General features: G+C 69.7%; 44 protein-coding genes and 2 pseudogenes. 22 read left to right on the top strand and 24 right to left on the bottom strand.

The window, feature by feature from the left end; all coding sequences use genetic code 11:
* Positions 1-231 precede the first annotated feature (231 nt).
* The 4 genes from Q0817_RS11125 to Q0817_RS11110 all read left to right on the top strand — a co-directional run bounded on the left by Q0817_RS11125 (position 232) and on the right by Q0817_RS11110 (position 6,607).
* Complete coding sequence (locus Q0817_RS11125; RefSeq protein WP_298587270.1) at positions 232-1,251, top strand: MBL fold metallo-hydrolase; 1,020 nt, start codon at positions 232-234, stop codon at positions 1,249-1,251.
* Between the two features lie 265 nt (positions 1,252-1,516).
* Positions 1,517-3,148, top strand: coding sequence for a bifunctional 3-(3-hydroxy-phenyl)propionate/3-hydroxycinnamic acid hydroxylase (locus Q0817_RS11120; protein ID WP_298587267.1), 1,632 nt, complete (start codon positions 1,517-1,519; stop codon positions 3,146-3,148).
* A 40-nt stretch (positions 3,149-3,188) separates the two neighbouring features.
* Positions 3,189-5,192, top strand: a complete 2,004-nt coding sequence (locus tag Q0817_RS11115) for an NAD(P)/FAD-dependent oxidoreductase (RefSeq protein ID WP_298587264.1) — start codon at positions 3,189-3,191, stop codon at positions 5,190-5,192.
* Positions 5,189-6,607 carry a carboxylesterase family protein gene (locus tag Q0817_RS11110; protein WP_298587261.1) on the top strand — a complete coding sequence of 473 codons (1,419 nt, stop codon included), beginning with the start codon at positions 5,189-5,191 and terminating at the stop codon, positions 6,605-6,607. The genes Q0817_RS11115 and Q0817_RS11110 overlap by 4 nt, the downstream gene beginning before the upstream one ends.
* 194 nt (positions 6,608-6,801) lie before the next feature.
* On the opposite strand, the gene Q0817_RS11105 is transcribed toward Q0817_RS11110, so the two are convergent.
* The 4 genes from Q0817_RS11105 to Q0817_RS11090 form a co-directional block, all read right to left on the bottom strand.
* Positions 6,802-8,214, bottom strand: a complete 1,413-nt coding sequence (locus Q0817_RS11105; RefSeq protein ID WP_298587259.1) for an MmgE/PrpD family protein — start codon at positions 8,212-8,214, stop codon at positions 6,802-6,804.
* Between the two features lies 1 nt (position 8,215).
* The gene (locus tag Q0817_RS11100; RefSeq protein ID WP_298587256.1) at positions 8,216-9,658 is read right to left on the bottom strand and encodes an MFS transporter; all 1,443 of its coding nucleotides are present in this window, start codon (positions 9,656-9,658) and stop codon (positions 8,216-8,218) included.
* 149 nt (positions 9,659-9,807) lie between these two features.
* Positions 9,808-10,692, bottom strand: coding sequence for a VOC family protein (locus Q0817_RS11095; protein WP_298587253.1), 885 nt, complete (start codon positions 10,690-10,692; stop codon positions 9,808-9,810).
* Between the two features lie 65 nt (positions 10,693-10,757).
* Positions 10,758-12,239, bottom strand: coding sequence for a 4-hydroxyphenylacetate 3-hydroxylase N-terminal domain-containing protein (locus tag Q0817_RS11090; RefSeq protein WP_298587250.1), 1,482 nt, complete (start codon positions 12,237-12,239; stop codon positions 10,758-10,760).
* A gap of 208 nt (positions 12,240-12,447) precedes the next feature.
* Between Q0817_RS11090 and Q0817_RS11085 the strand changes: the two genes are divergently transcribed.
* A complete protein-coding gene (locus Q0817_RS11085; protein ID WP_298587247.1) occupies positions 12,448-13,137 on the top strand; it encodes a GntR family transcriptional regulator in 690 nt (229 codons plus the stop codon).
* A 28-nt stretch (positions 13,138-13,165) separates the two neighbouring features.
* On the opposite strand, the gene Q0817_RS11080 is transcribed toward Q0817_RS11085, so the two are convergent.
* Together Q0817_RS11080 and Q0817_RS11075 are read right to left on the bottom strand one after the other, a co-directional pair.
* The gene (locus Q0817_RS11080; protein ID WP_298587244.1) at positions 13,166-14,752 is read right to left on the bottom strand and encodes an FAD-binding oxidoreductase; all 1,587 of its coding nucleotides are present in this window, start codon (positions 14,750-14,752) and stop codon (positions 13,166-13,168) included.
* Between the two features lie 112 nt (positions 14,753-14,864).
* Entirely contained in the window at positions 14,865-16,196 is a 1,332-nt protein-coding gene (locus Q0817_RS11075) for an LLM class flavin-dependent oxidoreductase (RefSeq protein WP_298587241.1), read from the bottom strand.
* A 264-nt stretch (positions 16,197-16,460) separates the two neighbouring features.
* Between Q0817_RS11075 and Q0817_RS11070 the strand changes: the two genes are divergently transcribed.
* The gene (locus Q0817_RS11070) at positions 16,461-17,363 is read left to right on the top strand and encodes a fumarylacetoacetate hydrolase family protein (protein ID WP_298587238.1); all 903 of its coding nucleotides are present in this window, start codon (positions 16,461-16,463) and stop codon (positions 17,361-17,363) included.
* Between the two features lie 144 nt (positions 17,364-17,507).
* Here the strand turns inward: Q0817_RS11070 and Q0817_RS11065 are convergent, their stop codons facing one another.
* On the bottom strand, positions 17,508-17,960 hold the full coding sequence (locus Q0817_RS11065) for an Lrp/AsnC family transcriptional regulator (protein ID WP_298587236.1): 453 nt from the start codon (positions 17,958-17,960) through the stop codon (positions 17,508-17,510).
* A 124-nt stretch (positions 17,961-18,084) separates the two neighbouring features.
* On the opposite strand from Q0817_RS11065, the gene Q0817_RS11060 reads away from it, so the two are divergent.
* Genes Q0817_RS11060 through Q0817_RS11050 form a run of 3 tightly spaced genes read left to right on the top strand, consistent with a single transcriptional unit; the run spans position 18,085 to position 21,300 of the window.
* A complete protein-coding gene (locus tag Q0817_RS11060) occupies positions 18,085-19,515 on the top strand; it encodes a DUF6421 family protein (protein WP_298587234.1) in 1,431 nt (476 codons plus the stop codon).
* Positions 19,516-19,518: 3 nt separating this feature from the next.
* Positions 19,519-20,226, top strand: a complete 708-nt coding sequence (locus Q0817_RS11055; protein ID WP_298587231.1) for an SDR family oxidoreductase — start codon at positions 19,519-19,521, stop codon at positions 20,224-20,226.
* Entirely contained in the window at positions 20,227-21,300 is a 1,074-nt protein-coding gene (locus tag Q0817_RS11050) for a low specificity L-threonine aldolase (RefSeq protein WP_298587228.1), read from the top strand.
* Between the two features lie 133 nt (positions 21,301-21,433).
* Here the strand turns inward: Q0817_RS11050 and Q0817_RS11045 are convergent, their stop codons facing one another.
* The 3 genes from Q0817_RS11045 to Q0817_RS11035 form a co-directional block, all read right to left on the bottom strand.
* Positions 21,434-22,276, bottom strand: a complete 843-nt coding sequence (locus Q0817_RS11045) for a sucrase ferredoxin (RefSeq protein ID WP_298587276.1) — start codon at positions 22,274-22,276, stop codon at positions 21,434-21,436.
* Between the two features lie 64 nt (positions 22,277-22,340).
* The gene (locus Q0817_RS11040; protein ID WP_298587225.1) at positions 22,341-23,546 is read right to left on the bottom strand and encodes a cupin domain-containing protein; all 1,206 of its coding nucleotides are present in this window, start codon (positions 23,544-23,546) and stop codon (positions 22,341-22,343) included.
* A 2-nt stretch (positions 23,547-23,548) separates the two neighbouring features.
* A complete protein-coding gene (locus tag Q0817_RS11035) occupies positions 23,549-23,992 on the bottom strand; it encodes a BatC protein (RefSeq protein ID WP_298587222.1) in 444 nt (147 codons plus the stop codon).
* A gap of 243 nt (positions 23,993-24,235) precedes the next feature.
* Between Q0817_RS11035 and Q0817_RS11030 the strand changes: the two genes are divergently transcribed.
* Positions 24,236-24,949: a sulfite exporter TauE/SafE family protein gene (locus tag Q0817_RS11030; protein WP_298587219.1), complete on the top strand. Its 714-nt coding sequence runs from the start codon at positions 24,236-24,238 to the stop codon at positions 24,947-24,949.
* Between the two features lie 34 nt (positions 24,950-24,983).
* Here Q0817_RS11030 and Q0817_RS11025 read toward each other — a convergent pair whose 3' ends face one another.
* Positions 24,984-25,625, bottom strand: a complete 642-nt coding sequence (locus tag Q0817_RS11025) for an AraC family transcriptional regulator (protein ID WP_298587216.1) — start codon at positions 25,623-25,625, stop codon at positions 24,984-24,986.
* A gap of 259 nt (positions 25,626-25,884) precedes the next feature.
* Between Q0817_RS11025 and Q0817_RS11020 the strand changes: the two genes are divergently transcribed.
* From Q0817_RS11020 to Q0817_RS11005, 4 genes are all read left to right on the top strand, one after another.
* The gene (locus tag Q0817_RS11020) at positions 25,885-27,615 is read left to right on the top strand and encodes a DUF3696 domain-containing protein (protein WP_298587213.1); all 1,731 of its coding nucleotides are present in this window, start codon (positions 25,885-25,887) and stop codon (positions 27,613-27,615) included.
* Between the two features lie 460 nt (positions 27,616-28,075).
* Positions 28,076-28,459, top strand: coding sequence for a hypothetical protein (locus Q0817_RS11015; RefSeq protein ID WP_298587210.1), 384 nt, complete (start codon positions 28,076-28,078; stop codon positions 28,457-28,459).
* A gap of 822 nt (positions 28,460-29,281) precedes the next feature.
* On the top strand, positions 29,282-29,443 hold the full coding sequence (locus Q0817_RS11010; RefSeq protein WP_298587207.1) for a hypothetical protein: 162 nt from the start codon (positions 29,282-29,284) through the stop codon (positions 29,441-29,443).
* Positions 29,444-29,486: 43 nt separating this feature from the next.
* The gene (locus Q0817_RS11005) at positions 29,487-29,654 is read left to right on the top strand and encodes a transposase (protein WP_298587204.1); all 168 of its coding nucleotides are present in this window, start codon (positions 29,487-29,489) and stop codon (positions 29,652-29,654) included.
* Between the two features lie 270 nt (positions 29,655-29,924).
* On the opposite strand, the gene Q0817_RS11000 is transcribed toward Q0817_RS11005, so the two are convergent.
* On the bottom strand, positions 29,925-30,869 hold the full coding sequence (locus Q0817_RS11000) for an HNH endonuclease (RefSeq protein ID WP_298587201.1): 945 nt from the start codon (positions 30,867-30,869) through the stop codon (positions 29,925-29,927).
* Between the two features lie 102 nt (positions 30,870-30,971).
* Positions 30,972-32,087 (bottom strand): zinc-binding dehydrogenase, encoded by a 1,116-nt coding sequence (locus tag Q0817_RS10995; protein ID WP_298587197.1) that lies wholly within the window; start codon positions 32,085-32,087, stop codon positions 30,972-30,974.
* A 317-nt stretch (positions 32,088-32,404) separates the two neighbouring features.
* On the opposite strand from Q0817_RS10995, the gene Q0817_RS10990 reads away from it, so the two are divergent.
* Together Q0817_RS10990 and Q0817_RS10985 are read left to right on the top strand one after the other, a co-directional pair.
* The gene (locus Q0817_RS10990; protein WP_298587194.1) at positions 32,405-33,961 is read left to right on the top strand and encodes an LTA synthase family protein; all 1,557 of its coding nucleotides are present in this window, start codon (positions 32,405-32,407) and stop codon (positions 33,959-33,961) included.
* Positions 33,962-34,085: 124 nt separating this feature from the next.
* Positions 34,086-34,382, top strand: coding sequence for a hypothetical protein (locus tag Q0817_RS10985; RefSeq protein WP_298587191.1), 297 nt, complete (start codon positions 34,086-34,088; stop codon positions 34,380-34,382).
* A 66-nt stretch (positions 34,383-34,448) separates the two neighbouring features.
* Here the strand turns inward: Q0817_RS10985 and Q0817_RS10980 are convergent, their stop codons facing one another.
* Positions 34,449-35,519: a CPBP family intramembrane glutamic endopeptidase gene (locus tag Q0817_RS10980; protein WP_298587187.1), complete on the bottom strand. Its 1,071-nt coding sequence runs from the start codon at positions 35,517-35,519 to the stop codon at positions 34,449-34,451.
* Positions 35,520-35,610: 91 nt separating this feature from the next.
* A complete protein-coding gene (locus Q0817_RS10975) occupies positions 35,611-36,231 on the bottom strand; it encodes a TetR/AcrR family transcriptional regulator (protein ID WP_298587184.1) in 621 nt (206 codons plus the stop codon).
* 185 nt (positions 36,232-36,416) lie between these two features.
* Between Q0817_RS10975 and Q0817_RS10970 the strand changes: the two genes are divergently transcribed.
* Positions 36,417-38,369, top strand: a complete 1,953-nt coding sequence (locus tag Q0817_RS10970; protein WP_298587181.1) for a primary-amine oxidase — start codon at positions 36,417-36,419, stop codon at positions 38,367-38,369.
* A 137-nt stretch (positions 38,370-38,506) separates the two neighbouring features.
* Here Q0817_RS10970 and Q0817_RS10965 read toward each other — a convergent pair whose 3' ends face one another.
* From Q0817_RS10965 to Q0817_RS10940, 6 genes and pseudogenes are all read right to left on the bottom strand, one after another.
* Positions 38,507-38,860 (bottom strand): DUF1048 domain-containing protein, encoded by a 354-nt coding sequence (locus Q0817_RS10965; RefSeq protein ID WP_298587178.1) that lies wholly within the window; start codon positions 38,858-38,860, stop codon positions 38,507-38,509.
* 2 nt (positions 38,861-38,862) lie between these two features.
* Entirely contained in the window at positions 38,863-39,192 is a 330-nt protein-coding gene (locus tag Q0817_RS10960; RefSeq protein WP_298587174.1) for a PadR family transcriptional regulator, read from the bottom strand.
* Positions 39,193-39,462: 270 nt separating this feature from the next.
* The gene (locus Q0817_RS10955; RefSeq protein WP_298587171.1) at positions 39,463-39,849 is read right to left on the bottom strand and encodes a hypothetical protein; all 387 of its coding nucleotides are present in this window, start codon (positions 39,847-39,849) and stop codon (positions 39,463-39,465) included.
* A 314-nt stretch (positions 39,850-40,163) separates the two neighbouring features.
* A pseudogene (locus tag Q0817_RS10950) lies at positions 40,164-40,295 on the bottom strand (IS5/IS1182 family transposase); the annotation flags it as partial.
* On the bottom strand, positions 40,264-41,352 hold the full coding sequence (locus tag Q0817_RS10945) for an aldo/keto reductase (RefSeq protein WP_298587168.1): 1,089 nt from the start codon (positions 41,350-41,352) through the stop codon (positions 40,264-40,266). The gene Q0817_RS10945 and the pseudogene Q0817_RS10950, both read right to left, overlap by 32 nt.
* A gap of 143 nt (positions 41,353-41,495) precedes the next feature.
* Positions 41,496-42,398, bottom strand: coding sequence for a LysR family transcriptional regulator (locus Q0817_RS10940; RefSeq protein ID WP_298587165.1), 903 nt, complete (start codon positions 42,396-42,398; stop codon positions 41,496-41,498).
* A gap of 177 nt (positions 42,399-42,575) precedes the next feature.
* Between Q0817_RS10940 and Q0817_RS10935 the strand changes: the two genes are divergently transcribed.
* From Q0817_RS10935 to Q0817_RS10925, 3 genes and pseudogenes are all read left to right on the top strand, one after another.
* Positions 42,576-43,973: an MFS transporter gene (locus Q0817_RS10935; protein WP_298587162.1), complete on the top strand. Its 1,398-nt coding sequence runs from the start codon at positions 42,576-42,578 to the stop codon at positions 43,971-43,973.
* A gap of 201 nt (positions 43,974-44,174) precedes the next feature.
* Positions 44,175-45,098: pseudogene (gene mmsB, locus Q0817_RS10930) on the top strand (3-hydroxyisobutyrate dehydrogenase); the annotation flags it as partial.
* Positions 45,099-45,133: 35 nt separating this feature from the next.
* The gene (locus tag Q0817_RS10925; protein ID WP_298587156.1) at positions 45,134-46,693 is read left to right on the top strand and encodes a CoA-acylating methylmalonate-semialdehyde dehydrogenase; all 1,560 of its coding nucleotides are present in this window, start codon (positions 45,134-45,136) and stop codon (positions 46,691-46,693) included.
* Between the two features lie 137 nt (positions 46,694-46,830).
* On the opposite strand, the gene Q0817_RS10920 is transcribed toward Q0817_RS10925, so the two are convergent.
* Positions 46,831-47,388, bottom strand: coding sequence for a MarR family winged helix-turn-helix transcriptional regulator (locus Q0817_RS10920; RefSeq protein WP_298587153.1), 558 nt, complete (start codon positions 47,386-47,388; stop codon positions 46,831-46,833).
* Between the two features lie 148 nt (positions 47,389-47,536).
* Between Q0817_RS10920 and Q0817_RS10915 the strand changes: the two genes are divergently transcribed.
* Both Q0817_RS10915 and Q0817_RS10910 read left to right on the top strand, forming a co-directional pair.
* On the top strand, positions 47,537-48,190 hold the full coding sequence (locus tag Q0817_RS10915; RefSeq protein ID WP_298587150.1) for a hypothetical protein: 654 nt from the start codon (positions 47,537-47,539) through the stop codon (positions 48,188-48,190).
* An 86-nt stretch (positions 48,191-48,276) separates the two neighbouring features.
* A complete protein-coding gene (locus Q0817_RS10910) occupies positions 48,277-48,471 on the top strand; it encodes a hypothetical protein (protein ID WP_298587147.1) in 195 nt (64 codons plus the stop codon).
* Here Q0817_RS10910 and Q0817_RS10905 read toward each other — a convergent pair.
* Positions 48,450-48,908, bottom strand: coding sequence for a hypothetical protein (locus tag Q0817_RS10905; RefSeq protein WP_298587144.1), 459 nt, complete (start codon positions 48,906-48,908; stop codon positions 48,450-48,452). The genes Q0817_RS10910 and Q0817_RS10905 overlap by 22 nt on opposite strands.
* A 23-nt stretch (positions 48,909-48,931) precedes the next feature.
* Entirely contained in the window at positions 48,932-50,299 is a 1,368-nt protein-coding gene (locus Q0817_RS10900) for an acetamidase/formamidase family protein (RefSeq protein WP_298587141.1), read from the bottom strand.
* Positions 50,300-50,356 lie beyond the last annotated feature (57 nt).

Raw genomic sequence — 50,356 nt, 5'->3', positions numbered from 1 at the left:
CCCCGCCGGGGCTTTTTCAGTGTGGGCCCCAACCCCGCGCCCCCCCCCCCCCCCCCCCCGGGCGGCCCCCCCCCCCCCCGGGGGGGGCCCCCCCCCCCCCCGGGGGGCCCCCCCCCCGCCGCTCGCACCGTCGGGCCACTCGTCCCGGGTGGCCCCTCACCGCCGTCGGCGTCCGACGGCGCAGATCTCGGCCCGGCGCACCGGGCGACCGGCGAACAGGAGTTGAGCACTGTGGGACACGATCCGGCGCACGGCATGCGCGTCATCACCCTCGGCACCGCCGGTGGCCCGCTGCTGCGGCCGGGACGGGACGCGCGCCACCGCAGCGGCATCGCCACGGCCGTCGTGGTCGGTCCGGCCGTCTACCTGGTGGACTGCGGGCACGGCGTGGGGCTGCGGATGGCCGAGGCGGGACTGTCCTTCACGGACCTCCGGGGGATCTTCATCACCCACCACCACTCGGACCACACGATCGACCTCAACTCCGTCATGGTCCTGGGCGGGCTCGCCCTCCGGGGCCACCCGGAGCGGACCGTCCCCGTACTGGGACCGGGACGGCGCGGGGTGCTCCCGCCGGCGTCCGGTTCCGGGGAGGAGCCCGATCCCGTCTTCCCCGACGCGCCGACACCGGGGACGGCAGACCTGGTCGAGCTGCTGCTCCGCGCCCACGCCACCGACCTCAACGACCGTCGACGGGACTCCCGCGCGCCGGATCTCTCCCGCGTCTTCCGCGGCGAGGACATCGTCATCCCGCCCCGCACGGGCTTCCATCCCGACGAGGCGAACCATCCTGACATGGAGCCGCTGGAGATCTTCCGCGACGACCGGGTGAGGGTCACTGCCACCCTGGTCCAGCACCGGCCGATGGCACCCGCCTTCGCCTTCCGCTTCGACTCGGCCCACGGCTCCGTCACCGTGTCCGGGGACACCGCGCCCAGTGGGAACCTGGTCCGCCTGGCCGCGGGGTGCGATCTCCTGCTCCACGAGGCCATCGACCTGGAGTCCGTGGCCGGCAGCTACCGCGCTCCCACGCAGCAGGACCTGGACGCCAGCATGGGACACCACCGGCGGGCGCACACCACCCCGGAGGACGCCGGGCGCATCGCGGCGGCGGCACAGGTCCGCGCTCTGGCCCTGCACCACCTCGTCCCGGCCCACGCGCCCCTCGAGACCTGGCTGCGCGCCTCGACCACGTTCGCCGGGGAACTGCTGGTGCCGGCGGACGGCGAGTCCATCACGGTCGGACGGTGAGCGCCGCTCCCGGCGAACGGCTCTCCGCGGGGTGTTGCCCGCGGGCGCCGGGCCGGCCACCAGAGGCCTGTCCCACGTGGTGACGCGGGAGCCCAAAGGTCGCTGTAAAGAATACATTCTCTGTTGACCTTTACATGATTGCTCGTTATTGTGATCTCAGATGTGATGTGCATTACCCCTCTCCGCCCTGCCGGAGCCCGGGGAACGACCGCGGACACACGTCCGGCCCCGGACACCGGTGCGCCGTCGACGGCAAGGAGGCACAGTGGAGAACCGATTCGACCCGGCGCGTGAGGTCATCGTGGTGGGGGCCGGCCCCGTCGGCCTGACCGCCGCGCTCCTCCTGGCCGACGCCGGCGTCCGCACCACGGTCGTGGAGAGGTCCACCGCCCCCGGCGATCTGCCCCGGGCCATCAGCCTGCAGGACGAGTCCTTCCGGATCCTCGAGCAGATCGGGATCGCCGACGCCCTCAAGGCGGAGTCCCTGCTGGACACGGGCAGCCGGTACTTCGGTCTCGACGAGCGCCTGCTGGCGGAGGCACGGCCGGTCCCGTCACGGCTCGGCCACCCGGCCAAGACCCAGTTCGACCAGCCGGTCCTCGAGCAGCTGCTGTTCGACCGGGCGGTGTCCCACCCCGGGTTGGAGGTCCTGCTCGGGACCGAGGCGACGGAGCTGTCCCAGGACGCCGAAGGGGTCACCCTGGAGGTGAGCACCCCGGACGGCCCGCGGGTCCTGACCGCCAGCTGGCTGGTCGGGGCCGACGGCGGGCGCAGCTTCACCCGCTCCGCCGCGGGGATCGACCTGGTCGGCTCCACCCAGCCCCAGCGCTGGATCGTCATCGACCTGCTCAACGAGACCACACCGCGGGACCCGTACGCGGAGTTCCACTGCGACGGCCGGCGGCCCTACGTGCTGGTCCCCGGGATCAAGGGACGCCTCCGGCTGGAGTTCATGCTCTTCGACCACGAGGACGCGGACGAGATGACGTCCCCGGCGCAGATCCGGGAGCTGCTGCGACCGTTCCGCGCCGAACTGGACCCCGCCGACATCCGGCGGGCGGCCGTGTACGTCGCCCATCAGCGGGTCGCCCGGTCCTACCGGGACGGCCGGGTCTTCCTGGCCGGGGACGCCGCGCACCTGATGCCGCCCTTCGCCGGGCAGGGCCTCAACGCGGGCGTCCGCGACGCCTCGAACATCGCCTGGAAGCTCGTCGACGCCGTCCGAGGCGGAGCCACCGACCGCCTCCTGGACACCTACGAGACCGAGCGCCGGGCCCACGGCGCGAAGATGATGATGCTCTCCCGCCGGATCGGTGCCGTGGTCATGGCCACCAACCCGCTCAGCACCCGGCTGCGCGACGCCGCCCTCCAGCTGTTGCGCAGGGTCCCCCCGGTGCACGCCTATCTGGCCGGCATGCGCTTCGTCACCCCACCGGACTACTCCGACGGCGTCGCCGTACCGACCGGCGGAACCGCCGCCGAGCTCCCCGGGATCACAACAGGGAAGTCCCTGAGCCAGCCCACCGTCACCGATCCGTCCGGCCGCCGCGCCGGCCTCGACGCCCACCTCGGCCGCGGCTGGTCGGTGATCGGCCTCGGTGCCGACCCCGACGGCCTGGACCCGTACTTCACCCGGATCGGAGCGACCCTGGTGCGCCTGGACGGGCCGGGCACCGACGAGACCGCAGCACGCGGGAACGGAGCCGACGCGGTCCGCGTCCGTGAGGATCACGAGACCCTGACCGCCGGACTCACCGGGGATCCGGTGTTCGTGGTGGTCCGCCCGGACCGCTATGTGGCCGCCGTCTTCACCCCGGCCGAGCAGGCACGGGTCGTCGAGGTCCTGCGCACCCACGTCGACGACCGTGTCCGCGCCGCCCGCCAACCGACCGCCTGACCGGACCCGCCAGGCCCCGATGCCCTTCCCAGGAGGACCGATGACCGCACTCAGCACCCCGCCGGCCACCCAGCCGACGCACGGCGACCTGTACTGGACCGACGAGTACCCGCAGATCACCGAGGACGACGAGACGCTCCGGCGGATGGTCACCGGCGCGGAGGCACCCGTGCTGCTGGCCGCCCTGGCCACCGCGCTGCGGGACACCTCGTTCCTGCTCCCGGAGCTCTCCCCGCCCCTCCCGCCCATGGGCACGGCCCTCCAGCCGCACGGCGGCCTGACCCCCGAGCAGGTGGAGCAGGCCCAGGCGCTGGCGCTCGAGGGGCTGCGGAGGCTGCGCGACGAGGACGTCCGGACGCTCCAGCCGCTCACCCCCGAGCAGACGGACACCCTCCTGACCTGGTTCACCGGGGGGCGCGCGGAGCACGATCCCGGCTGGATGGGCCAGCTGAAGCACGAGTTCGCCCTGGCTCCCGACCGCAACGGCTCCCCGGACTGGCAGTACGAGGACTACCGGGCGGATCCGGGGGTCGAGCCCTTCGAGACGCTGATCGTGGGGGCCGGGATCTCCGGCATCGCCGCCGCCTACCGGCTCCAGGAGGCGGGCCTGCCCTACACCTGGATCGAGGCCTCGCACCGCGTGGGCGGCACGTGGTGGAAGAACCACTACCCCGGAGTGCGCCTGGACACCCCCACCTACGGCTACAGCTTCTCCTTCGCCCAGCGCGTGGACTGGCCGCACCAGTTCGCGCAGGGCCACGAGGTCCTCGACTACCTGGAGACCGTCGCCGAGCGGGCCGGGTTCGCCGAGCAGATCGAGCTGAACACCTCGCTGGTGCGCGCCGTGTGGGACGAGGACTCCGCCACCTGGGTGGCCACCACCCGCACCCGTGACGGCGTGGAGCAGGTCCGCCGCTACAACGCCGTCATCACCGGGGTGGGCCAGCTGGACCACCCGCACATCCCCGAGTGGCCGGGACAGGACTCCTTCCGCGGCGCGCAGATGCACTCCCAGGAGTGGGACCACGGCGTGGACCTCACCGGCAAGCGCGTCGCGGTCATCGGCACCGGCGCCAGCGCCTACCAGATCGTGCCGGCCGTGGTGGGCGAGGTGGAGCAGCTGTACCTGTTCCAGCGCAGCGCCCCGTGGATGCTGCCCGCCCCCACCTACCACGACCCGATGTCCGAGACCGCCGACTGGCTGCACACCAAGGTTCCCGGCTACGGGCAGCTGTTCCGGCTGTGGGTCACCGCCGGCGGCATCGACGGGCGGATGCACATCGCCACCGCCGAGGAGGGCTGGGAGGGCGCCCCGCTGAGCGTCTCCCGCGCCAACGAGGAGTTCCGCCAGGCGATCATCCGGCGCATGGAGGAGCAGTACGAGGGCCGCCCGGACCTGCTGGAGAAGGCGATCCCCCAGTACCCGCCGTCGGCCAAGCGCATGCTCCGGGACAACGGCGTCTGGGCCGCGGCACTGCGGGCCCCGCAGACCGAGGTGATCTCCGAGGGGCTCGCGTCCTTCACGCCCACCGGCCTGGTGACCGCGGACGGGCGGGAGCTCGACGTGGACGTGGTCATCTACGCCACCGGCTTCCGTCCCTCCGACTACCTGGACCCGATCGAGATCGTGGGCCGGGACGGCGTCGAGATCCACGACTACTGGGGCGGTGACGCCAAGGGCTTCGCCGGCATCACCGTGCCGAACTTCCCCAACTTCTTCATGCTGATGGGGCCGAACACCGGAGGCGTCGTGGCAGGCGGCCTGCACTTCATGATCGAGCGAGCCGCCGAGTACACGGTGGAGGCCGTCCGCCAGCTCCTCGAGCGCGACGCGCGGGCCCTGGTCCTCACGCAGGAGGCCCTGGACCGGCACATCGCCTGGGTGGACGCCGAGAACTCCCGCATGACGTGGGGACAGCCCTACGTGCGGACCTGGTACAAGAACCGCTTCAACCGCGTCTCCCAGGTGTGGCCCTTCCGGACCACCGAGTACTGGCGCATCACCCAGGCCGTCGAGGCGGACGACTACGAGTTCCTGCGGTGAGCGGGCCGGACGCCGGTGTCGACGTCGTCCTGCGCTACGCCGAGCCGGCGGAGCCCGGCGACCGGTTCGCCGAGGCCGTCCTCGTGGGCCGGGGGGACGGCGCACCGGCCGGCCCGGAGCAGCCCTCGGCCTTCCCGCAGCGGCCTGGCTCCCTGAACGCCCTGCTGGGCGGCGCCAACGGCGAAGTCCCGCAGAGCGAAACCGCGTTCCAGGTCCGGGTCCAGGCCCCGCCCGGCGCCGAGGGGCTGCCGGTGGTGGTGTTCGTCCCCGGCGGCGGCTTCCTCTCCGGCACGGGCAACGCCCGCTGGTTCACCTCCCCTGCTCTGGTGCAGAACGGGTCTGTCGTCCTGGTGACCGTGAACTACCGGCTCGGCGTCCTGGGCCATCTCGGCCCGCGCGGGGACGCGCACGAGTCCCAGCGGCCCCTGCGGGACCTGCTGCAGGCACTGCGCTGGGTCCGGGACCAGATCACGGGCTTCGGCGGGGATCCGGAGAACGTCACCCTCGCCGGTGACTCCGCCGGCGCCTGGTACGGCTTTGCGCTGGCCGCGCACCCGGGGGCCTCCGGGCTGTTCCGACGCCTGGCGCTCATCAGCCTTCCCTGGGAGCCCCCGCTGACCCCGGCGGCGCTGGAGGAGAGGTGGCGTCCGGCCACCACGGCCCTGGCCGGCGTCGGCGGACTGGCCCGGGCGCCGCTCGAGGCCGTCCTGGACGCCCAGGGGAACCTGGCCCGGGCCTTCGCCGGCCGGGGCATGGCCCTGATGCCCGCGGCCGGCGGGCCGGTCGGCGAGGACCTGCACGACTACGGTGCCTCGGCGGCGCGGCTGCACGTCGACTCGATGCTGCTGCTGTCCACCTCCGAGGAGGCCTCGGCCTTCCTCCGCGCCGCCCCGGACGAGGCGTTCCCGCCGGGTGCCGTGGACGGCTACCTCCGCTCGCGCTTCGCGGACCCGGCCGCCGCGGCGGCCTGGATCGACCGCAAGCGCCCCGGGGCCTCCGGCAAGGAGCGCATGGTCGAGGCGAAGACGCTCCACCAGTTCCGGCTGGCCCATCTGGAGCTCGCGCACGCCGCTGTCCGGGCCGGCCTGGACGTCCACCTCGCCGGGTTCTCCGTGCAGAGCCCGCTGCCCGGGGCCGGCAGCCCGCACTGCATGCCGCTGCCCTTCCTCTTCGGCGACCGCCGCTGCTGGGAGGACGCCCCGATGCTCCGCGGCCTCGACCCCGCCGTCTTCGACCCCACGGCGAGCGCGCTGCAGGAGTGGTTCCTCGGCTTCGCCCGCGAGGGGCGGCCCCGGACCGGTGGCCGCCCGGTCCCCGGCTTCGACCCGGCGGCGCCCCGCCGCCTCGACTTCGACGGCGGCGACCCGGCCCTGCGGGCCCCGGCCGAGGGATACCTGGTCGCGCTGCGCCCCTGAGGGAGCACCGCGCAGCAGGAGGGGGTGGGACCTGACGGTCCCACCCCCTCCTGCTGTGTCCGGGCACCGGAGCCAGGCGCACCCACCGCACCGGCTCACCGGACCGGCACAGCAACGGCAACGGCAACGGCAACGGCAACGGCCCAGGCCGGCACACAAACACCCGGTCGGCACGGTCGCCGGGCCGAGTGCGCTCAGCACTCCGGGACGAAGCAGCCCGTCAGCGCGCCGAGGTCCTCGAGGTCCTCGAGGTGGGCGACCAGGTCCGCCACCCGCTCGGCGCGCGCAGGACCGATCCGGCCGGAGAAGGCAGTGTTGAGCCGGTACTTCTCCAGGATCTGCTGCTCGGACAGCGGGGCGTGGTGGACGTCGCCGCGCGGGGCGTCCACCCGCTGCCGGCGCACGCTGCCGTCGGAGAGGTGCACCTCGACCTCCGCCGTCAGCACCTCGCGGTCGTCGAGCGTGCCGCGGATCTCGATGACGTCCAGGAGGGCCCGGATCCGGGGATCCGCCATCGCCTGCGGCCCGAGGTGCTCGGGGCGGACCGTGCCGAAGACCAGTGCGGCGGCCGCGGTGTACTGAATGCTGAAGGCCGCCGAGACCTCGGGGCACTCCCCCGGGTCGAAGGGCTGGCCGACGAACCCTCCGGCCGTCCGCGGTGTCACGTGGACGACCACCTGCTCGATCCGCTCCGGGGCCAGACCGCCCTCCTCGACCAGCCGCACGCAGGCGTCCAGCGAGGGGTGCGCGGCGCGGCAGCACGACCACGGCTTGATCACGGCGTCCGCGTAGAATTCCTCGCCCAGGCGCTCGACCATCACCTCCCGGTCGGGGTCGGCGCAGTAGGTCTGCAGGAACCCGAACCGGCCGCCCAGCGGGTCCTCCGGCCCGGTCACGCCCGCCGCGGCCATCTCGGCAGCGGTGATCGCGTTGCGCGCCGCGAAGGCCATGGGCAGCTTGAAGACGGCGGCCCGGTCGAAGATGCCGGCCACGGTGCCCGCGAGCTGGTTGACCGCGATGCCGACCGCGTGCCGGGTGCGGGTCTCGTCCAGTCCCATGAGCAGGCAGGCGACCACCGTGGCCCCCACGCCGTTGACGGTGCCCGTGTTGTCCTGGCCGGAGTAGACGTCGAAGCCCGAACCGAACGCGAGCCGGGCGGCGATGTCCTCGCCCGCCAGCAGGGCAGTCAACAGCTGCCGGCCGTCGGCCCCTTCCCGCTCCCCGACCGCCAGGGCGACGGGCACGGTGGTGCCGGTGATGTGCGCCGCGACCTGTCGCCGCCCCGGTCCTTCGGCGCCGACCGGCTCGAAGTCGAACGAGCGCATGAGGGCCGCGTTGAGCATCGCGGCGTGGTGTGCCGGGATCCTGCGCCCGTCCCCCAGGACGGGCGCGTCCTCGCGCCCGCCCCAGCCGACGACGGTCTCGACCAGCTGCTCCATGCCCTGGGCACGGTGGCCGGCGGCGATGTTGCCGAGGGCGTCGAGCATCCGGTGCCGGGCCCGTTCCAGCACGGCGGTGCCGAAGTCCTCGAACCGGACCCGGTGGGCGTGCTGGAGCAGACGGTCCGTGAGCGTGCCCTGTGCCGTGAGCTGCCCGTCGCCGCCCACCTCAGGCCTCGTCCCCGCGCGTCCCGTGGCCCGCGCCCACGGTCTCCCGTGGGGCGCGGCGGGTGGCGATGCGCTTGGTGGCCTTGAAGCGGGCGCGCTCCAGGTGGGTGCTCTGCATCCCCTCCGCGCCCTCGGGGACGCGCCGGATGCAGACCAGGCCGGCCACGAGCACGGCGATCCAGAAGACGCCGACCAGCGGCAGGCCGCCGGCGATCATCAGACCCGTGACGATCATGGGCGTGAAGCCCGCCCCGAGCGTGGAGGCCAGCTGGTAGGACAGCGAGGCGCCGGTGTAGCGCACCCGCGGCGGGAACAGCTCGGAGATGAAGGCACCGATCGGCCCGGCGAGGATGCCCTGGACCAGGCCGTTGCCGATGAGGATCGCCGCGACGAACAGCCAGGGGCTGCCGCTCGTGAGCATCACCAGGATCGGCCAGGCGAGGACGATCCCGGCCACGGCACCGATCGTGAGCACGGTCCGGCGGCCGATGCGGTCGCTCATCCGGGCGGCCAGGAAGGAGACGGCCACGGTGACGATCGCCGCGACGCCCTTCCAGTTGAGCACCCACTCGCGGGCGATGCCGTTGTTGACGGCCTGCGCCACACCCCAGGAGGTCAGAATGCCCTGGCAGGCGTAGAAGCCGAGGCTGGCGACCAGGGTCAGGCCCACAGTCTTGGAGTGGCGGGCCAGGATCTCGCCCAGTGGGGTCTTCCGGGTCTCCTTGACCTGCTCTGCCTCGGCGGCCAGCTGCTGGAACACCGGCGACTCGGCCACCTTGAGGCGGATCACCATGCCGATGACGATGAGCACGGCGCTCAGCAGGAACGGCACGCGCCAGCCCCACTCGAGGAACTGGTCACCGGTCAGGGCCGACGTCGCGGAGACCACCAGCGTGGCCAGCAGACCGCCCACGGGTCCGCCGGCGTTGGCGAAGGCCGCGGCGAACCCACGGCGGGAGGCGGGGGCGTGCTCCAGGGCCATGAGCGTGGCACCGCCCCACTCGCCGCCCACGGAGATCCCCTGCACCATGCGCAGGAGCACCAGGATCACCGGGGACATCCAGCCGATCACGTCCGGGGTGGGCAGCAGGCCGATGGCGATCGTGGCGACGCCCATCATCATCATCGAAACCACGAGCATCTGCTTGCGGCCCACCCGGTCGCCGAAGTGGCCGAAGACCAGGCCGCCCAGGGGCCGCGCCACGTATCCGGCGGCCAGGGTGCCGAAGGAGGCGAAGAGCGCCAGGGCCGGGTCGAGGTTCGCGAAGAAGACCTTGTCGAAGACGATGGCGGCCGCCGTCGCGTACAGGATGAAGTCGTAGTACTCGATGATCGAGCCCAGCATGCTGGACCCGAGCACTCGCCGGAGGTCCTTCGTGTTCAGGGTGTCGTTCGGGGTCGACGGATGGCCGCCGGCCCGGGAGGGCGGGTTCTGCTGATCCATGGTGCTCCAACTTCCGGGTGCCAGGGACACCGGGGCTTGCACGCCGCACCCCTCGGACCGGGAGGTCCGACAGGGACGATGACGGCTGGCTGATATGAGGGGTGCTTCACGTCGTCGGGAGCACCGTTGTCAGGACGGGTCAGGACGGGTCAGGCCGAGGTGAGGCGGCGCACCACAGGAGGAATGCCGAAGTCGCGGAAGTCCAGCGGACGGTAGTCGCTCCACATGTTCCACCAGTTGTCCTCGGCGCCCCAGACGATCGGCTCCCGGTTGTCGTCGTAGATCTGCTCCAGATCCGTGTACAGCTCCACGACCGCTCCCGAATGCTCGACATAGTATGCGGCGATGTTGTGACCTGCACCATGGCGCACGGGGCCCCAGATGAGGTCCCGGCCGACCTTGTTCAGCCGGTCCCCCAGCTTGGCCAGGTCCGCCACGGACTGCGTCTGCCACGCGTGGTGGTGGAACGTGCCCTTGCCGGGGAGCAGGGCGATCCCGTGGTGGTCCGGATTGCACCGCATGAAGTAGGCGTAGTCGTCACCGATCACGTCGGAGAGGCGGAAGTCCAGGACCCGCCGCAGGAACTCCATCATGGATCGCGTGTTCCGGGGATGGAAGTTGAGGTGACCGTAGCGGTCCGGTCCGAACCCCTTCTGCGCGGCCACGTCCGCCTGCCGGCCGATGGTGATCTCGAAGACGTACCCCTCGGGGCCGACGAAGCTGAAGCCGTCCTCCACCCCGGCGGTGCGGGGAAGCTCGGACAGGACCTCGAGATTCTCGTCCTGGACCCGGCGGCGGATGGTCTTCAGGGCGTCGCCGTCGCGGGCCACCAGTCCGAGGGAGTCCACGCCGTTGACGTCCGACTCCCGGTAGACGAGTTCGTGGTGCACCTCACCGGCGGCCAGGTACACGGCATCGCCCGCCCGCTCGGTGACGCGCAGCCCGAGCAGCTGCGTCGCATCCCAGACGGAGGCGTCGAGGTCGGTGGTCTGGATGCCCACGTGCCCCATCTCGCTGATCAGTCCCCAGGACATATCTGCTTCCTCATTCCTCTCGTGTCCGGTGGCGCCCCGTGGCCCACCGGTCCGGTCAGCTGGGTTCAGTTGGCGACGGCGACGGGCTGCGGCACGGCTGCGCCGGCCTCGGGGATGCCGGCTTCCTCGAACAGCGCGCGGTACGCACCGGTCTCCCCCTTGGCCTGGGCCTTGCGGTGGTCGAGCCCCCGGGCCCGCCCCACCGAGCCGAGGTAGAAGCGCTCGTACAGCTCGTTGCGCGATCCCAGCGCGGACCCGGCGAAGTCCCATGCGGTGCGGAAGATCCGCGCCCGCTCCTGGGCGGAGATGCCCTGGGCTCCCGGCAGATACTTCTCCACCAGCGGCCCCAGCCGGGGGTGGTCGAAGGCCGCCGCGGTCGGCGTGGCCAGCAGGTTGTGCGAGCCCAGGGTCTTGATGATGTCGTTCACCCGCGCCATCCAGATCGGCATCATGGTGCGCAGGGACGAGATGTCGTCGTGGCAGAACCAGGCGCCCCCGCCCCAGTCCGAGGACTTCACCTCGGCGGAGTGGACCACGGCCCGGGCGATGCGCAGGTAGGAGTAGATCTCGCCCAGCAGCGCGGCCGTCTCAGGCTTGGTGTCCGTGCCGGTGGCCTTGGCCATCTGCACGCACAGGTCGTAGGCGAACTCCAGCTTCACGCAGGCCCGGACGGCGGTCTGCTGCTGGGTGTTGCCGGTGGCGGTGCCCCCGTTGAGGCGGTTGTAGACGTCGAGGTTGCCGTCGATGAAGACCCGGTGCCAGGGCACCAGGACGTCCTCGAAGATGACGACAGCGTCCTGCTCGTCGAAACGGGCCGAGAACGGCCGGTCCACGACCTCCATGTCGACCACGTAGGGATCCCGGCACACCGAGACCACCCCGGGGGTGCTGACCGGGATCGCGAAGGAGACGGCGTGGGCCTCGTCCCCCGGGCGGATCGGGGTGGCGGGGTACACGTAGAGCTCGTCGGCGATCGGGCCGAGGGTCGCGAGCATCTTGGCGCCGCGCACCACGAGGCCGTCGACGGTCCGGTCGACCACGCGCAGGGTCAGGTCCTCGTTGACGCCCTCGAACTCGCCGGCCGACTTGTCGATGGCCGCGTGCACGATGGTGTGGGTCAGCGCCAGGTCGCCGTCGATGACCTCGCGCTGGTAGGCCGCCAGGCGGTCGTGGAAGACGGGGTCGCCGTACTGCTCGAAGATGTCGCGACGAGCGACGTGGCCGGCCAGCACCACGTTCACGTAGTCCGGGGTGCGTCCCAGCATGCCGACGGAGTAGCGGGCGAGACGGTCGAAGGCCACGTGCCGGCGCTCGATGTCCTCCGCGCTGCGCGGCAGCAGGTGGGAGACGTTCATCTGTCCCCCGTCCGGGGCCGGCATGAGGACGTCCTCGGCATGGTCGTGCTGGTAGTCGAAGTAGCCCGCCATCCCCTCGATGGACCGCGCCAGCGCGGGGTGGGTGGTGATGTCGATCTGTTCGTCGCCCAGCCACACCTCGCGGCCGTCGTTCAGGCCGGCCTTGTACTGGACTCCAGTCCTGGCAGTCATCTCGTCTCCCATGGTTCGATGTGGTGCATTTTAATGTGCAAAATATTTTCTCTGCGCCCGAGTCTACGATGAGGTTGTGATGCACGCAATAGTCGCAAGAAGCTGACAAGAGACGTTCCAGCGACAGAATGCAGAATCTGAAGATCCAGCTGGCTGATCGTTTCTCGCCCACCGTGTACATGATCGACGCAGAACGTAGACTGATGGCATGGCCAAACGGACAGACGCAGAAACGCTCTCCAAGCACATCCGCGACGAGCTGCGCATCAACATGCTCAGCGGACAGTGGGCGCCGGGCGACCGCCTGCAGCTGAACCAGATCTCGGAGCAGTTCAACACGTCGTCCACGGTCGTCCGGGAGGCGCTCACGCGCCTGGCGGGCGAGCGGCTGGTGGTCCTGCGCCCCAACCGCGGCTTCTTCGTGCCCACCCTGTCCCTGGACGAGCTGCGGGACATCACCGAGCTGCGGTGCGTCAACGAGCAGTTCGGGGTCACCCTGGCCATCGAGCGCGGCGACCTGGCGTGGGAGGGCGAGCTCATGGCCGCGCACCACACGATGGAGCGCACACCCAGCCGGGACGAGGACAACCGGCTGACCGCCGAGTGGGCCGCCGCACACCAGGCGTTCCACGCCCAGCTGCTCGCCGCCTGCGGCATTCCGGCGCTGGTCGACCTGACGAACACGCTGTCCGACCTGGCGCAGCTCTACAACTGCTGGGCGACCTCTGCGACGAACTGGACCGGGCGGGACCTCTCCGCCGAGCACCAGGCCATTCTCGACGCCGCCCTGGCCCGCGACGCGGAGGCCGCCTCGAGCCTGCTGGCCGACCACTACCGGGGCACCCTGGAGGCGATCGCCACGCTCGGCGTGGAAGTGGGTCTGCCGGCGTCGGCGTGACCGCCGCCCGCCGGCAGACCCGGCGGGCTCAGCGGCCGCCCCGGTACCGGGCGGGCCAGACGCCCTGCTTGCCCGGGGCGAGGATGCCTGCGGGGTCCACGGCGTCCTTCAGCCGCTCCTGGAAGCGCCGCACGGCGTGGTCGTTGAAGTCGAACCCGTCGGAGATGCGGTCCATGTAGTCGATGTGGCTGCGGTAGGGGGCGTACCCGCGGCGGCGGGCGGCGTCCAGCAGTCGCTCATACAGATCCCGCGCCCGGCCGAGCATCTCCTCGTTGTCGTTCTCGAAGTAGATCATGGTGACGTGCACCATGTGCCGGGGATAGAGGTGGTATCCGATGTACAGGTCGAAGCCGTACTCGGTGTACAGGTCCTTGACCTCCTGGTAGAAGTCCCAGACCTCCTCCCCACGGGCGGGCAGGATCGGGGCGGCGTCGATGTGCCCGCCGTTCTCGGCCATGTAGTTGATCGTGCCCAGGGGCTTGAGCGTGGGCACGCCGGCCATCTGGGTGCGGTCCTGGTCGGCGATGTCGGCGTAGGCGACGCGCGCCCCCTCCGCCCCCTCGTAGAGCCGTGCGTTGACCGTGAAGCCCTCCAGGTCCGCGAACCGCTCCCGGATGATCTCCAGGCGGCGCTCGGCCAGGCCCTTGTCCCCGTAGATGCCGAACTTGGCGTTCCACTGGCCGATGCCGAGCTCCTGGCGGATCTCCTCGAGGCGCTCGGGCGGGATGGACCCCTCCCCCTGGTACCAGCGGGACCGCGGGCCGTTCATGGTCACCGCGCGCACCACGTTCCCGCACAGCGCGTTGTTCTGGATGACGTCCTCGCGCCGCAGCTGGGTGAGGATGTCGATCAGCTTCGGCAGGTCCTCCTCCCGCTCGACGGTGACGTCGCCGTTGACGTAGACCTCCGGCCACGGCATCAGCCAGAGTCCGATGCTCGTCACGACCCCCAGGTTGGACTGGGTGAACAACCCGTCGAGCGTGGGACCGAAGCCGCCCTGGAAGATCGGTCCGAGGCCGGTGCCGCTCATCGCCCCCATCCCGGTCCGCAGCAGTTCGCCGTCCGGCAGGACGACCTCCATGCCGCAGATCTGCTTGGAGTGGTCGCCCAGCGGGGTCATGCCGTAGCCGCGGTCCAGCGCGTTGCCCAGGACGGAGCCCCAGCCCAGCGCCGGGACGGAGAGCCAGACCTTCAGGCCGCGCTCCTGGATGTACTCGTACAGGTCGAAGAACGTCACCCCGGGCTCGACGACGGCGTAGCAGAGCCGGTCGTCCACCTCGAGGATGCGGTTCATGCGCCCCAGGTCGAGGGCGACCGTGCTCCGGTCGCGCGGCTCCGGCCCGCCGTAGCCGAGGTTCTTGCCGCGGGAGAAGGTCCACATCGGGGTCCCGGTCTCGTTCGCGAGCCGGACCAGGGCCTGCACCTCGGCGGTGTCCGCGGGCCGCACCCCGGGCCAGGGCGACCGGCCGGGCTGCAGCGGATAGGGGTCCCGGTAGCCCTCGGTCGTCTCCGGGCGGATCACGTTCTCGGCCCCGACGATGCTCTCGGCACGCCGCAGGAAGTCCTCCCGCGCCTCCTCGACGTCGAGGCCGGGCCCCACGGACAGTTCAGTCATTGTCATACCTCTCTCAGCTTGGTGGACGGGCCGGGACTGCGTCGGCCGGGCTCCGCAGCGGGCGGGTCCGGGTGCGTGGTGCGGCTGCGCGGCTCCGGCCGGGCAACAGCCCTCAGGCCGGCAGGAGCGACGTGGAGACCTCGGGCAGGCCCAGGTTCTCCCGGAACGTGGCGCCCTCGTACTCGGCACGGAAGTACCCGCGGTCCTGCAGCTCGGGCACGAGCTTGTCGCAGATCAGCCGGAAGCCGCCCGGGTTGAACGGGGAGTTCAGGTTGAAGCCGTCGCAGGCCTTGGACTCGAACCAGTCGACCATCCGGTCGGCGACTTGAGAGGGGGTTCCCGCCATCCATTGGTGGCCGGTGGAACGGGCGAGGTCCACGATCAGCTCGCGCAGCGTCATCCCCATCTCCACGGACTTCGTCCGGTAGATCTTGTAGCGGCTGCCGTAGGCGTCGTCGTCGCGGAACCACTCCGCCGGGATGCGCTCGTCGTAGTCCAGCTCGGACAGGTCCATGCGCAGGTCGGCACCGACCTGCGCCCGCCCGTTCTCCAGGTGCACGTGGCGGCCCAGCTCGTCGGCGAGCTCGCGGGCCTCCGCCTCGGTGTCACCGATGATCGGCAGGATGCCCGGGACGATCTTGACGTGGTCCGGGTTGCGCCCCTTGTCCTTGGCCATCTGCTTGAACGCGGCGTAGAACTCGATCGAGCGCCCCTTGTCAGGCTGCGCGGTGTAGATCATGTCGCCGATGGAGGAGCCCAGGTCCATGCCGGGGCCGGAAGACCCTGCCTGCGCGAGCACGGGGTGCCGCTGCGGGCTGGTGGGCATGTTCAGCGGGCCCTGGACGCGGAAGAACTCGCCCTCGTGGTCGATCGGGTGCAGCCGGGACCGGTCCAGGTACTCCCCGGACCCACGGTCGACGATCACCGCCCCGTCGTCCCAGGAGTCCCAGAGGCGGCGCACCACGTCGACGAACTCAGTGGCCCGGCGGTACCGGGTCGCGGGGTCCGGCGCCTCCTCGACCCCGTAGTTCTGGAAGCCGTCGGAGGACGTCACGATGTTCCAGCCGGCGCGGCCGCCCGACATGTGGTCGAGTCCGCAGAGCTGCCGCGCCACGTTGTAGGGCTCCGAGAACGAGGTGGAGATCGTGCCCACCAGGCCGATGTGCTTCGTGCGCGCGGCGAGCGCCGAGAGCACCGTGACCGGCTCGTAGAAGCCGTTCATCTTGATGTCCCCGCGCAGCAGCGTGTTCGCGTGCACCACGTCCCCGAAGAAGACGGCGTCCAGCTTCGCCGCCTCGGCCATCTGCGTGAGCTCCAGGACGAAGTCGAGGTTGCCCAGCTCCTCCGCCCTGCTGCCGTCCATGCGCCAGCTGTCCTTGTGGTACCCGGCAGGAAGCATGAACGTCGTCAGAATCATGTGCTGGGCCGGCTTGGGAGTGCTCATCAGCGCTCGTCCTTTCCAAAGAGTCGAACCCCTCCCGGCGTCGAGCGGGAACGGCGTGGCACGGGGCCACTGAGATCGTCATCACACAGCATGTCCCACTCGACGACATTTTTCCAGTGTTCACACAATCTAAAGTCGAGAATATTTTTTAGTTGCCAAATGCGGACCCGCTGGCTAGCGTGTAATCCACGTCACCGCTCGGCATCACGCCCCCACCGCGGAAGGCCCGAGGACGCACACCACCCGACTCGATGGGAGATCTCTGTGAACTACGTCAGCTTCTCGGCCCCCGACGGCAGCCCCACCTGGGGCGTGGCCGATTGCGGCACCGTGCACGACCTCGGCCCCTCCGGCAAGGACCTGGCCCCCTCGCTCCACGCGGCAGTTGCTGCGGGTCTCTTCGGCCGCCTGACCTCCGCCGACCTGGAGGGCGCCCCCGCGCACGCCGAGGAGGACATCACCTACCTGCCCTGCCTGACGGAGCCCGGGAAGATCATCTGCATCGGCGTCAACTACCGGACCCATCAGGAGGAGTCCGGCAAGACAGGTCAGACGGCACCGACGGTCTTCACCCGGTTCCCGGACACGCAGATGGGCCACCTCGCGCCGGCGGTCAGGCCCGCCTCGACCGAGAAGTTCGACTACGAGGGCGAGATGGCCCTGGTGATCGGCAAGGAGGCGTGGCACGTGGCCCCGGAGGACGCCTTCGACCACGTCGCCGGGTACGCCAACTACAACGACTTCTCGGTGCGCGACTGGCAGAAGGCCGCCAGCCAGTGGATCCCCGGGAAGAACTTCCCGGCCACCGGTGGGTTCGGCCCCTATCTGGTCCCCGCCTCGGACGTGGGCGACGTCCGCGAGCTGACGCTCGAGACCCGCGTCAACGGCGAGGTCCGCCAGCACGCCTCGGTCGCCGACCTCTACTTCGACATCCCCACGCTGATCGCCTACGTCACCGGCTTCACCCGGCTGCACCCCGGCGACGTCATCGTCACCGGCACCCCCGGTGGCGTCGGCCTCTTCTGGGGCGAGGGCGGCCTGCTGACCGCGGGCGACGAGGTCGAGGTCGAGGTGACCGGCCTGGGCGTACTGCGCAACACCGTGGTCGACGAGCCTGCCGCGGCGCCGGATGCGCAGGAGGCCAGCACCCTCGCCCACGCCGGCTGAGACCGGTCGAACCCCGGACGGAACGGCGGTCGGCCGGCTCCCGTGCCCCACGGCGCGGGAGCCGGCCGACCGCCGTTCTGCCACGCCCTGCCCCTCGAAGCCGGAGTGCGGCCGTGGCCGCCGACGGACGGCACCGCCGCCGCCTCAGTCCTCGGCGGGCAGCATCGGCCGGTGCTCGTAGAAGGTCTGCAGCACCACGGTGGTGCGGGTGCTGACGGAGGCCACCTGGCGCACCTCGTTGACGAGCGCCTCGAGCGCCTTCGGGGAGGCCACTCGGACGAACAGCATGTAGGAGGAGTCCCCGGCCACCGAGTGGCACGCCTCGATCGCCGTGATCGGCTGCAGGAGCTCGGGGGCGTTGTCCGGCTGGCGGGGATCGAGCGGCGTGATCTCGATGAAGGCCGCCAGCGGCCTTCCGATCGCCTCGGGGTCGAGGATCGCCTGGTATCCGGTGATCACGCCGCTGCTCTCGAGCTTGCGCAGGCGGGCCTGCACGGCCGAGACCGAGAGGCCGACCCGCTCGGACAGCTGGGCGAGGGTGGCGCGCGGGTCGTGGGACACCTCGGTCGCCAGTCGCACATCCACGGGGTCGTCCATGGGCCGAACGCTACCAGCCGATCGCGTGGAGAGGATTGACACCCCCGCCGTCACATGTGAATCTTCCTGTATGCGAGCCATACCACCGGAAATTTTCCGGTGAATCCACGGCAGGAGGGTTCCGATGTCCATGTCTCTGCAGACGGTGCAGGCCATTCTCGGCGAGCCTGAGGTCGTGGAGGACGCCCGCACCGTGGAGTCGAGCCCTGCCTGGCTCCGGTTGAAGTCGGCGGCCACCGAGCTGCAGGCGTTGCAGGTCAAGGACGGCTCCGTCCCCGATCCGGCCGACCACCCGGCGGCACGCGCACAGGTCGACGTGATCGTGGCGTCGATCGCCGAGCTCGCCCCGTTGTTCCCGCACGACGCCGCCTACCTGGCGGCGCTGCCCGGCGACTTCGCGCGCTGGGCGGACGACGGCTTCGGGGAGCCGGACTTCCTCGACTCCCTCCTCGAGTTCCAGCCGCAGCGGCACCGCGTCGACGGGATCCGGCACCTCGTCGTGTTCCCGATGTACACCCAGAACGGCTCGGCGGACCGGCACGTCGAGGCCGTGCTCGTCGAGACGATCTGGCCGGAGTTCATCGCCGAGCTCGAGGCCGGGGACTACGGCAACACGGCGTTCGTGTCCCTGCGGCTGATCGACTTCACCCCGGGGTACGACTCGAACTCCGCGGTCCTGTTCCCCGAGACGGTCGCCGTGCGGGAGGTCCCCCGGTTCACCTGGGGCGCCATCTTCCAGGACCGTGAGGCCGCACGCTACCGGCGCGTGGTCACCGCGGCCGCCGGCATCACGAAGCTGGACCTGCCCGCCGACGCCGCGGCGCTGCTCGCCGACCAGGATCTCGCCGAGAAGACCTTCGTGCTGTGGGACCTCATCCACGACCGCACGCACATGCGCGGCGACCTGCCGTTCGACCCCTTCATGATCAAGCAGCGGATGCCGTTCTTCCTGTACTCCCTGGAGGAGCTGCGCTGCGATCTGACGGCGTTCCGGGAATCGGTCACGGTCGAGCGTGCGCTCACGGCGCGCAGCGCGGCCGGCGACGAGCTCACCGACGTCGAGGGGCAGACCCGCCGGCACGGGAAGTTCGTGCAGTACGCGGTGATCTTCGACCGGATCTTCCGTTTCGCCATCACCGGATCCCGGGTGCGCAACTACGACGGGCTGGGCGGGCAGCTGCTGTTCGCCTGGCTCCACCGGAAGCACGTCCTGCAGTGGCGTGACGTCGAGCTCAGCGTCGACTGGGACGAGGTCGCCGACGCGGTCGTCGAGCTCGGCGAGGCGATCGACCAGCTGTACTGGGAGTCGATCGACCGGCCGAAGACGGTGCACTGGTTGGCGGCGTACGACCTCATCGCCTCCGTCGTGCCGCCGCATCCCGCCTCGGCGTGGGCGGAGGGGCTCCCCCGTGAGGTGCTGGCCGGGCCGCCGAGGGGCTACACGGACCTGGTGCTGGATGACGAGTTCCCGCTGTCGATGTTCTTCGAGGCGCTCGAGAAGAAGATGAAGAGCGTCATCGAGTCGACGACCGGCATCCGCGCCACGGACGATTGAGCCATGACCGATCTCACCGGCCGCACCGTGCTGATCGCGGGCGCCACCAGCGCGTCCGGCCTGGCGGCGACGCAGACCCTGACCGCGGCCGGGGCCCGCGTCGTCGCCACGGGGCGCCACCCGGAGAAGCTCGCTCCCCTGGCAGCACTGGAGGCGGACACGGAGACGGTGGAGCTCGCGGACGAGCGCGCCGTGCTCGACCTCGCCCGCCGACTGCACGTCCGTGGCCTGACGGTCGACGGGCTCCTGCACCTCGTCGGCGGCTGGCGCGGCGGCGGTGGACTCGCCGGGCAGACGGAGGAGGACTACCGCGTGCTGGAGACCTCCTTCTCCGCGCTGCGCCACCTGAGCCGTGCCTTCGACGAGGACCTGCGGACCTCGCCGGCGGGCCGGTTGGCGATCGTGTCCTCGACGGCGGTGAAGCGCCCACTGGCGGGCGGCGCCAACTACGCCGCGGTGAAGGCCGCGAGCGAGGCGTGGACCCGGGCGGTGGCGCAGGGCTGGGCGAAGGCCGCCCGCGAGACCGGCGAGCCGCTGCGCGCTGCCGCCGTGATCTTCCGGGTGACGGCCCTGGCCGGCCTGGAGGAGCGGCTCGCGACCGCCTTCGCCGGACTCTGGGATGCCGAGGCCCCGGAACTGAACGACTCGGTCATCGAGATCCCCAAGGACGAGATCCAAAGGGACCAGATCCAGGACGAGGTGAGGGACTGAATGCCGACGATCCACGACCCGCAGCTGCGGGGATTCGCCTCGGACAACTACTCCGGGATCCACCCGGAGGTGCTGGACGCGCTGGCCGAGGCGAACGGCGGGCACCAGGTCGCCTACGGCGGGGACGCGTACACGGCGCGGCTGCAGGACGTGATCGTGCAGCACTTCGGCGAGGGCGCCTCGGTGTGGCCGGTGTTCAACGGCACGGGCGCCAACGTCGTCGGCCTCCAGTCGATGCTCCCGCGCTGGGGCGCGGTGATCTGCGCGGACACGGCGCACATCCACGTCGACGAGGGCGGGGCGCCCGAGAAGTCCGGCGGCCTCAAGCTCCTTCCGATCCCCACGGGCGACGGCAAGCTCACGCCCGGGCTGATCGCGGCGGAGGCCTGGGGCTGGGGGGACGAGCACCGCGCCCAGCCGCTCGTCGTCCACCTCACCCAGTCCACCGAGCTCGGCACCCTGTACACCCCGGAGGAGATCCGGGCGATCACGGACTCCGCACACGCGCACGGCATGACCGTGTTCCTGGACGGGGCCCGGCTCGCGAACGCGGCGGCCGCCCTGGGGCTGCCGCTGCGCGCCTTCACCACCGACGTCGGCGTGGACGTGCTCTCCCTGGGCGGGACCAAGAACGGGGCGCTCGGCGCCGAGGCCGTGGTGGTCCTGAACGAGGGCGCCTCCCAGGGCCTGGTCTACCTGCGCAAGCACCAGATGCAGCTGGCGTCGAAGATGCGGTTCGTCTCGGCCCAGCTGCTGGCGCTCCTGGACGGTGACCTGTACCTGCGCACCGCGGGCCGTGCGAACACGATGGCCCGGCGCCTGCGCGAGGGCATCGAGGCGGGCATCGCCGACGGGTCGATGCGAGGCGTCGCCTTCACGCAGGAGACCCAGGTGAACGCCGTCTTCGCCACCCTGCCCGCCGGCGTCGCGGACCGCCTGCGCCGGCGGTTCCGGTTCTACGACTGGGACGCCGCCACGGGCGAGGTCCGCTGGGTGTGCAGCTTCGACACCACGCCGGAGGACGTCGACGCCTTCCTGACCGCCCTTCGGTCGGAGCTCGTCCCGGTCGGCTGACCCCGGCGGGCCGGTCCGCCGCCCGCGGCGGGCGCGGGGCCGCCGTCGGGTGCAGGCCGGTCGCCGGAGAGTTCCGACGACACCGCGGTCCACGGTCGCGGCCGCAGCGCCGTGCCGTCGGTCGCCCTGCCCCTCAGACCGCGCGGATCGCGGTGAGCTCGTAGACCCGGGCCGAACTCGTGGCCGGGCCGCGGCAGGTCAGCTGATGCGGTGGGGCGGCACGGGACCGCAGTTTGACGTCGACGAGGCCTGGCCCGGGTGGGCGGCCGGCGAGACGGATCCGCCAGCGGTCGCCGTCGCGGACGGTCTCGGCCACCGTGTAGTCGTGGCGCCCGGCCGGGCCAAAGCGTTCGAGCGCGGCCGCGACAGCGGCCTGCTGCGGCGGGAAGAGATCGGTGTACCCGCGCAGCTGCTCCGCGGAGACCCGGCCGGCGAGGTGCTCCTCGACCGTGGTGACGGAGGACTCCGCGTCGAGTCCTCCGTAGTAGACGCCGTCGGGGGCGACGACGACGTTGGCGGCGAACCGGTCACCGCCGACATGCGAGCACTCCCAGACCAGATCCGGCCAGCGCTCGCTGAGGGCATCTGCCGCGGGACGTCCACGCACCGCGCAGCAGGGGTCGTGCTGGCTGTGCGCGCAGACCAGCAGGACCGGTGGACGGCCGGTCTCCCCGGGGAGGTCGAGGGCCGTGGCGATTCCTGCCAGGTCCTCGTCGCGGCTCCACGTGCCCCAGTGCTGACGACCGTCGCCGGAGCCGTCGTGGCGCAGCACGGCCCACCGGGTGGGGCCCTCCTCGTGTCGGCGGCGGCCGTGGCGCCGGATGAGGAGGATCCGGGCCTTCGCCGCCTGCGCGGCGGAGAACACGCGGGCCTTGGTCTCCGGCTCGAGCTCGAGACCGTCGAACCCGTTGACCGGCCAGCCGCCACGGTGCTCGATGAGGACCCAGACCAGGCCGCGCGGGGCCGTGCCCGCCATCGGGTCGCCGCGCACCCGGGCGGCCTCGGCGCAGAAGAAGCGCTCCGCAGCAGTCACGGCGCCGTCACAGAGCCGCGGGAACGAGGACTCCCGCGCGCAGCAGTCGTTCGGCGAGCTCGACGCCGAGCTCACCGGCGGTGTGGATCTCGCCGTCGAGCAGGCACGAGACGGAGGGCAGATCGGTCTCCGGGAAGTCGAGCCACCCCACGCGCGTGCTCAGGCGCGAGCCCTCCAGCCGTGCCTCCAGGGCACCGCGCAGCCGGACGGGGGACCCGGAGCCCAGGTCCTGGACGGCGGCGAGCTGTGCCAGCGGCCCCAGCGGGGCCGGGCGCCCCTGTCCTCGCCGGGTGCGGTGGAACCGCGGGGTGGGATCGGCCTCGGCGAGCGCGTCGATCAGGCGCTTCCGGACGGTGTCGAGCTCCCCGCCCGGTCCGTCGGTGCCCAGGGGCAGGGACCGGCGCATCTCGGGGTCCTCGGCCAGCAGCGCCAGCGCCTCCTGGACGAGCTGCTCGGCCAGGCCGTGGCGGGTCCAGGTGTGGATCCCGAGCGTGAGATGGATGGAGACCGCCCCCTGCGCCTGGGCCGCGTGCAGCCAGCCGCGCGGCAGGTAGAGGGCGTCGCCGGGTTCGAGCACGACGTCGAGGTAGGCCTCGCCCTTGGCGGCCTCGGCCACGGTGGAGCGGCGGTCGGTCCAGGGCTGGTCCCGCAGCGGATCCGGGTGCACCGGCTCGTGGAGGACCCAGCGCTTGGTCCCCTCGATCTGCAGGACGAAGACGTCGTGGACGTCGTAGTGGTCGTCGAACCCGCGGTTCTGCGGCGGGGTGATGTAGGCGTTGGCCTGCACCGGATGTCCCAGCTCGCTGCTGAGCGCGGCGGTGAAGTCCCCGACCGGCTCCCACGTGCGGTGCAGGGCCTGCAGCACCAGCGTGGCGCCGTCGGCGAACCGGCGCCACAGCGCGGTGTCGTCGAGCTGGTCCGCAATGGTGGCGCCGACACCGGCGGGGGACGTGAAGGACGCGTCGGGGAGCGTCGAGCCGTCCTTGGCGACGCGCAGGAAGGGCGTGCGCAGCCCGCGGCGCGAGATCAGCTCGTCGACGGCGTCGGCGGAGAACAGGTCGGAGTAGCCGCCCGCCCGGCGGGTGAGCAGCGGCGCCCGGCCCCAGACGTCGCGGGCGAAGCGCTCGCGGCCGATGTCGATCAGGCGGGTCTCCAGGACCCCGGAGCCACCAGTGGCGCCGGGGTCCTGCCCGTCAGTGCGGACGGCATCCACGCTCAGAGGCCTCGTGCTCCGGCTCCCCCGTCGGCACCGCCATCGGCGCCACCGTCGGCACCGCCGTCGTGCACGCCCGAGGTGCCACTGGCCCCTCCGTCGGCCGGGCCCTCGGCACCACCGTCGGCGCCACCGTCCTGCACGCCCGGGGTGCCGGCGGCTCCACCGTCGGCCGGGCCCTCGGCGCCGCCGTCTGCACCACCGTCCTGCACACCCGGAGTGCCGGCGGCCCCACCGTCGGCCGGGCCCTCGGCACCGCCGTCGGCCCCACCGTCAGCGCCGCCGTCGTGGACGCCCGGGGTGCCGGCCGCTCCGCCGTCGGCCGGGCCTTCGGCGCCGCTGTCCGCGCCGCCGTCCGCGCCACCGTCGGAGACACCCGGAGAGCCGAAGGCTCCGCCGTCGGCGGGACCCTCCTGCTGGTTCGGATCCTGCTGTGCATCAGTCATGCTGGCCTCCCAGATTCGAGTGACCGCGCCGTCACCGGCCGGTCACCAAGACGGGCGATCCTGGAGCGGCACCGCCCATCTCGAGGCTATCGGTGCGGCGCAGGTGAGGGAACAGCCGGCCCTCAGGTGATCCGGACGAGGACCGGCACGACGTGCACCGCCTCCGTCGGGTGCACGTTCTCCGGGCGGCCTCCGGAGGTGGAACAATTCACCCATCCCCTGCCCGCGACCGGGAGGTGCTGGATGACCGGCCTGGAGCTCGCCGTCGTCGCCCTCGTGGTGAGCATCGCCTCCTGTCTGCAGGGCGCGATCGGCTTCGGCGTGGCCCTGCTCTCCGCCCCCGTGATCGCCCTGTTCGATCCCACCCTGCTGCCCGGTTCCCTCATCCTGGTGGTCACCGGGCTCACCGCGCTCGGCGTGCTGCGGGACCGCGCCGCCGTGGACGTCAAGGACGCGGGCTGGGCCGTGGCGGGGCAGATCCCCGGCACCGTGGCGGGTGCCCTGCTGGTGGCCGCCCTGTCCGCCCGGACGCTGGCCCTCGTCCTGGCGAGCACCGTGCTGCTGGCCGTGCTGCTCAGCGTGTGCGGCTGGCGGCCGCGGCCCCGGCCCGCGGCCGTCGTCGTCGCGGGGGCGGCCTCCGGCCTCCTGGGGACGGCCACGTCCATCGGCGGTCCGCCCATGGCGCTCGTGTGGCACGGGTCCTCGCGGGCCCGGATGCGCGGCACCATGAGCGCCTTCTTCCTGGTCGGGGCCGTGATGGCCCTCGTTGCGCTGACCGTGGTGGGGTCGATCGACCGCCGGACCGTGCTCTTCGCGGCTGCTCTCCTGCCGGCCATGGTCCTGGGCTTCGCGGTGTCCGGCGCGGTCAACGCGCGGATCAACCGGCGCGTCGTCCGGCGGGTTGGCCTCGGCGCCTCGACGCTGGGCGCCGTACTGGTCCTGCTGCAGGCGCTCTGAGCACATCCTGCCGGGACTCTCCGGACGGCCGCCCTCAGAGCTGGTCGATCCGCCGGTAGCGGGAAGGCGTGGTGCCGGTGGTGGCCCGGAAGTGCCGGTTGAAGTTGGAGAGGTTGGTGAAGCCCACCCGGTAGCAGATGTCCGAGACGGGCAGGTCGGTGCCGCGCAGCAGCCGGCAGGCCTCGGTGAGCCGCATCCGGGTGACCGTGCGGTTGAAGTCCGCGCCCGTGGCCTTGGCGAGCAGCCTTGAAAACGCGTCCCGGCTCAGACCCACGGCCTCGGACGCGTCCAGGCGGTAGGAGCCGCCGCGGCTGTCCAGGTAGCGGCGCTCGCTCTCCGGGGACTCGGCGAGGACAGCCAGCAGCTCGGCCGCGGCGGCCAGGCGGCGGAGACCAAACGTGCCGTTCACTGCCTCCATCGCCTCCGCGCCCTGGACGGCGGTGCGGCCGGTGAACTCGATGCCCCGGGCCGCGGCTTCCAGGAGCGGGCGCAGCGCCTTGAGCTCGGGCAGCGTCCCGGCGGCGGCGAAGAACCGCTCCAGGTCGAACTGGAGCACCGCGTCCCGGTTGCGGACCACGGCGTCGTCGTCGCGGTGGGAGATCCAGTTGTGCGGCAGGAAGGAGCCCATGAGGCTGAGGTGGCCGGGACCGGAGGGCCCGGCCCAGTCGCCAGCCATCAACGCTAATAGCCATACCCGCGTAGACAAGCGCACGCATGCGGGTGGTCAGTGGCACACACAACACCTCGACTGCCAAATTGAACGGAGCCTTCGTGACGCCGGCATGGTCACCACCCACGTTGACCAACCTGTACAGCCCTGTTCCAGGTATGCCTGTGCCGATGGCATGCGCGCCGGGCCCCGCAGATAGGATCGGTCAAAGCGCCACACGACCTAAGCAAGACAGGAAATAGGGAACATGCCAAGAACAAATTATGTGGAAGAGAACCCCCATGTGATTGAAAACTGGACAGTTGAAAATTTCAAGTCGATTAAGTATGCAAGTTTCGACCTTACCTCGCTGAATATTTTAGTTGGGACCAACAGCTCAGGAAAATCGTCACTTATTCAATCACTGCTGTTTGCGTCTCAAAGTGTTACACAAAACGACATTACACTTAATGGCCCTCTGCTCGCATTAGGCAAAGCATCAGAAACGCTGCACCACAATGAAAACGAAGCTAAATTCACGGCCGCAGTTCGAATAGACAATAAGGAGGATGGCGACCTATATCATATGTCCTACACATTTCACTCGCCAGACGGCTTGGACTTAGCACTAAAAGAAATCTGTGTGAGTAAAGGCAAAAGTAATGTATTTCGAGCCTCGACGGAAAACATCAAAAATAAGACCGACCTTGATTACATCAAAGCTGAATTTGGGGGCAGCCCCGTTGAGATTCTGCACGTGAAAATAGCCGGACCCGCAAAGCCACTTTCCCGAACGTACATAGTCCTAAGAGGACTGAATCCCGTGGGCATCTATAGGCACAGCGACGAAAATGTGCATCGGAAGCTCCTGAAGGCTAACTATCCGTATGAACTTCTCAAGTCCGACAGCGAAGCTCTAACTGAGCTTTATTTTAGCCTCCGGTACAGGCTTGATGAATCTGATTATTTCCCTTTCACCAACGATGGCCCTAAGGGTTTACAGGGTGATGAACTAGTCCGAGAAACTATGGACGAGTTGAGCAAAATTACACGGCCTACGCCACCCCGTAAGGAACTATCCCGTCAGCTGTATGACCAAATTATTAAAGCCCTTACCGGAATGCAAGTACGGAAGGCCTGGATTGACTACCCGATGTATCAGTTCGAAGGGCCAGATTACACACGAAGGCGTTATCAATTACTGGGGGGCTGGCCATACGCGCCTTACCTGCCCGAAGAGGAAGAATCGTTTAGGGCATTCGCAGCTTGTGCCAGCGCTGTAGTTAATACGCTAAGGTCAGTTCGGTACCTAGGGCCGCTGCGCGATCAACCCCGGGTCGTACACAATGAATATAATGTTTCTGTGCCCAACCTGCCGACGGGCAGAAGAGGCGAGGGATCCGCCCAATTGCTACATAACTATGGCAAGAGAGAAATCGCATACAGAGATCCTGAGGGTCACCTTCGCAACGAGACACTTTCGCAGTCAATAACTACCTGGATCGACTACCTGGGTATCGCCGAGGGAATTCGCACAATTGATCAAGGGAAACTGGGACGGGGCCTAGAAATCGATCTGGGACAGCACAAGCGAGACTTGACCGCTGTTGGGGTGGGCGCAAGTCAATTACTTCCAATTGTCATTTCGTTCCTGCAGGCCTCACCTGGATCTGTCTACATCGTTGAACAGCCCGAACTCCACCTTCACCCGGCAGTACAAGCACGCCTGGCAGATTTTTTCCTTATTGCTAAACCTGACGTTCGCGCAATTATTGAGACCCATAGCGAGTATCTCGTTACAAGGACCCGTCGAAGAATCGCTGAAGAGATAGCAACTCCAGATTCGACTGGAATTTATTTTGTGGACCAGGAGAATGGCAGTTCTCGGTATGAACGTATTTCTGTAAACTCATACGGAGATCTAGGGTCATGGCCCAGGGGGTTTTTTGACGAACAAGAAAAGGACTTGACAGCCATTCTTCTTGCGTCTGCCAAGCGGCGAAAAAGGTTGGGATAGTTAAATTGATTTACATTATCGACCCACAATTAATCGCCGTAGTTGATGAAAATGGCGCGCAGCAACTTGTGGATGAAGCCGAAGTATTGACTCAGATAATATTCGATCGAGAATCATATATTGGCTCTCACTCGAAAAGTTTCGTGATTGATCTTTTTCTCTCCAATGGATGGCCACACAACTTCGACCTTGGATCAAGTCGAGATTCAGGATTGCTCCGACAAATTTTGGACCGAATTCTAGCGAAATTGCCCGTGAAAGACGGATATACGGAAGAGACTGACTTTACATACCCGAGTTTGCATTCCAATGCAGTTCAAAGCCTTTTGGCGAGGGATATTCTGGGTGCCTGGAATTCGACGAGCTCCCCCCTGGGAGTGTTGACGCGCTCTGCTTATTGGAAAACCACTAATGAATATGCTTTTTGGAAACCGGCAATCGGGATATAAATGCAGGTTTCTTGCTTGCCAAGACAGATTGTAACCCAATGGTGTTTGCTACTACTCTTAAGAAGTTTGATTTTCTCGCCAGTTTACGTGACGTAGGTATCACCTTCATCGGAGGGAAACGAGATCCAGACGTCCTTAAAACCCTTTCTTCGCTGTTAGGAGTGACCCCGAGAGACGTCCGGTGGATCGAATCGGAAAAGAATAAGAGTCCTACCAATATTGACGCCACACTTCCCGATAAAGATTCCAAACGGGTTGTCGTCATGGTCACTGGCGCAATTGGACACTCCACGTCAATACCAACAAAGGCTCTTGCCAAAAAAAGAAATTTTCGCCTAATAGAAACTGAACAGGCTCGACACACAATGGTCGCTCTTCAGGAATTTGCAGGTTGACCCCCTAAGACTCTAAAGATTTACATTGAATGCAAGCCGTAAACCTTATAGCGTTAGGGAGCTGCCGGTTCAATTTATTGCTCATCAAATAAAATATTTGATATGGATTTTATCCAAAAGCCGAATTTTTCATTACCTCTTGAAAACTAAGGGGTTCCATTTCATTGCGGACCCTACGGTTTGGCCATAGTGATTGTTTCCGACTGGGCTCGCGCACTTATTCGGCCCTTCACAGTTGATCACGGGTAGCCGGATGCGTGGGGGCGTCGAGGAGCGCCTGTTGTGAGGCCTGGGTAGAGGTTGAGGCCTCCAGGATGGGTAGCGAGCAAGCAACCTGATCCATGAAGGCCTCGACGTGGCTCATGCTATCTACGCACCCGCGTGCGCGCTCTTCGATCTGACCGACGTTCACGTAAGGGCCGCGGAACACGGACCACGCTCGTTCACCGCGGTGGCGGAGACTTTTTGGACACTGATTGGGTGTCCCTCTTGAGGGGTGCTCGCAACCGGTGACGGCCGCCGGCAGGTTCTGCTTCAAGACCCGTCCTGTGATGAGGTGCCGGTACGGGGGTCTGGCACAAGCGGATCTACCGGCGCCGGAGGGGGCCTGCGAGGTCGCGACGTTCAGCGAAATCCACGAGCTGGGTGCCGCGGGTTGAGCCCACCACCCGCGCAATAGCCTGAGCGGTGGCTCAATTGCGCTCCCATGACATCCCCGTCTCCGCCCTAACGGATATGCCCGGAGTCGCTTAGAACACCGTCTGGCACGCCGTCGCTCCGGTAATTGAAGGCCAGCTGGCCTCCGAATCCCAGCAGGCTAGGGTGAACGCCCTCGATGTCGACGAGCACGTGTGGCGCCACCTGGGTCCACCGGGCACCGGGTTGGTCACCGGCATCGTGGACCACTCCCGCGGCGAGGACGGCCGGCCGCGAGCGCGGCTGCTGGACCCGGTCAAGTGCCGCACGGGGGGCCGCCCACGATGACTGGCTCACCCTGCAGGGGCCGGGGTTCACGAACAGGATTCGCATGGCGACCCCGGACCCGTTCCACGGCTACGCCAACGCGATCCGCGATGAGCCGCCCGAGGCCATAAACGGCGTGATCGAGGAGATACCCAGGGTCGCCGGCGGGTTCCGGAACTTCGAGCACTACCGCTTACGAGCACTCCTTGCCGCAGGAGGACATCGACCGTAGAAAAACAAACTGACCCATGCTCGTCTGTGAAGGGCCACCAATTCGAGGAAATTCACTATCACAACTCGAGCTCTACGCGCATATGTATTTATGAGGATACACTCTCGATAATTTTTTAAAGCTAGTCATGTTATTTAGTGCGTCCTAATTGAATTTCGTCTGTTCGTCGAAATGCTTGAAACAGAGGACTGTCAAGGCAATCTCACGCATTTTAGTTGAAGCATCCACACGTTAGGACCGATGCTTAATGGCGTGCCGGCAGATTCGCTTCTAAGCCGCTTCACAGAATCTGCTGTATGCCCTTTCTAAGAGGGCGCTCGAAGGTTGTTCGCTTCGCCTTTGTGGGATTACCAATAGACGCCGCCCGTGACGCTCCTGCAAGCCATGACGCAACATGGGTCCGTCGACTTCATTTAGCAGATCTGCTCGGATTTCTACGACGTAGTCCGGGCGGATTCCCATGAATTTTCTATCATAGGCGGAGTGGTGGATCTTGCACAAAGATAGTCCGTTCGTCACAGCGGCGATGCCGTCCTCATGAGCGTCCGGCAGGATGTGAGCGGCATCCAATAACTCCACGTGGTGCAGGGCACAAACGGCACAGTGTTCGTCGTAGGCCCTCATGACCATAGAACGAAATACGGGCTGGTGAAGTCGTTGGCGAGCCATACGCGCGGCATAGCGCTTCTCTATCACGCTAAGAGAGGGTCCCTCGGAAAAAATTTGCCCTTCCCTGGATAGATGGTCCATATCAGCGACTTCGACCATGAACTGTTGTTCATCAGCTTCTTCGCCCACAAGGAAGACCGGGAATACGGCCTGATAAAAACCTTCCGCGACGCCATAAAACCAGATTAGGGGCAACCCCGCCTCCATGGCCGCCCGTAGGGCGCGATTGTCAGGGATGTCCGGTCCGCCATCACGCCATTTGTAGCGCATCAAGCCATCTCCGCCTACGGCGTCCTCGTAGGGTCGCTGCTTGCCCGGTTTCGTATACTTCGTTGTGAACGAAAGTGCAGCTCCGAAGGTCGCCGGCTTCCAAATGCCCTTATAGCGGTTCCGAAGCGGAATTCGCGCACCTTCGTATTCAAATTCTTCAATATCCCGGAAGTACATTGAATCGGCGCCATCATTGGTGCGCATAGCCAACCACTCCATGGCCGCCTGACGGAACTGCATCTCATCTTCAAACGTCATGCGTGGGGGAGCAACCATAAACGGAGTCTATGGTGCCGGTTCCTCCTTGGTGCTGAAGGACTCGCGCGTCGTCATGCATGAAGCAGGATTCCCCCAGAGGATCATGCCACGGCACTTGCTTCATGCATCTGGGAACTCAATCACCTGCCGCACCGCCCGCCCCGCGTCCAGCTCGTCCATCGCCTCGTTGATCTGATCCAGCGTGATGTGGAAGGTGATCAGCTTCTCCAGGGGCAGCACGCCGTCTCGCCACATCTGCTCGTACTTGGGGATGTCCACCGCCGGCACGGCGGAGCCGAGATAGCTGCCGATGATCTGGCGGGCCTCGGCCGTGATCTTCAGCGGCTCGATCTGGGACATCGCTCCCGGCGCCGGCAGGCCCACGGTGACGGTCACGCCGCCCACGGCCGTGGCGTTGAACGCGGTCTCGAAGGCGCGGGGGTGCCCGGCGGCCTCGATCACCACGCGCGGCTTGTCCTCGAGCGCCACGAGCTCGTCCGGGGTGAGCACCTCGTCCGCGCCGAACTCCTTCGCCAGCTCCAGCTTCTCGGCCAGGGCGTCCACGGCGATCACCCGGCGGCAGCCCACGGCCTTGGCGACCAGCACCGCGGCGAGTCCCACGCCGCCGAGGCCGACCACGGCCACGGCGTCGTCGGGGACGGCCTGCGCCGCGTTGATGACGGCCCCTCCCCCGGTGAGCACCGCGCAGCCCATGACGGCCGCGATCGCGGCCGGGACGTCCTCGCCCACGGGCACCACGGAACGCCGGTCCACCACGGCGTGCGTGGCGAACCCGGAGACCCCCAGGTGGTGGTAGACGTTGCCGCGGGTCTCGGAGCGCAGGTGCATCGAGCCCTCGATCAGGGTGCCCGAGGCGTTGGCCTTCGAGCCGACCGTGCACGGCAGCAGCCCCTCGGTCTTGCAGGCGGCGCACTCGCCGCAGCGCGGCAGGAACGCCATGACCACGTGCTGGCCGACCTCCAGGTCGGTGACCTCCGCGCCCATGTGCTCGACGACGCCGGCCGCCTCGTGCCCCAGCAGCATCGGCAGGGGCCGCGGCCGGTTGCCGTTGACCACGGAGAGGTCGGAGTGGCACACCCCGGCGGCGGTGATCCGCACCCGCAGCTCGGTGGGCCCGGGCTCGCCGAGCTCGAGCTCCTCGACGCGCAACGGCTGCGACTCGGCGTACGGGGCGGAGGCCTCCATGGTCTCCAGGACAGCTCCACGAATCTTCACGACGACCTCCGGAATCGGTGCACGGGTGTGACGCCGTTCACGGTACCTGCTGCCCGGCCCGTTCCTCGTCGACCATGGCCGAGGGATCCCCTGGTCCGACGGCTCCTGCTCGGTGCGGCGGCCTCCGGAACCCGTCGGGGCCCCCGCACCACGCCGACGGTCGCGCGGTCCATGCTCGGGTGAACAGCTCGTCGCTCACAGGTGAACCAGGGTTGAACGGGTAACGTAGCGGTACTAAGTTTCTACGGGCCCGGGAACGGGTGGGATGTCCAGGGTGTTCGGCGGACGCGCGGGCATCGGGAACGCGAGGTGGTGCCATGTCCGGCCGGAATCTGCACGTGATCCGCCGGGTCGGCGCTGTCCTGGGACACCTCCTGGTCTACGTCCTGATCTGGGCGGGGCTCGCGCTGCTCATCGCTGCCGCCGGCATCCGGTACTACTGGGGCGAGATCTCCGTGGGCCAGATGCTCCTGAACCTCGTCTCCGTGGAGCTGGACGGCGGGGGCGGCCCCATCGTCTGGATGGGCGTCCTGGGGGTCGGCGTCCTGCCCCTGCTCATCACCGCTGGGATCGCCCTGTGGCAGCACTCCCGGCGCCGCACGCGCCGCCGCAGCGGCGAGGATCTGCGTCCGCGTCGCTCGCCGTGGGTCATGCGCACGGTCTCCACCGCCCTGGTGGGCGCCGTGGTCGTCGGCGGCACCACGGCCTTCGCCACCACGGTGGGCGTGGGGGCCTACATCAGGGCGGGGAACTCCGCCTACGACGTCAGCGACTACTACGTGGAGCTGACCGTCACCGGCGACGAGCAGAAGCGGAACCTGGTGCTGATCTACCTCGAGTCCGGCGAGGCCACCCTCGCGGACGACCAGCTCTTCGAGAAGGACGCGTTCGCTCCGCTCAAGGACGTCACCGAGGCCTCGGACGGCTGGCAGAGCGTGGCCGACTTCCAGCAGTACCGGGGCGGGGGCTGGACCATGGCCGGCCTCATCTCCACGCAGTGCGGCGTCCCCCTGAAGGGCGTGGGCACCGCCGCGGGCAGCGGCGCCCTCAACGAGCTCGGCGGCGACGTCGACACCTACCTGGGCGGGTCCACCTGCCTGGGCGACGTCCTGGACGAGCACGGCTACCGCAGCGTCTTCCTGGGCGGCGCCAACGCCTCCTTCGCCGCGAAGGACACCTTCCTGAACAGCCACGGCTACTCCGAGGTGAAGGACCTCTCCGACTGGCGCGCCGCCGGCGAGCCGGAGAAGAACTTCCGCGGCGACTGGGGTCTGAGCGACGGACGCCTCATGGCCCACGCCAAGGACGAGATCGACGAGCTGCACGCCGAGGCGGAGGACACCGGCCGGCCGTTCAACCTCTCCGTGCTGACGCTGGACACCCACGAACCGGTGCACATCTACGACTACTGCACCGTGGACACGCGGAACGAGGTCACCTCCGCGTTCTCCTGCTCCATGACCCAGGTCGCCGGATTCGTGGAGCACATGGAGGAGAAGGGCTACCTCGAGGACACCGCCGTGGTGATCATGGGCGACCACCTCAAGCACATGAGCGCCGGCGACGCCTTCCACGAGCAGCTGGACTTCCACACCAACCGCACCATCTTCAACCGGGTCTGGATCCCGGGCACGGACGAGAACAGCACGCTGCGCCCCGGCGTGGACCAGCTGAACATGTACCCCACGATCCTGGAGGCCGCCGGTCTGACCCTGCAGGATCGCGCGGCCGGGCTGGGCGTGTCCGCCCTCGCCCCGACGGTCCCGGACGGTTCGGCGCAGGCCCTGGAGCCCGATCTGTACGCCGAGCTGCTGGACTCCCGCTCCCCGCAGTTCTACTCGGAGGCCTGGGCCGGCGAGGACGCCGCCCAGTAGCGCTGTCCGCCGCCTGCCCGAGGTCGCAGCTCGGCCCCGTCATCTGCCCGCCACCCGGGGTGCCCCGGCCGACCCGGCCTAGACTGGTGGCCCGGGCGGGGTCACCTTCCAAGGAGCGTGCGTGATGGCCTTCATCCAGCTGATCGAATACACCACCTCGAAGCCGGAGGAGGTGGCCGAGGTCTACGCGGAGTGGGAGCGAGCTTCCGAGGGGAACCGCACGGCTCGCCGCGTCCTCACGACAACGGACCGCAACGACCCGAAACGATACTGCGAGATCGTCTTCTTCGACTCCTACGAGTCCGCCATGGAGAACTCCGAGCTCCCGCAGACCCAGGAGTACGCCGGGAAGCTGCGCGAACTCATGGACGGGGAGCCCGTGTTCCGCGACCTCGACGTCGTGGAGGACCGCGAGCTCTAGCCTGCCGCACCCGGACCGGTGGGCCCCGCCCACCGGTCCCGCTTCTCCGCGGCCGGCGGAGCGGCCTCAGGCGGTCGCCGGCGGAACGGCACGGCGCTGCAGTCCCCGCCGCCGGGCGAGCAGGATCAGGACGGCGGCCACCGCGGCGATGACGAGCATCGGCGCCAGCATGAACGGGCCGCCCACGCCCGCGGAGCGGTCCATCCCCTCGCTCATCTGTCCCGTGGTGGCGGAGACGAGGAAGAGCAGGACGTTGTTCGCCGCGTGCACCAGCGAGGCCGCCTCGAGCCCGCCCGTGAGCTGGGTCAGCAGCGACATCGCGATCCCGAAGACCAGGTAGTAGGCGATCAGCCACCCGTCCGTGGCGAAGTGCGCGAGGGAGAACAGCACGGCGCTCACCAGGGTGCCGAGCACGAAGGACGGCACGGCCCCGGAGACCCAGGAGCCGGCCGCGCGCTGGATCACGCCGCGGAAGATGTACTCCTCGGACGCCGCCTGCAGGGGCGTGGTCAGCAGGACGATCGCGAGGAAGGCCCAGGCGGTGGCGTCCAGGACGACGGGGCCCGGGGTCTCCACGAGGACGATGACCGCCACGTAGGCCACGAACAGCGGGACGACGACGACGGACGCCCTCCCCAGCCAGTCCCACCGGAAACGGCCCGCCACCGAGTGGAGCGTGCCGACCGGCTGCCGGTGCAGATACCGGTGCAGGAGCACCGCGACGGCGGCCGAGGCGATCAGCGACAGGTTGGTCGCCAGCAGCAGCACCGGCGTCAGGGTGATCTGCCCGCGCCCCAGCTCCTCCAGGGTCGTGCTGCCCAGCAGCAGGTCGACCAGCGTGCCGAGGAGGGACAGCGCGATCGAGAACAGCGCGATCGCCGCGCCGAGGACCAGGATGCTGAGCAGCCCCTTCCACCAGCGGTTCCGGGGTGTGCGGTAGAACTCCGCGTGGGTGAGCGGCGCCGTCGCCGTCGGACGGGCGGCGGGCGGAACGGCGCCTCCCGGGCGCCCCGGGAACGGGGCGGGCGCCCCCGGCCACCCGGCGGGCGGGGCGAGATGCCCCGGTCCCCCGGGGACGTTCGCGGGAGAGACGTCGGGCTGCCAGGGAGCCGGCCGCCGGGGAGGGTGCGAGGTCATGTCCACAGGGTAGTTCTCGGAGCCGGCCCCGGACGCCCGGGACCGGGAGCCCGGGACCGCCGGCCGGGCCGGGTCCGCGCGGGGCGCCGGGTCAGCCGGTGCCCGGCACCGCTGCGCCGGGGTGCGCCCGCAGCAGCTCCAGCTGGGCCTGCAGCTGCTGCTCCAAGCGGCGGGGGGAGCCGATGGCCGGGTCCAGGGCGGCGGTGATCTGGGCGCCGAGCAGGAAGGTCAGCAGGACCTCCACCGAGGTCGGGACGTCGACCCGGGGAGCCAGGTCGCCGGCGGTCCGGGCCTGCACCAGCCATCCGGCCATCGACGCCCGCCACTGCGCCATGGAGCGGTTGTTGAGCTCCGCCCGGCCGGCGTCCTGGGCCGCCTCCTGCCAGAACGGGATGACCACGCGGGCCTCGTCCAGCCGCACGGCGTCCAGCGGGAGCACCTGCCGGCAGAAGGCCTCCAGCGCGGCCAGTCCGGTGAGCCCGACCACGGCCCGGGCGACCCGGTCGTTCGTGCGGTCGAAGACGTAGGCGTAGGTGGCCTCGATCAGGTCGGCCTTGGTGGCGAAGTAGGGCTTCAGCGCGCCGTTGGCATAGCCGGCCTCGGCCGCGATCTCGCGCATCGTCGCCCCCGAGAGTCCGTTCCGGGCGATGATGCGCCAGGTCGCCTGGACCAGTTCCCGGCGCCGCGCCGCGTGATCCACCACCTTGGGCATCGGGTGGGCTCCTTTCCCTGCACGCCCCATTCTGGCACCGGCGTCGTGCCCGGGGCCGGACGGGGGTCTTGTCAGGCCGGGGAGAAAATTCTATTCTCTACAACAGTAGACGTAAAAGTGACCCGGATCACGCCATACGGCGTCGTCGTCCCTCATCTGCCCTGCACCCCACGAAAGGACCCGAGATGTCCCTCGCCGACACCCGCACCACCGCCGAGATCGGCGCCTATGCGCTGCAGACCCCCGAGGAGGTCAGCACCGTCCGGGCTGTCCTGGAAGAGGCCGGGCACTTCCCGGAGTCCGCCCGCATGGCCTACCTCGGACTGGTGGAGCCGGCCCGGGGCACCCCTGCGGACGCCCCCGTAAACCGGCGGTTCCGCGTTTTCCTGCTCGACGTCGACGGCGGCCGGCCCAAGGACGCCGTCGTCTCCACCACCGACCGGCGGATCGAGTCCGTCGTCGAGCTCGACACCGAGGTCAGCGGCGAGCTGCCCGTGCTCGAGGAGGAGTTCGAGATGGTCGAGCAGATCCTGTCCACGAACGGCGAGTGGCTGGCCGCCCTGGACCGCCGCGGCCTGGACGTGGCCCAGGTGCGGGTGGCGCCCCTGTCCGCCGGGGTCTTCGAGTACCCGGAGGAGAAGGGCCGGCGGATCCTGCGCGGGCTGGCCTTCCTGCAGGAGCACGAGGCGGACTCGGCCTGGGCCCACCCCGTCGACGGACTGGTGGCCTACGTGGACGTCACGAACCACGCCGTGGACCAGGTCCTGGACATCGACGTCATGAGGATCCCCGAGGAGCACGGCAACTACACCGACCCGGAGCTCACCGGGCCGCTGCGCACCACCCAGAAGCCGATCGAGATCACCCAGCCGGAGGGCCCGTCCTTCACCGTCACCCACGGCAACCACGTCGAGTGGGAGAAGTGGAGCCTGGACGTGGGGTTCGACATGCGCGAAGGACTGGTCCTGCACAACATCGCGTTCGACGACGCCGGGAAGACCCGGCGGATCCTCGACCGGGCCGCCATCGCCGAGATGGTGGTCCCCTACGGCGACCCCTCCCCCGTGCGGTCCTGGCAGAACTATTTCGACACCGGCGAGTACCTCGTGGGCCAGTGGGCCAACTCCCTGGAGCTGGGCTGCGACTGCCTGGGCGAGATCACCTACCTGTCCCCCGTGGTGGTCACCGGCCGGGGCGAGCCGCGCGAGATCAAGAACGGCATCTGCATGCACGAGGAGGACTGGTCCATCCTCGCCAAGCACACCGACCTGTGGAGCGGCGTCGCCTACACCCGGCGCAACCGCCGCCTGGTGATCTCCTTCTTCACCACCGTGGGCAACTACGACTACGGGTTCTACTGGTACCTGTACCTGGACGGCACCATCGAGTTCGAGGCGAAGGCCACCGGCGTGGTGTTCACCTCGTCCCTGCCGGACGGGCCCACCGACTACGCCTCCGAGATCGCCCCGGGCCTGGGCGCGCCGTTCCACCAGCACCTCTTCTCCGCCCGGCTGGACTTCGCCCTCGACGGCGACCCGTGCCGGGTCGAGGAGGAGGACGCGGTCCGGCTGCCGGTGTCCGAGTCCAACCCCCGCGGGAACGCCTTCACCCGCAAGCGCACCGTGCTCGCCAGCGAGCAGGAGGCGATGCGGGATGCCGACATGTCCGTGGGCCGCACCTGGGTGGTCTCCAGCGCCGAGTCCTACAACCGGCTCGGCGAGCCGGTCGGCTACAAGCTGCACCCGGAGGGCATGCCCACGCTGCTGGCCGCCGAGGGCTCCCCGATCCACCGCCGGGCCACCTTCGCGACCAAGGCGCTGTGGGTGACCCCGTACGAGGAGGCCGAGCGGTACCCGACCGGCGACTTCCCGAACCAGCACAGCGGTGACGGGGGCCTGCCGGAGTGGACCGGCGGGGACCGCAGCGTCGACGGCGAGGACATCGTCGTCTGGCACACCTTCGGGCTGACCCACTTCCCGCGGGTCGAGGACTGGCCGATCATGCCGGTGGACACCGTAGGGTTCCGGCTGCGCCCGGAGGGCTTCTTCGACCGCTCGCCGGTGCTGGACGTCCCCGCGCCCACGCCCGGGCACTGCTGCGCCGAGGACGAGGAGCACGGCAGCAGCACCTGCCACTGAGTCCGCCCCGGGAGGACACCGCGCCCACCGGCACCGCGCCCACCAGGGCGGGGTGCCGGGGGGCGCGGTGTCCTCGTCCGGCGCGAGGGCCGGTGCGGGGTGCTGCACACGGGCCACCAGGGCGCGCCGGGGCGCCGTCAGCGCGCGCCCTCGCCGCTCTCGGCCTGCGCGATGGCGTCGGTCAACCGCCGCCGCTCCTTGCTCAGCCAGTCGCCGTCCGAGTAGGTCCGCAGGAACGTCTCGGCGAACTCCACGGGGTCGTCGCCGACGACGCCGCGGATCGGGGTGCCGCTCGCCGCGCTCTGCTCGAACAGATCGAGAAGGTCCTCCAGCATCGACATCAGGCCCTCGCTGCTCCACGAGCGGGAGTACGTCAGGTACCGCTCCAGCGCCTCGACCGCGCCGCGATAGTTCGCCGGGAGCTGTGCCACGCGTGCCCGGTACTGCCGGTACTGCCGCTTGTCGCCGATCGCCTTCGACAGGATGGACATGGCTATCTGCCTCCTTCGCGGAGCTGTTCCAGTCGTTCGGCGAGGAAGCTCCAGGTCCTCCAGAACTCGGCGAGCACGTCCCGCCCCTGCGCGTTGAGGGAGTACACCTTGCGCGGCGGCCCCTTCTCGGAGGGGACCTTCTCCACGTCGACGAGACTGCGCTGCTCGATCCTCAGGAGCAGCGCATAGATGGTCCCCTCGGCGATGTCGGCGAAGCCCTGCTCGCGCAGCCGCGCCGTGATCTCGTAGCCGTACGCCGGCCGGTCGGACAGGATCGCCAGGACGATCCCCTCCAGGATGCCCTTGAGCATTTCCGTCGCCTGCTTGCCCACGCGCCCCCCTCCGACTACTCAGTGTTGTTGACTACTGGTACATAGTAACGCCGAGTAGTGGATGCCACCACCCCCCATGGCGCACGGACAGGCCGTGGCCGGCGGCGGCCGAAGGAACCGTGAGTGCAGGTCTGCGGAGGTGGGGGCCCCGGCCTCGGTCAGCGACCGGACGGGGGTCGGACCAGCGGAAAGCCGCCCTGATGGACCACGGCGCCGAAGGTTCCGGTTCGGGTCGCCACCACACCGGGCCGGGACAGCAGGGACGGGCCCTCATCGGGCTCGTGGCCGGTGACCCCTGCGCGTGGAACGGGGGAAGAACTCGATCACTGCGGAGACGGCCCCGATGAGCCCCAGCACCCAGCCGGCAGCATAGGGCACCACCACGGGCACCGCCCACCAGAGGGAACGCCCGGTCCCCTCTCCCACGCCCCCGACAGCACTCACGCCGAACATCGCCGCCACACCGACGACCACCAGAGCCACCGCCCAGTAGGAGAGCACCCGGCGCCGGCTCCGGCCGAGGAACGCACCGAGGGCGGCCAGGACTGCGCCCGGCACGATGACCAGCGACCCCTCCAGGGGATCGAGGGCCCCCACCAGCATCCCGACCAGACCGACGACGACCGACCACCGCCCCCACGATGCCCGTGCAGCCACACCCCCCCTCTTCGGCGCCCCTCCCGCGGCTGCCTGACCTCCCACGACCCGAAGACCGGGCCGGGACGGGCGATGGTGGGCAGTGCAGATCGGCGGTCGGGGAACCTCCGGAGCCGAGCCACGCACGCAACGTTGACGGAGACGGAACGATCCGCCCGGCGCGCCGCGGGGATCTGGAGCGCCGTCCTGGCCGTGCTCACCGTGGTCGGTGGGGAACTGAGGCACCACCACGTGGTGCCGATCGTCCTTCCGGGGCAATCGGCGGACCCAGACGATGGTGATCGCCACCGCCCGGGGCAGTCCGTCGGCAGGAACCAGCGGGTGATCCCCGACCCGAAGCCCGGCTCGGCGGGGAGGTCCCTCCCGGCGATGCCGTGCTCGACCACGGACAGGACCCCCTCCAGGACCGCCAGGTCATCGACCCGCGGTCGCCCGGTTTTCCCCGAAGACGTGGCCCCGCTGCTCGGCGTAGAACTCCGCCTCCGCGGGCTCGGGCCGGTCCTGGCCGTTGAGCAGCCGGTGCCACAAGGGGTAGTAGGCGGGCAGCTGCGACGCCGTGGTGATCCGGTCCCGGGCCTCCTGCGGCAGCGTCAGCTCGGCGGCGTCGAGGTCCTCCTGGAGGTGCTCGAACCTGCGCGCGGCGATCACGGTCCCGTCGATGCCCGGGCGGCCCAGGATCCAGGAGATCACCACCTGGGGGATCGTCCAGCCGAGCTCCCCGGCGATCTCGTCGAAGAGCTCGATCAGGTCGTACGCGCGGTTCCGGTCCGTCACGTGCGGTTCGGGCCACCCCGTGCCCTGCCGGGTGTCGGAGGGGGTCTCGGCACCGCGGCGGACCTTGCCGTTGAGCAGCCCCTCGCCCAGAGGGCTCCAGCCGAAGGTCGCGATCCCGAGGTCCCGGGCGGCCGGGACGATCTCGTACTCGATCTCCCGGGCCTCCGGCGTGTAGTAGGCCTGGTGCGCGATCGGGCCCTCGAGACCGGCCGCCCGGGCCTCGTACACCGTCTTGGCCAGCTGCCACCCGTTGTAGTTGGAGACGCCCCAGTACCGGATCTTCCCGGCCCGGATCAGCTCGTCGGCGGTCGCGATGGTCTCGGTGATCGGGGTCTGCCCGTCCCACTGGTGGACGTAGAGCAGGTCGAGGTGGTCGGTCTGCAACCGCTTCAGGCTGTCCTCGACAGCCCGGGTCAGGTGGATCCGGCTGGCGCCGCCGTCGTTCGGACCGTCCCCGGTGGGGGTCCGGGCCTTCGAGGTGAGGACGACGTCGTCCCGCCTGCTCCCCAGGACCTCGCCCAGGACCCGCTCCGAGTCCCCGCCCGAGTAGAGGTTGGCGGTGTCGATGAAGTTCACGCCGCGGCCCAGGGCCTCGTCGATCTGGCGCTTCGCCTCGTCCGGGCCGAGCCCCGCGATCTTCTCGAACCCTCCGCCGGAGCCGAAGGGGATGGTGCCCAGGGCCAGCCGGGAGACGTAGAGGCCGGAACTGCCGAGTCGGGTGTACTCCAAGGGATCGCTCCTCTGATGGTGGTCGTGCGACAGGGTCGTTCCCGAGCGTACGGGGCTCCTTCCTGGCCCACCGGGAACTTCACGCAGAGCTCACCGGACGCACCGGCCATTGCGCGCAGCCGGTGCGCGCGGCCGGGCCGAGCTCACCGCGGAGCGGCGATGAGCTCCTCCTTCATGTCGGCCACGGCCGCGCGGATCGCTTCCATGACCGCCTGCACGGCGGGCCGGCGCAGCAGGTCGGTGCGGGAGACCACCCAGTACTCCACGGGGAACCACAGCTCCTCGGGGAAGAGCCGCACCAGGTCCCCGGTCCGCTCGGCGAGATAGCAGGGGAGCAGCCCGATGCCCGCGCCGGCGCGGGTGAGCTCCACGTGCACCACCGACGACGTCGCCCCCACGCCCTGGCGCATCCGCGGGAACCGCCGGCGCGGGATGTCCAGCTCCGCGACGTCCTGCATCGACTCCACGAAGTAGATGAGCGGGTGGTCCTGCACCTGGTCGGAGGTGCGCAGGGGCGGGTGCGTGGCGAGGTAGTCCTGTGAGGCGTAGACCCCCAGGGAGTAGTCGGCCAGGTGGAAGGCCTCCTTGCGGGAGACCTCCGGGCGCCCGACGACCACCTCCAGGTCGATGCCCACCGGGTTGGTCTGCGCCCGCCGGGCCGCGTTGATCATCTCCAGCCGCACCCCGGGGTGCTCCTCGATCAGCCGCCGCATGGCCGCGCCCATCACCACGCCGCCGAAGCCGTCCGGGGCCATGGCCCGCACCACGCCGTTGATGGTGTTGCCGCGCCCGCCCGCCCCGAGCGGGAGGGAGCCCATGGCGGCCTCGATCTCCTCGCCGGCGGCCACGAACTTCCGGCCGAGCTCGCTGGGCTCCCACATCTCGCCGGTGCGCACGAGCAGCCGGGCGCCCACGGTCTTCTCGAGCGCGGCCATCCGCCGCGACACGGTCGTGTGACTGAGCCCGAGGTCCGCGGCCGCGCCGGCGTAGGAGCCGTGGCGGACCACCGCGAGCAGGAGCAGGAGGTCGTCGGCGCCGTGCGACAAGGGGCAACTCCTCCGGATGGCTGGAACCGCACCGGGGGACGCACAGGACCGGGCGGCATGTGCATTTTTGCACAGGCACGGCGAGCGCATGGTCATTGTGAAGCGCACCACAGATCCGCACACTGTAGGCAAACAATGTGACCACCGTCACCGTTCCCCCAGCACTAGGAGAACCCCATGAGCACTGAGGACAGGGTCGCCGCCTCGGCGGACCCGAACGACTCCCCCGAGAACCGGGGCGGACTGAAGAAGGTCGTGGCGGCATCGATGGCCGGCACGGTCGTGGAGTGGTACGAGTTCTTCCTCTTCGCCACCGCGTCCACCCTGGTCTTCGGCCAGCTGTTCTTCGTGGACACCGGCAACCCGCTGGACGGCATCCTCAAGGCGTTCCTGATCTACGCGGTCGGCTTCATCGCCCGCCCGCTGGGCGGCATCGTCTTCGGCCACTTCGGCGACAAGTACGGGCGCAAGCACCTGCTGCAGATCTCGATCGTCATGGTCGGCGCGGCCACGTTCCTGATGGGCTGCCTGCCCGGCTTCGAGCAGGTCGGCTACTGGGCCCCCGCCATGCTGGTGGTCCTGCGCTTCGTGCAGGGCTTCGCGGTGGGCGGCGAGTGGGGCGGCGCCGTCCTGCTCGTGGCCGAGCACGCCCCCAACAAGGAGCGCGGCTTCTGGTCCAGCTGGCCGCAGGCCGCCGTGCCGCTGGGCAACCTGCTGGCCACCGTCGTGCTGCTCACCCTGTCCTTCACCCTCTCCGAGGAAGCCTTCCTCTCCTGGGGCTGGCGCGTGGGCTTCTGGCTCTCGATCGTCATCGTGGCCATCGGCTACTACATCCGCACCCACGTCACGGACGCCGCGATCTTCAAGGAGGCCCAGCAGGAGGTCCGCGAGGAGAAGTCCGCGGCATACGGCGTGGGCGAGGTCTTCCGCCGCTACCCCCGCGGCGTCTTCGGCGCCATGGGCCTGCGCTTCGCGGAGAACATCCTCTACTACGTGGTGGTGACCTTCTCGATCACCTACCTGTCCACCCAGCGGGACGTGGACACCAGCCGGATCCTGCTGCTGCTGCTGATCGCCCACGTCATCCACGCGATCTGCGTGCCGCTCGTCGGCCGGGCCACCGACAAGGTGGGCCGCCGCCCGATGTACGCCGCCGGCGCCTTCCTCGGCATCTTCTGGGCGTTCATCGCGTTCCCGATGTTCAACACGGACAACAGCTTCATCATCCTGGCGGCCATCACCATCGGCCTGATGATCCACGCGCTCATGTACGCCGGGCAGCCGGCGATCATGGCCGAGATGTTCCCCACCCGGATGCGCTACTCGGGCGTCTCCCTGGGCTACCAGGTGACCTCCATCGTGGCCGGCTCCCTGGCCCCGATCATCGCGACCGCGCTGCTGCGCGAGTTCAACTCCTGGGTGCCGATCGCGATCTACATCGCCATCGCCTGCCTCATCACCCTGTTCGCGGTGTGGACGCTGCGCGAGACCAAGGGCATCTCCCTCCAGGACATCGACGCCGAGGACCGGCGCCGGCTCTCCGAGGAGAAGTCCGCCCGGGACCGGGCCTCCTGATCCGCACCCGCATCAGCACCCTCCCGCGCCCAGCGGCGGACCGGTTCTCCGGTCCGCCGCTGGGCGCGCTGCGCATGACCCCACCTCGCGACACCCCGCAGTTCACGACCCCGCAGTTCGGCACACCGCAGTTCACGACCCCGCAGTTCGGCACACCGCAGTTCACGACCCCGCAGTTCTAGACCTTGCAGAAGGGACTCCCCGATGACCACCATCACCTGGATCGGCCTCGGCCACATGGGCAACCCGATGTCCGGCAACCTCGTCAAGGCGGGCCACGACGTCCGCGGCCACGACGTCAGCGCCACCGCCATGGCGGCCGCCCGCGACCACGGAGTGCAGACCTTCGACACGCTGGAGGAGGCGCTGCAGGGCGCCGAGGTCGTGTTCACGATGCTCCCCAAGGGCGAGCACGCCCGCGCCGTCTACCTCGGCGACAGCGGCGTCATCGCGCTCGCACCCAAGGACGCGCTGCTCATCGACAGTTCCACGATCGACGTGGAGACCGCGGAGCACCTCCACCAGGCGGCCGAGGACGCCGGCTTCCGCTTCGTGGACGCGCCGGTCTCCGGCGGGATCAGCGGCGCGGCCGCGGCCACCCTGACCTTCATGGTCGGCGGGAAGCCCGACGTCGTCGAGCAGGCCCGGACGTTCATCGAGCCCATGGCCCGCAAGATCGTGGCCACGGGCCACGCCGGCACGGGCCAGGCCGCCAAGATCGTCAACAACATGATGCTGTTCATCTGCCTCGAGGCCTGCGCCGAGGGCTCCGTGCTCGCCGACCGGCTGGGTCTGGACCCCCAGGTGTTCTGGGACATCGCCTCGGTGTCCTCCGGCAACTCCTGGGCGCTGCAGACCTGGTACCCCGTGCCCGGGATCGTGGACTCCGCCGCGGCCAACAAGAACTTCGAGGCCACCTTCAGCGCCACCCTCGCCGCCAAGGACGCCGGCCTGGCCCTCATGGCGGGCGAGCAGACCGGCGTGCAGCTGCCCGCCGCGGAGCTCGTGGCCGAGAGGCTCCAGCAGCTCATCGACGAGGGCCTCGGGGACAAGGACTGCTCCCTCATCACCAAGTACGCCGCGCCGGACGGGAAGATCCAGGGCTGGGACCCGGACCAGGCCTGAGCGGCGCCGAGACCACCACGACCGAGGAGAACACCATGCAGAACACCAAGCAGGACGCCGAGACCCGCGCGCGGCAGGACGCCGAGCGGGGCACCCCTGACCCCCAGGGCGTCGGGGAGGTCATCGAGCACTTCATCGACGGGAAGCGCCACGGCGGGTCCGAGCGGACCGCCGACGTCTACAACCCCGCGACCGGTCAGGTGGCCAAGCAGGTGCTGCTGGCCTCCGCCGAGGACGTCGCCACCGCCGTGGAGGCCGCCGAGCTCGCCCTGCCGGGCTGGCGGGCCACCGGGATGGCCAAGCGCTCGGCCATCATGTTCAAGGTCGAGAACATCATCCGGGAGCGCACCCCGGAGCTGGCCGCGATCATCACCGCCGAGCACGGCAAGGTCCTCTCGGACGCGGCCGGGGAGGTCGCCCGCGGACTGGAGAACGTGCAGTTCTGCGCGGGGGTCATGCACCACATGAAGGGCGAGTTCCTCGAGCAGGCCGCCACCGGGGTGGACGTCCACCAGACCCGCCAGCCGGTGGGGGTGGTCGCGTGCATCACGCCGTTCAACTTCCCCGCCATGGTCCCGCTGTGGATGATCACGACCGCGATCGCCGCCGGCAACACCGTGATCCTCAAGCCCTCGGAGCGGGACCCCTCGGCGGCGGTGTGGATCGCCGAGGCCTTCGCCGAGGCCGGCCTGCCCCCGGGAGTGCTCAACGTGGTCCACGGGGACAAGGTGGCCGTGGACGAGCTGCTGACCAATCCGCTGGTCAAGGCCGTGTCCTTCGTGGGCTCCACCCCGATCGCCAAGTACATCTACGAGACCTCGGCCCAGCACGGCAAGCGCGTCCAGGCGCTGGGCGGGGCGAAGAACCACATGGTGGTCATGCCGGACGCCGATCTGGACGGGGCCGCGGACGCCGCGATCTCGGCGGCCTACGGCTCCGCCGGCGAGCGCTGCATGGCGGTCTCGGTGCTCGTCACCGTCGGGGACGTGGCCGATCCGCTGATCGAACGGCTGAAGGAGCGGATCGCGCGGCTGACCATCGGCGACGGCACCGACCCGGCCTCGGAGATGGGCCCGCTCATCACCGCCCAGGCCCTCGAGCGGGTCAACGGCTACGTGACGGGAGCCTCCGCCGAGGGCGCGACCGTCGTCGTCGACGGCACCCAGCAGGAGTTCGACGGCGACGGGTTCTTCACCGGCGTCTCGCTGCTGGACCACGTGAAGCCCGGCATGAAGGCCTACGACGAGGAGATCTTCGGCCCGGTCCTGTCCGTGGTGCGCGTGGACACCTACGAGGAGGCCGTGCGGCTGATCAACACCAACCAGTTCGCCAACGGGGTGGCGGTGTTCACCCGTGACGGCAAGACCGCCCGGCAGTTCGAGTTCGAGATCGAGGTCGGCATGGTGGGGGTCAACGTCCCGATCCCGGTGCCCATCGGCGCGTTCTCGTTCGGCGGCTGGAAGAACTCCCTGTTCGGCGACACCCACATGTACGGGCCGGAGGCGTTCAACTTCTACACCCGCCGCAAGCTCGTGACCACGCGCTGGCCCGAGCCCTCGGAGTCGCAGATCAACCTGGGCTTCCCGACCCACTGACGGGCCCGCAGGACCTCCGCGAACGACGACGCCGGTCCCGGCCTTCCGCACGGAGGGCCGGGACCGGCGTCGCCGTCGGACGCCCCTCGGGCAGTCGACGGAGGGCCGAGCGGCGTCCGGCGGGAGGGGCGCCCGGCTCAGGCGGCCCCGTGGTCCGGGGCCGCCTGCCGGCAGTCCTCGACCCGCTCCTCGAGCTGGGGCTCGTCGGCGGCCTCGACCGCCTCGGCCATCGCGTGCAGGAAGGCGGTCACGGTGGCGGCCTCCTCGGCGCTCAGCTCGCGGGCCGCGCGCATCATCCGCTCGTGCATGGCTCCGAGGGTGGAGCGGACCTCGCAGTCGGCCTCCTCGGTGGCCACGATCACCAGCGCCCGCCGGTCCGTGGGGTGCGGACGGCGCGCCACGTGGCCGCTGCGGGAGAGCCGGTCCAGCAGCGTGGTGGTGGAGGCCGAGGAGATCCCCAGCTTGCTCGCCAGGTCCCGCGGGCTCAGCGGGGTCCCGGCGCGGTCCGCCTCGAGCAGATAGCGCAGGGCCAGCACATCCTTCTCCCCCATGCCCATGGACTCCCGGGTCCGCAGGCGCATGGCGGACTCGGCCGTGCGGTAGGCCCGCAGGGCTTCGAGTACCTGCAGGGCCGGTGGGCGCTCGCCGTCGGCGGCGTACCAGTAGCCGGACGAGGTCGTGGGGTGTGCGCTCATGGCATCAGTGTAGGCGATCTGATAAAGAGAAAAGCTGATAACTAGACAATCTAGTAATACTGCTGTTCGATGGGGATCGTGCGGTTTCCCGGGACCCGCAGGCAGGCGCAGAGGAACACAGCAGGGTACGTGAGGAAGAGGTCGAGAGATGAGCCAGCAGCAGCACCCGAGGTCCACCGCCGAGAACGCCGGCCCCTTCCCCCTCCGGGCGGTCCAGGAGGATCCCGGACCTGCCGCGGGGATCCCCGTGCACTGCGGCGAGCACATGCCGGTGCGCGTCCTCGACTTCGCCGAGGTGCAGGACCGCGTCAACCACACGGTGGCCCAGGCGGCCGTCGAGGGCCGGCGGGTGCACGCCTGCGGCTGCGGGTTCCTGCAGGAGACGCCGCTGCCCGGGGGTGCGACGGCGTCGATCGTCCCCGACGGCGAGACCATGCTGTTCCGCCCGTTCTTCACCCGGCGGGTCCTGGCCGCGGCCGGACGGGTCGAGACCGCCGAGTGGTCCTTCGACCAGGCCCTGGCGGACGCCGGGTCCCTCGCCGCCCAGGACGCCGAGGAGCAGGCGCAGCGCCTCTGCGCCTTCGAGGCCGGCCTCGAGGCCGAGCGGTGGCGGCTCGACCAGGCCGTCGAGACGCTGCGCGACGAGCTCCGCCTGGCCGTGCGCCACGGCGTGCCGATCACCCTCCTGGCCCGCGAGGCCGCCCTCGACGAGACGGACGTGGTGGACCTGCTCCACCTGGGCGATGTCCCCGCGCAGTCCCGGGCGAGCGCGTCCGAGGCCGCGCTCGCCGCGGCCTGCTGAGCCCGACCCCTTTCCGCCGGGACGCTGTCACCGGGCCGTTACGCTGGAGCTGTCCCGAACGCCCCCCGCGCCCCGGAAGGACGCCCGTGAAGTCGATCGTCGCGACCCTGCTCGTCCTGGCCCTGGTGCTGACCTCGGCCGGGGCACTGCTGACCACCGTGGACGCCCAGGAGTGGCTGCCCGTCGTGGCGCTCGCCGCCCTCGCCTATCTCGGCACGTTCACCCTGTACCGGCGCGTGCGGGACCGCTACGCCGACCGTTACGCCGACCGCCGGGACTGATCCCGGCGGGAGCGGCGCCACGCCCGCCACGCCCCGGTGGACCACAGGGCCCACAGCACGAGCAGCGGCTGGAACAGCAGGCGCACGCCCCGGGCGCGGTCGGTGTCCAGGCCGAAGGCGTCGGTGCGCGTGAGGTACTGCGAGACGTTGCCCGGGAACACGGCCACGAAGAACGCCGCGGCGAGCCACCCGAGCAGCACCCGCCGCCGGGGCAGGAGGACGAGCGCGGCGCCGAGCACGATCTCCACCACCCCGGAGCCGAGCACCACGGCGTCGTCGGGCACGGGCATCCACCCGGGCACCTGGGCCGTGAACTCCTGGCGGGCCACGGTGAGGTGGCTGATCCCGGCGCCGAGCAGGACGAGCCCCAGGAGGACCCGCGCGAGCGTGCGCGGCAGGGATGTGGCGGGGGCCCCCGGCCGGGCGGACGATGTCATGCCCGCAGATTAACAGTCCCGGGTCAGGAGCGGTCGAAGTCCGCCTTGCGGATCAGCCCGTGCACCCCCACGGTGCGGTCCACCACCTGGGAGATCGCGAAGTCCGCGGCGGCCGAGAGGTAGGCGTAGGCCACGGCCCGGTCCATGCCCCTGTCGGTCTCGAGGAAGTCGAGGGCGTTGACCACGGCCCGGCGCATCGCCACGTCCAGGTCGGACCCCTGACCCCCGGCCGCCCCGTCCGGGTCGGAGAGCCCGATCGGGATCCAGTGCTCGTCGGTCTCCGCGAAGGGGTAGGCGTGGGCCACGGAGGGCGCGTCCCCCTCCCCCGCCTTGCAGACGGTGAGCCGGAACGTGCCGCGCAGCGAGCCCTCCATCGCGGTGAGCGCCACCTCGCCGTCGCCCATGGCCATGTGCGGGTCCCCCACGTAGAACAGGGCGCCGTCCGTCTGCACGGGCAGATAGAAGGTGGAGCCGACGCCCAGGTGGCGGATGTCGATGTTGCCGCCGCCCAGCGTCGGCGGGATCGAGTTGAGCAGGCCGTCGGTGGGCCCGGCACCCTGGGCGTAGGCGACGCCCATCATGCCCATGAACGGTCGCAGCGGGAAGCGGACCCGGCCTTCGCCCATCACGCCCTGGCCCCTCTCGACCGGGGTGAACACCGAGACGGTGCCGTAGTCCTCCGGTTCGCCCGTGGCGCGGCCGTCCGTGCCGACCGGGGGCATGACCTCCTCGAGCTCGATACCGGCCGGGGCGCCGCCGTCCGCGGCGCGCGGCAGCGCGCCCTTGCCGTGGCGGCTGGAGACCACCCCGTACGGCACGCGCAGGTCGGCGTGCAGGGTCTCGATCTTCAGGACGTCGCCCGGCCGGGCCTCCTCGACGAACACCGGGCCGGTGACCACGTGCGGGCCGTCCCGGTCGAAGTCCCGCTCGGTGCGGTCGTAGTCGCGGGCGATCTCGATCGCGTCCTCCAGGACCTGCCCGCGGGACACCCCCTGCTCGCCGAAGAACTCCAACGGGTCCCGGCCCTGGTCCTCGAGGATGCCCTCGTGGGAGACGGCGTCGATGGTGACCGTCCGTCCCGAGCGCATCCGCAGCGAGGGCTCGGCGTCCAGGGACGGGACGTATCCCCACAGCACGCCGTCCACGTCAGAGGGCAGGTAGTGGTCCCCCGGAATCCGGCCCTTCCCGGGCTGCAGGACGGTGCCCCGGAACCCGGGGCGGGCGCCGCCCTGGTGCTGGGCGCCCATCGGGACGGCCGCGGCCGCCGCGCTCAGTCCCGTGCCGGTGACCGTGCCGGCGGCGGCCACAGCGGTGGCCGCCCGGAAGAAGGTGCGCCGCCCCAGGCCCCGCTGGAGTTCGTCGGCGGCGCGGCGGGCGAAGTGCTCACTCATGGGTGTCTCCTGAGGTCAATGGCATGCTGCTCGAATGCCTATGACCCTAGGGATACG

This window comes from uncultured Kocuria sp., assembly GCF_947500125.1.
GTDB lineage: Bacteria > Actinomycetota > Actinomycetes > Actinomycetales > Micrococcaceae > Kocuria.
The sequence above is the reverse complement of the archived record's forward strand: the minus strand, read 5'-3'. Positions and strand labels throughout refer to the sequence as shown.

Excerpts from the sequence above, each read along its gene's own strand:
- Q0817_RS11035 (WP_298587222.1), bottom strand. The coding sequence starts at position 23,992 with ATGACTGATGCACAGCAGGATCCGAACCAGCAGGAGGGTCCCGCCGAC.
- Q0817_RS11080 (WP_298587244.1), bottom strand. The coding sequence starts at position 14,752 with ATGACTGAACTGTCCGTGGGGCCCGGCCTCGACGTCGAGGAGGCGCGG.
- Q0817_RS11095 (WP_298587253.1), bottom strand. The coding sequence starts at position 10,692 with ATGTCCTGGGGACTGATCAGCGAGATGGGGCACGTGGGCATCCAGACC.
- Q0817_RS10980 (WP_298587187.1), bottom strand. The coding sequence starts at position 35,519 with ATGACCTCGCACCCTCCCCGGCGGCCGGCTCCCTGGCAGCCCGACGTC.
- Q0817_RS11060 (WP_298587234.1), top strand. The coding sequence starts at position 18,085 with ATGTCCATGTCTCTGCAGACGGTGCAGGCCATTCTCGGCGAGCCTGAG.
- Q0817_RS11005 (WP_298587204.1), top strand. The coding sequence starts at position 29,487 with ATGGCGACCCCGGACCCGTTCCACGGCTACGCCAACGCGATCCGCGAT.
- Q0817_RS10935 (WP_298587162.1), top strand. The coding sequence starts at position 42,576 with ATGAGCACTGAGGACAGGGTCGCCGCCTCGGCGGACCCGAACGACTCC.
- Q0817_RS11025 (WP_298587216.1), bottom strand. The coding sequence starts at position 25,625 with ATGGCTGGCGACTGGGCCGGGCCCTCCGGTCCCGGCCACCTCAGCCTC.
- Q0817_RS11000 (WP_298587201.1), bottom strand. The coding sequence starts at position 30,869 with ATGGTTGCTCCCCCACGCATGACGTTTGAAGATGAGATGCAGTTCCGT.
- Q0817_RS10990 (WP_298587194.1), top strand. The coding sequence starts at position 32,405 with ATGTCCGGCCGGAATCTGCACGTGATCCGCCGGGTCGGCGCTGTCCTG.
- Q0817_RS10900 (WP_298587141.1), bottom strand. The coding sequence starts at position 50,299 with ATGAGTGAGCACTTCGCCCGCCGCGCCGCCGACGAACTCCAGCGGGGC.
- Q0817_RS10975 (WP_298587184.1), bottom strand. The coding sequence starts at position 36,231 with ATGCCCAAGGTGGTGGATCACGCGGCGCGGCGCCGGGAACTGGTCCAG.
- Q0817_RS11065 (WP_298587236.1), bottom strand. The coding sequence starts at position 17,960 with ATGGACGACCCCGTGGATGTGCGACTGGCGACCGAGGTGTCCCACGAC.
- Q0817_RS11050 (WP_298587228.1), top strand. The coding sequence starts at position 20,227 with ATGCCGACGATCCACGACCCGCAGCTGCGGGGATTCGCCTCGGACAAC.
- Q0817_RS10970 (WP_298587181.1), top strand. The coding sequence starts at position 36,417 with ATGTCCCTCGCCGACACCCGCACCACCGCCGAGATCGGCGCCTATGCG.
- Q0817_RS10915 (WP_298587150.1), top strand. The coding sequence starts at position 47,537 with ATGAGCCAGCAGCAGCACCCGAGGTCCACCGCCGAGAACGCCGGCCCC.
- Q0817_RS11055 (WP_298587231.1), top strand. The coding sequence starts at position 19,519 with ATGACCGATCTCACCGGCCGCACCGTGCTGATCGCGGGCGCCACCAGC.
- Q0817_RS11085 (WP_298587247.1), top strand. The coding sequence starts at position 12,448 with ATGGCCAAACGGACAGACGCAGAAACGCTCTCCAAGCACATCCGCGAC.
- Q0817_RS11030 (WP_298587219.1), top strand. The coding sequence starts at position 24,236 with ATGACCGGCCTGGAGCTCGCCGTCGTCGCCCTCGTGGTGAGCATCGCC.
- Q0817_RS10965 (WP_298587178.1), bottom strand. The coding sequence starts at position 38,860 with ATGTCCATCCTGTCGAAGGCGATCGGCGACAAGCGGCAGTACCGGCAG.
- Q0817_RS10925 (WP_298587156.1), top strand. The coding sequence starts at position 45,134 with ATGCAGAACACCAAGCAGGACGCCGAGACCCGCGCGCGGCAGGACGCC.
- Q0817_RS11115 (WP_298587264.1), top strand. The coding sequence starts at position 3,189 with ATGACCGCACTCAGCACCCCGCCGGCCACCCAGCCGACGCACGGCGAC.
- Q0817_RS10920 (WP_298587153.1), bottom strand. The coding sequence starts at position 47,388 with ATGAGCGCACACCCCACGACCTCGTCCGGCTACTGGTACGCCGCCGAC.
- Q0817_RS11100 (WP_298587256.1), bottom strand. The coding sequence starts at position 9,658 with ATGGATCAGCAGAACCCGCCCTCCCGGGCCGGCGGCCATCCGTCGACC.
- Q0817_RS11045 (WP_298587276.1), bottom strand. The coding sequence starts at position 22,276 with ATGGCGGGCACGGCCCCGCGCGGCCTGGTCTGGGTCCTCATCGAGCAC.
- Q0817_RS11075 (WP_298587241.1), bottom strand. The coding sequence starts at position 16,196 with ATGAGCACTCCCAAGCCGGCCCAGCACATGATTCTGACGACGTTCATG.
- Q0817_RS10905 (WP_298587144.1), bottom strand. The coding sequence starts at position 48,908 with ATGACATCGTCCGCCCGGCCGGGGGCCCCCGCCACATCCCTGCCGCGC.
- Q0817_RS11090 (WP_298587250.1), bottom strand. The coding sequence starts at position 12,239 with ATGACTGCCAGGACTGGAGTCCAGTACAAGGCCGGCCTGAACGACGGC.
- Q0817_RS10985 (WP_298587191.1), top strand. The coding sequence starts at position 34,086 with ATGGCCTTCATCCAGCTGATCGAATACACCACCTCGAAGCCGGAGGAG.